At 72.8% G+C, this 56,935-nt stretch carries 49 protein-coding genes (1 of these 49 cut by a window edge); 35 read left to right on the top strand and 14 right to left on the bottom strand.

What is annotated here, in order from left to right; all coding sequences use genetic code 11:
• From ABZ385_RS13510 to ABZ385_RS13490, 5 genes are all read left to right on the top strand, one after another.
• Window positions 1-735 carry the 3' portion of an NAD(P)H-hydrate dehydratase gene (locus ABZ385_RS13510; protein WP_358577417.1) on the top strand. Its footprint begins 705 nt before the window's first position, so 735 of the gene's 1,440 nt are visible here — the last part of the coding sequence; its start codon lies off the left edge, out of view; it ends in the stop codon at window positions 733-735.
• Between the two features lie 662 nt (window positions 736-1,397).
• Complete coding sequence (gene alr, locus ABZ385_RS13505) at window positions 1,398-2,582, top strand: alanine racemase (protein ID WP_358911409.1); 1,185 nt, start codon at window positions 1,398-1,400, stop codon at window positions 2,580-2,582.
• 81 nt (window positions 2,583-2,663) lie between these two features.
• Window positions 2,664-3,863, top strand: a complete 1,200-nt coding sequence (locus ABZ385_RS13500) for an alpha/beta hydrolase (RefSeq protein WP_358911559.1) — start codon at window positions 2,664-2,666, stop codon at window positions 3,861-3,863.
• A gap of 10 nt (window positions 3,864-3,873) precedes the next feature.
• Window positions 3,874-4,386, top strand: a complete 513-nt coding sequence (gene tsaE / locus ABZ385_RS13495; protein ID WP_358577421.1) for a tRNA (adenosine(37)-N6)-threonylcarbamoyltransferase complex ATPase subunit type 1 TsaE — start codon at window positions 3,874-3,876, stop codon at window positions 4,384-4,386.
• A gap of 173 nt (window positions 4,387-4,559) precedes the next feature.
• Complete coding sequence (locus ABZ385_RS13490) at window positions 4,560-4,760, top strand: hypothetical protein (protein ID WP_358577423.1); 201 nt, start codon at window positions 4,560-4,562, stop codon at window positions 4,758-4,760.
• On the opposite strand, the gene ABZ385_RS13485 is transcribed toward ABZ385_RS13490, so the two are convergent.
• Window positions 4,750-5,298: a hypothetical protein gene (locus ABZ385_RS13485; protein WP_358577425.1), complete on the bottom strand. Its 549-nt coding sequence runs from the start codon at window positions 5,296-5,298 to the stop codon at window positions 4,750-4,752. The two genes, ABZ385_RS13490 and ABZ385_RS13485, sit on opposite strands and share 11 nt — an antisense overlap.
• A gap of 112 nt (window positions 5,299-5,410) precedes the next feature.
• Here ABZ385_RS13485 and tsaB point away from each other — a divergent pair, with 112 nt between their 5' ends.
• From tsaB to ABZ385_RS13465, 4 genes are read left to right on the top strand one after another with little or no spacing between them, the layout of a single operon-like run.
• Entirely contained in the window at window positions 5,411-6,067 is a 657-nt protein-coding gene (gene tsaB / locus ABZ385_RS13480) for a tRNA (adenosine(37)-N6)-threonylcarbamoyltransferase complex dimerization subunit type 1 TsaB (protein ID WP_358911407.1), read from the top strand.
• 32 nt (window positions 6,068-6,099) lie between these two features.
• Window positions 6,100-6,582 carry a ribosomal protein S18-alanine N-acetyltransferase gene (rimI, locus tag ABZ385_RS13475; RefSeq protein WP_358577471.1) on the top strand — a complete coding sequence of 161 codons (483 nt, stop codon included), beginning with the start codon at window positions 6,100-6,102 and terminating at the stop codon, window positions 6,580-6,582.
• Window positions 6,575-7,681 (top strand): tRNA (adenosine(37)-N6)-threonylcarbamoyltransferase complex transferase subunit TsaD, encoded by a 1,107-nt coding sequence (tsaD, locus tag ABZ385_RS13470; RefSeq protein ID WP_358577429.1) that lies wholly within the window; start codon window positions 6,575-6,577, stop codon window positions 7,679-7,681. The genes rimI and tsaD overlap by 8 nt, the downstream gene beginning before the upstream one ends.
• Complete coding sequence (locus tag ABZ385_RS13465; protein ID WP_358577432.1) at window positions 7,678-7,935, top strand: hypothetical protein; 258 nt, start codon at window positions 7,678-7,680, stop codon at window positions 7,933-7,935. The genes tsaD and ABZ385_RS13465 overlap by 4 nt, the downstream gene beginning before the upstream one ends.
• A gap of 45 nt (window positions 7,936-7,980) precedes the next feature.
• Here ABZ385_RS13465 and ABZ385_RS13460 read toward each other — a convergent pair whose 3' ends face one another.
• Together ABZ385_RS13460 and ABZ385_RS13455 are read right to left on the bottom strand one after the other, a co-directional pair.
• Complete coding sequence (locus ABZ385_RS13460) at window positions 7,981-8,568, bottom strand: class I SAM-dependent methyltransferase (RefSeq protein ID WP_358911405.1); 588 nt, start codon at window positions 8,566-8,568, stop codon at window positions 7,981-7,983.
• Between the two features lie 73 nt (window positions 8,569-8,641).
• Window positions 8,642-9,922 carry a methyltransferase domain-containing protein gene (locus ABZ385_RS13455; protein ID WP_358911403.1) on the bottom strand — a complete coding sequence of 427 codons (1,281 nt, stop codon included), beginning with the start codon at window positions 9,920-9,922 and terminating at the stop codon, window positions 8,642-8,644.
• Window positions 9,923-10,004: 82 nt separating this feature from the next.
• On the opposite strand from ABZ385_RS13455, the gene ABZ385_RS13450 reads away from it, so the two are divergent.
• From ABZ385_RS13450 to groL, 3 genes are all read left to right on the top strand, one after another.
• Window positions 10,005-10,931, top strand: coding sequence for a polysaccharide deacetylase family protein (locus ABZ385_RS13450; protein ID WP_358911401.1), 927 nt, complete (start codon window positions 10,005-10,007; stop codon window positions 10,929-10,931).
• 584 nt (window positions 10,932-11,515) lie between these two features.
• Window positions 11,516-11,824 carry a co-chaperone GroES gene (gene groES, locus ABZ385_RS13445; protein WP_017239619.1) on the top strand — a complete coding sequence of 103 codons (309 nt, stop codon included), beginning with the start codon at window positions 11,516-11,518 and terminating at the stop codon, window positions 11,822-11,824.
• 127 nt (window positions 11,825-11,951) lie between these two features.
• Window positions 11,952-13,580, top strand: coding sequence for a chaperonin GroEL (gene groL / locus ABZ385_RS13440; RefSeq protein WP_358577442.1), 1,629 nt, complete (start codon window positions 11,952-11,954; stop codon window positions 13,578-13,580).
• A 271-nt stretch (window positions 13,581-13,851) separates the two neighbouring features.
• On the opposite strand, the gene ABZ385_RS13435 is transcribed toward groL, so the two are convergent.
• Window positions 13,852-14,625: an SDR family oxidoreductase gene (locus ABZ385_RS13435; RefSeq protein ID WP_358589985.1), complete on the bottom strand. Its 774-nt coding sequence runs from the start codon at window positions 14,623-14,625 to the stop codon at window positions 13,852-13,854.
• A gap of 165 nt (window positions 14,626-14,790) precedes the next feature.
• On the opposite strand from ABZ385_RS13435, the gene ABZ385_RS13430 reads away from it, so the two are divergent.
• Window positions 14,791-15,720, top strand: coding sequence for a LysR family transcriptional regulator (locus ABZ385_RS13430; RefSeq protein ID WP_358589987.1), 930 nt, complete (start codon window positions 14,791-14,793; stop codon window positions 15,718-15,720).
• A gap of 63 nt (window positions 15,721-15,783) precedes the next feature.
• On the opposite strand, the gene ABZ385_RS13425 is transcribed toward ABZ385_RS13430, so the two are convergent.
• Window positions 15,784-16,110, bottom strand: coding sequence for a WhiB family transcriptional regulator (locus tag ABZ385_RS13425; protein ID WP_358589990.1), 327 nt, complete (start codon window positions 16,108-16,110; stop codon window positions 15,784-15,786).
• 388 nt (window positions 16,111-16,498) lie between these two features.
• On the opposite strand from ABZ385_RS13425, the gene ABZ385_RS13420 reads away from it, so the two are divergent.
• From ABZ385_RS13420 to ABZ385_RS13405, 4 genes are all read left to right on the top strand, one after another.
• Window positions 16,499-17,110 carry a response regulator transcription factor gene (locus tag ABZ385_RS13420; protein WP_003948568.1) on the top strand — a complete coding sequence of 204 codons (612 nt, stop codon included), beginning with the start codon at window positions 16,499-16,501 and terminating at the stop codon, window positions 17,108-17,110.
• A gap of 266 nt (window positions 17,111-17,376) precedes the next feature.
• Window positions 17,377-17,952: a sigma-70 family RNA polymerase sigma factor gene (locus tag ABZ385_RS13415; RefSeq protein ID WP_358589992.1), complete on the top strand. Its 576-nt coding sequence runs from the start codon at window positions 17,377-17,379 to the stop codon at window positions 17,950-17,952.
• Between the two features lie 128 nt (window positions 17,953-18,080).
• Entirely contained in the window at window positions 18,081-19,598 is a 1,518-nt protein-coding gene (gene guaB, locus ABZ385_RS13410) for an IMP dehydrogenase (RefSeq protein ID WP_358589995.1), read from the top strand.
• Window positions 19,599-19,709: 111 nt separating this feature from the next.
• On the top strand, window positions 19,710-20,834 hold the full coding sequence (locus ABZ385_RS13405) for a GuaB3 family IMP dehydrogenase-related protein (protein ID WP_358911399.1): 1,125 nt from the start codon (window positions 19,710-19,712) through the stop codon (window positions 20,832-20,834).
• A 94-nt stretch (window positions 20,835-20,928) separates the two neighbouring features.
• Here ABZ385_RS13405 and ABZ385_RS13400 read toward each other — a convergent pair whose 3' ends face one another.
• Window positions 20,929-22,182, bottom strand: coding sequence for a nucleotide sugar dehydrogenase (locus tag ABZ385_RS13400; protein WP_358589616.1), 1,254 nt, complete (start codon window positions 22,180-22,182; stop codon window positions 20,929-20,931).
• Window positions 22,183-22,410: 228 nt separating this feature from the next.
• On the opposite strand from ABZ385_RS13400, the gene ABZ385_RS13395 reads away from it, so the two are divergent.
• The 8 genes from ABZ385_RS13395 (at window position 22,411) to ABZ385_RS13360 (ending at window position 38,593) form a co-directional block, all read left to right on the top strand.
• On the top strand, window positions 22,411-24,120 hold the full coding sequence (locus tag ABZ385_RS13395) for a glycerol-3-phosphate dehydrogenase/oxidase (protein ID WP_358589614.1): 1,710 nt from the start codon (window positions 22,411-22,413) through the stop codon (window positions 24,118-24,120).
• Between the two features lie 394 nt (window positions 24,121-24,514).
• A complete protein-coding gene (locus ABZ385_RS13390) occupies window positions 24,515-26,518 on the top strand; it encodes a serine/threonine-protein kinase (protein WP_358589612.1) in 2,004 nt (667 codons plus the stop codon).
• A gap of 143 nt (window positions 26,519-26,661) precedes the next feature.
• Window positions 26,662-29,553 carry a protein kinase gene (locus tag ABZ385_RS13385; RefSeq protein WP_358589609.1) on the top strand — a complete coding sequence of 964 codons (2,892 nt, stop codon included), beginning with the start codon at window positions 26,662-26,664 and terminating at the stop codon, window positions 29,551-29,553.
• Between the two features lie 179 nt (window positions 29,554-29,732).
• The gene (locus tag ABZ385_RS13380; protein ID WP_358911397.1) at window positions 29,733-31,394 is read left to right on the top strand and encodes a serine/threonine-protein kinase; all 1,662 of its coding nucleotides are present in this window, start codon (window positions 29,733-29,735) and stop codon (window positions 31,392-31,394) included.
• A gap of 84 nt (window positions 31,395-31,478) precedes the next feature.
• Entirely contained in the window at window positions 31,479-33,050 is a 1,572-nt protein-coding gene (locus tag ABZ385_RS13375; RefSeq protein WP_358911395.1) for a protein kinase, read from the top strand.
• A gap of 145 nt (window positions 33,051-33,195) precedes the next feature.
• Window positions 33,196-34,911 carry a serine/threonine-protein kinase gene (locus ABZ385_RS13370; RefSeq protein WP_358911394.1) on the top strand — a complete coding sequence of 572 codons (1,716 nt, stop codon included), beginning with the start codon at window positions 33,196-33,198 and terminating at the stop codon, window positions 34,909-34,911.
• A gap of 180 nt (window positions 34,912-35,091) precedes the next feature.
• Window positions 35,092-36,708: a succinic semialdehyde dehydrogenase gene (locus ABZ385_RS13365; RefSeq protein ID WP_358590062.1), complete on the top strand. Its 1,617-nt coding sequence runs from the start codon at window positions 35,092-35,094 to the stop codon at window positions 36,706-36,708.
• 31 nt (window positions 36,709-36,739) lie between these two features.
• On the top strand, window positions 36,740-38,593 hold the full coding sequence (locus ABZ385_RS13360) for a GMC family oxidoreductase (protein ID WP_358590064.1): 1,854 nt from the start codon (window positions 36,740-36,742) through the stop codon (window positions 38,591-38,593).
• A gap of 142 nt (window positions 38,594-38,735) precedes the next feature.
• On the opposite strand, the gene ABZ385_RS13355 is transcribed toward ABZ385_RS13360, so the two are convergent.
• A complete protein-coding gene (locus ABZ385_RS13355; protein WP_358911392.1) occupies window positions 38,736-39,827 on the bottom strand; it encodes an LAETG motif-containing sortase-dependent surface protein in 1,092 nt (363 codons plus the stop codon).
• 271 nt (window positions 39,828-40,098) lie between these two features.
• Here ABZ385_RS13355 and ABZ385_RS13350 point away from each other — a divergent pair, with 271 nt between their 5' ends.
• The 3 genes from ABZ385_RS13350 (at window position 40,099) to ABZ385_RS13340 (ending at window position 42,423) form a co-directional block, all read left to right on the top strand.
• Window positions 40,099-40,461: a hypothetical protein gene (locus ABZ385_RS13350; protein WP_358911390.1), complete on the top strand. Its 363-nt coding sequence runs from the start codon at window positions 40,099-40,101 to the stop codon at window positions 40,459-40,461.
• A 140-nt stretch (window positions 40,462-40,601) separates the two neighbouring features.
• On the top strand, window positions 40,602-41,423 hold the full coding sequence (locus ABZ385_RS13345) for a hypothetical protein (RefSeq protein ID WP_358588091.1): 822 nt from the start codon (window positions 40,602-40,604) through the stop codon (window positions 41,421-41,423).
• A gap of 193 nt (window positions 41,424-41,616) precedes the next feature.
• Window positions 41,617-42,423 (top strand): hypothetical protein, encoded by an 807-nt coding sequence (locus ABZ385_RS13340; protein ID WP_358696877.1) that lies wholly within the window; start codon window positions 41,617-41,619, stop codon window positions 42,421-42,423.
• Window positions 42,424-42,772: 349 nt separating this feature from the next.
• Here the strand turns inward: ABZ385_RS13340 and ABZ385_RS13335 are convergent, their stop codons facing one another.
• Entirely contained in the window at window positions 42,773-43,105 is a 333-nt protein-coding gene (locus ABZ385_RS13335; RefSeq protein WP_358588095.1) for a chorismate mutase, read from the bottom strand.
• Window positions 43,106-43,583: 478 nt separating this feature from the next.
• Here ABZ385_RS13335 and guaA point away from each other — a divergent pair, with 478 nt between their 5' ends.
• A complete protein-coding gene (gene guaA / locus ABZ385_RS13330) occupies window positions 43,584-45,170 on the top strand; it encodes a glutamine-hydrolyzing GMP synthase (protein ID WP_358588097.1) in 1,587 nt (528 codons plus the stop codon).
• 94 nt (window positions 45,171-45,264) lie between these two features.
• Here the strand turns inward: guaA and ABZ385_RS13325 are convergent, their stop codons facing one another.
• Window positions 45,265-45,744, bottom strand: coding sequence for a pyridoxamine 5'-phosphate oxidase family protein (locus ABZ385_RS13325; protein ID WP_358588098.1), 480 nt, complete (start codon window positions 45,742-45,744; stop codon window positions 45,265-45,267).
• Between the two features lie 297 nt (window positions 45,745-46,041).
• Here ABZ385_RS13325 and ABZ385_RS13320 point away from each other — a divergent pair, with 297 nt between their 5' ends.
• Window positions 46,042-47,307: a hypothetical protein gene (locus ABZ385_RS13320; protein ID WP_358911557.1), complete on the top strand. Its 1,266-nt coding sequence runs from the start codon at window positions 46,042-46,044 to the stop codon at window positions 47,305-47,307.
• A 266-nt stretch (window positions 47,308-47,573) separates the two neighbouring features.
• A complete protein-coding gene (locus tag ABZ385_RS13315; protein WP_358588100.1) occupies window positions 47,574-48,098 on the top strand; it encodes a DoxX family protein in 525 nt (174 codons plus the stop codon).
• Between the two features lie 15 nt (window positions 48,099-48,113).
• Here ABZ385_RS13315 and ABZ385_RS13310 read toward each other — a convergent pair whose 3' ends face one another.
• Entirely contained in the window at window positions 48,114-48,899 is a 786-nt protein-coding gene (locus ABZ385_RS13310) for an SDR family oxidoreductase (protein ID WP_358588121.1), read from the bottom strand.
• A 225-nt stretch (window positions 48,900-49,124) separates the two neighbouring features.
• On the opposite strand from ABZ385_RS13310, the gene ABZ385_RS13305 reads away from it, so the two are divergent.
• Complete coding sequence (locus ABZ385_RS13305; protein WP_358911388.1) at window positions 49,125-50,000, top strand: helix-turn-helix transcriptional regulator; 876 nt, start codon at window positions 49,125-49,127, stop codon at window positions 49,998-50,000.
• Between the two features lie 257 nt (window positions 50,001-50,257).
• Here the strand turns inward: ABZ385_RS13305 and ABZ385_RS13300 are convergent, their stop codons facing one another.
• Together ABZ385_RS13300 and ABZ385_RS13295 are read right to left on the bottom strand one after the other, a co-directional pair.
• On the bottom strand, window positions 50,258-50,494 hold the full coding sequence (locus ABZ385_RS13300; RefSeq protein ID WP_358911386.1) for a hypothetical protein: 237 nt from the start codon (window positions 50,492-50,494) through the stop codon (window positions 50,258-50,260).
• A complete protein-coding gene (locus tag ABZ385_RS13295; RefSeq protein WP_358911384.1) occupies window positions 50,481-51,857 on the bottom strand; it encodes a PspC domain-containing protein in 1,377 nt (458 codons plus the stop codon). Before ABZ385_RS13295 ends, ABZ385_RS13300 begins: the two co-directional genes overlap by 14 nt.
• A 183-nt stretch (window positions 51,858-52,040) precedes the next feature.
• Here ABZ385_RS13295 and ABZ385_RS13290 point away from each other — a divergent pair, with 183 nt between their 5' ends.
• The gene (locus ABZ385_RS13290; RefSeq protein ID WP_358588110.1) at window positions 52,041-53,330 is read left to right on the top strand and encodes a PspC domain-containing protein; all 1,290 of its coding nucleotides are present in this window, start codon (window positions 52,041-52,043) and stop codon (window positions 53,328-53,330) included.
• Entirely contained in the window at window positions 53,327-54,055 is a 729-nt protein-coding gene (locus tag ABZ385_RS13285; RefSeq protein ID WP_358588112.1) for a response regulator transcription factor, read from the top strand. Before ABZ385_RS13290 ends, ABZ385_RS13285 begins: the two co-directional genes overlap by 4 nt.
• Before the next feature lie 255 nt (window positions 54,056-54,310).
• Here ABZ385_RS13285 and ABZ385_RS13280 read toward each other — a convergent pair whose 3' ends face one another.
• Together ABZ385_RS13280 and ABZ385_RS13275 are read right to left on the bottom strand one after the other, a co-directional pair.
• Window positions 54,311-54,961 carry a hypothetical protein gene (locus ABZ385_RS13280; RefSeq protein ID WP_358588114.1) on the bottom strand — a complete coding sequence of 217 codons (651 nt, stop codon included), beginning with the start codon at window positions 54,959-54,961 and terminating at the stop codon, window positions 54,311-54,313.
• Between the two features lie 33 nt (window positions 54,962-54,994).
• The gene (locus tag ABZ385_RS13275) at window positions 54,995-56,077 is read right to left on the bottom strand and encodes an NlpC/P60 family protein (RefSeq protein ID WP_358911382.1); all 1,083 of its coding nucleotides are present in this window, start codon (window positions 56,075-56,077) and stop codon (window positions 54,995-54,997) included.
• A gap of 343 nt (window positions 56,078-56,420) precedes the next feature.
• Here ABZ385_RS13275 and ABZ385_RS13270 point away from each other — a divergent pair, with 343 nt between their 5' ends.
• A complete protein-coding gene (locus ABZ385_RS13270) occupies window positions 56,421-56,774 on the top strand; it encodes a hypothetical protein (RefSeq protein WP_358698363.1) in 354 nt (117 codons plus the stop codon).
• The last annotated feature ends 161 nt before the right edge of the window (window positions 56,775-56,935 follow it).

Raw genomic sequence — 56,935 nt, 5'->3', positions numbered from 1 at the left:
TACCGGCGCGGTGTCGTCGGCGTCGTGGCCGGTTCCGGGCGGTACCCGGGCGCCGCCGTGCTCTGCGTGGCCGGTGCGCTGCGCGGCGGCGCGGGCGCGGTGCGGTACGTGGGGCCCGCCGCGGACGCCGTGCTCGCCCGCTACCCCGAGACGCTGGTCTCCGCGGGGCCGCCGTCGAAGGCCGGGCGGGTGCAGGCCTGGGCCGTGGGACCTGGGCTCGGGGACGACGGGGAGCGGCTGCGGGACGTGATCGGCGCGGACGTGCCGCTCCTCATCGACGCCGATGGCCTGCGGCTGGCCGAGGAGCGGGAGGTCCGGGCCCGGCGCGCGCCGACGCTGCTCACGCCGCACGCCGGGGAGGCCGCCGCCCTCCTCGGCGTCCGCCGCGAGGAAGTGGAGACGGCGCGGCTCGCCGCCGTGCGGGAACTGGCGGGGCGCTTCGGGGCGACCGTGCTGCTGAAGGGGTCCACCACGTTGGTCGCCTCGGCCGAGGGCGCCGTACGCGTCAACCCCACGGGCACCCCGTGGCTCGCCACGGCGGGCAGCGGCGACGTGCTGTCCGGGCTCGCCGGCTCCCTGCTCGCGGCGGGACTGGACGCCCGGGACGCCGGCTCGGTGGGCGCCTACCTGCACGGCCTCGCGGCCCGCCACGCCGCGAACGGCGCACCGGTGGCCGCCCACGACGTGGCCGCCGCCATCCCGACGGCCTGGCGGGACGTGTGCCGGGGGGACTGATGGGGGGGGCGGCGACGTGGCGGGCGGGCCGCAGCTTTCGGGTCACTGGCTCGGGCGGCGGCTGCGGGGTGACTGGGGCGGGCGGTGGCGGACGGGGTAACTGGCTCCGGCGGTGGCGGATGGGTGACCGGGCCGGGCGGTGGCGGGTGGGGCCGCTGGCTCGGGCGGTGGCGGGTGGTGACGGGTGGGCCGCAGTTTTCGGGCCGCTGCTCGGGCGGCGGCTGCCGGGTGACCGGGCCGGGCGGCGGCGGACGGGGCACTGGGTGGAGTGGTGACGTGTGGGTGCCCGGCCGGGCGGCTGTGGTGGGTGCGGTGACCGGCCCAGTGGCGGCAGGCGCGTGACTGGCTGAGCGCTGGCTCTCGGGTGACCGGAGCGGGTGGGTGCTGGGCCGGGCTGTGGTGGGTGCGGTGACCGGCCCAGTGGCGGCAGGCGGCTGACCGGGCCGAGCGGTGGCAGGCGGCTGATCGGGCCGGGCGGTGGCGGTGGGTGATCGGCTCGGGACGCGGCAGGTGGGGTGGGCTCGGACGGTGGGGGAGCGGTCGGGCGGTGGGGGCCGGTGGGCACGGAGGCGGTCCGGCGGTGGTGGTCGCTGGGCACGGAGATGGGTGGGCGGTGGGCACGGAGGTAGGCATGGCGGGGCCCTCTGAGACACTTGTGCGCGATGAACGAGACAGCCGCCTTCCGCGTCCGCGCCGAGATCGACCTCGCCGCCCTCCGCGCCAACGTGCGCACGCTGCGCGCCCGCGCGCCGCACGCCGCGTTCATGGCCGTGGTGAAGGCCGACGCGTACGGCCACGGAATGGTGCCCTGCGCCAGGGCAGCCGTCCGGGCGGGCGCCACCTGGATCGGTACCGCGACGCCGGAGGAGGCCCTGGCCCTGCGCGCGGCGGGCCTGCCGGGGCGGATCATGTGCTGGCTGTGGACACCGGGCGGCCCCTGGCGCGAGGGCGTCGAGGCCGACCTGGACATGTCGGTGAGCGCGCTGTGGGCGCTGCGCGAGGTGACGGCGGCCGCCCGGGCGGCGGGGCGCACCGCCCGCGTCCAGCTCAAGGCCGACACGGGACTCGGGCGCAACGGCTGCATGCCGGCCGACTGGCCCGAGCTGATCGCCGAGGCCCTGCGCGCCGAGGCCGAGGGCCTGGTCACGGTCACCGGCCTCTGGTCGCACTTCGCGTGCGCCGACGAGCCGGGGCACCCTTCGATCGCCGCCCAGCTCACCGTCTTCCGCGAGATGGTGGCGTACGCCGAGGGCCAGGGCATACGCCCCGAGGTCCGGCACATCGCCAACTCCCCGGGCACGCTCACGCTCCCGGACGCGCACTTCGACCTCGTACGGCCCGGCATCGCGATGTACGGCATCTCGCCGAGCCCCGAGGTGGGCACGTCCGGGGACCTCGGGCTGCGGCCCGTCATGACGCTCAGCGCCTCGCTCGCCCATGTGAAGCACGCCCCGGCCGGCCACGGCGTGAGCTACGGACACCACTACGTCACCTCGGGCGCCACGACCCTCGGCCTCATCCCCGCCGGGTACGGCGACGGCATCCCGCGCCACGCCTCGGGCACGGCCCCGGTCCTGGTCGGAGGCAAGTGGCGGACGGCCGCGGGGCGCGTGGCGATGGACCAGTTCGTGGTCGACCTCGGCGGGGACGAGCCCGAAGTGGGCGCCGAGGCCCTCCTGTTCGGCCCCGGCGACCGGGGGGAGCCGACCGCCGAGGACTGGGCGCGGGCCGCGGACACCATCGCGTACGAGATCGTCACGCGCATCGGATCGCGGGTGCCGCGCGTCCATGTGAATGAGCGGCCCGGCGCGGGAGAGACGGGAACGACCGGCCCGACCACTGACTAGGAGCGGCACGTGAGCGAGAGCAGCACGGGGGCTGCCGCGGCGGAAGCGGTGACGGACGTCGTGGCGGACGTCGCGGACGTCGTGACGGAGGCCGTGACGGAGGTCGCCGCCGCGGCCGGGAGCTGGCGCCGGGCCACCGTGGCGGGCGCCGCGCTCGGCGTGATCGCCGCCGGCGCGGCCGCGGGCGTCGCCATCGAGCGGCTCACCGTCGGCCGCGGCATCCGCAAGAAGGCACGGCTCGCGCTGGACGCGGCGGGACCGTACGGCTCGCTGCGCGGCATGCCCGGCACGGCGCACGCGGACGACGGCACGGAGCTGTCCTACGAGGTCGAAGAGGTCGAAGAGGTCGAAGAGATCGAAGAGATCGAGGGGAGTGAGGGGAGCAAGCGGGGCGGGGGCGCCGCGGGCGACGCGCTCACCGTCGTCTTCAGCCACGGCTACTGCCTGAGCCAGGACTCCTGGCACTTCCAGCGGGCCGCCCTGCGCGGCGCGGTCCGCGCGGTCTACTGGGACCAGCGCAGCCACGCCCGCTCGGGGCGTGGCGTCGACCAGGTCGAGCGCGATGTGCCGGTCTCCATCGACCAGTTGGGCCGCGACCTGAAGGCGGTCATCGACGCGGCCGCGCCGAAGGGACCGCTCGTCCTCGTCGGGCACTCCATGGGCGGCATGACGACCATGGCCCTCGCCGACCAGTTCCCGGAGCTGATCCGCGAGCGCGTCGTGGGCGTCGCCCTGGTGGGTACGTCGTCGGGGCAGCTCGGTCAGGTGAATTTCGGGCTGCCGGTGGCGGGGATGAACGCGGTGCGCCGGGTGCTGCCCGGAGTGCTGCGCACGCTCGGCTCGCAGGCCGAACTGGTGGAGCGGGGGCGGCGGGCCACCGCGGACCTCTTCGCCGGGGTCATCAAGCGCTACTCGTTCTCGCGCAAGGACGTCGACCCGGCGATCGCGCGGTTCGCGGAGCGGATGATCGAGGCGACGCCCATCGACGTGGTCGCGGAGTTCTACCCGGCTTTCGCCGAGCACGACAAGGCGGCGGCGCTCGAACGCTTCGTGGGGCTGCCGGTGCTGGTGCTGGCCGGGGAGCAGGACCTGGTCACGCCGAGCGAGCACAGCGAGGCCATCGCGTCCCTGCTGCCGGACGCCCGGCTGGTCCTGGTCCCCGACGCGGGGCACCTGGTCATGCTGGAGCACCCCGAGGTGGTCACGGAGCACCTCGCGGAGCTGCTCGCGCGGACGGGCGCCGGGCGGACGGCAGCCGACGCGGGCTCCTCCAGCGGCTAACGTGGACGGCATGGAAGCACCGCACCACCAGGTCCCCGCGAACGTACTCACGACCACCGTGAACTCCCCCGAACAGATGGGCGAGTTGGGCCGCCGCCTGGCCAAGATCCTGCGCCCCGGCGACCTCGTCATGCTCACCGGCGAGCTGGGCGCCGGCAAGACCACGCTGACCCGCGGCCTGGGCGAGGGCCTCGGCGTGCGCGGCGCCGTCACCTCCCCGACCTTCGTCATCGCCCGCGTCCACCCGCCGCTCGGCCAGGGTCCCGCGCTCGTGCACGTCGACGCGTACCGGCTGGGCGGCGGGCTCGACGAGATGGAGGACCTGGACCTCGACGTCTCGCTGCCCGATTCGGTGATCGTCGTGGAGTGGGGCGACGGCAAGGTCGAGGAGCTGTCCGACGACCGGCTGCACGTCGTCATCGACCGGGCCGTCGGCGACACGACGGACGAGGTGCGCGAGGTGACGCTGACCGGCCTCGGCGCGCGGTGGACGGACGCGGACCTGGCGGCACTGGCCGCCTGACCCCCAGGGGGCGCTCGCCCGGGCCCCGCAAGGGTCGTGGGTACGTTCACCCGAAGGTTCCGACATGTCGTCGGCAAAATGTTGCGTCGCGTGCGCCGGGCGTGGTCACATGGGTACCGGTCCTGGTTAGGTCTACCTAACCACGTCTGCCCCCGGGAGCCCAGGAGGCATCCATGTCGGCTTCAGAACGTGACGCACAGCCGCGGCCGCCCGCACTCGGTCTGCCGGGACCTTCGGCCGCCCCGGGCCCCGCGCAGCTGTCGATGAGTGACCTGCTCGCGTCGTGCGCCGCCGCGAGCGCGGTCTCCACCCCGCCCCGCGACCCGGCGCCCGCCGGCGCCGCCGCGAGCGGGCCCGGCGCGCCTACGGAATGACGACGACCTTCTTGCTGATCGTCGCGAACTCCCACATCGCGTCGCCGTGCGCGCGCGACGCACGGATGCCGCCGGTCCGCTTCGCCGGGTCCGGCTTCGGCGTCGAGCCGTCGACGGCCGCGCTGAAGCCGATCGTGATGCCCTCGACGCTCGTGAACCGCACGACGTGCTCAATCGGCACGCCATCCGTTCCGGTGACGGTCCCCGAGCGCGAGGTGACGGCGTAGGTGCCCGGCGGCGGGTCGACCGAGCCGGGCGTCACCGGGAACGTGACGCGCAGCTTCCCGGAGGCCTCGACCAGCCAGACCCGGTCCTCGCCCACGGAGTACACGACCCGCTCGCCCTTGCCGGACTCGGCGGGCACGGCCGCCGGGTTCGCCTTGTCCTTGGGGGAGCGCGGGGTCGCGGAAGCGGACTTCTGGGGCCGCTTGGCCAGGCTGTCCGGCACATGGGCCGACGCCTGATAGGCGAGGAAGCCGACCGCGGCGACCGCGGCGGCGGTGAGCGCGGCCACGAATCCCGAGCTGCTCCTTGACACCCTTCGCCACCCACCTCGTCGTACGGCATACGGCTACGCAGTGACGGTAGCAGCAGGCGTGGCCCAACCCGGGGCGGCCGTGCGGCAGGCGCCGGAGCCGTAGGCTGTTCGCGTGCTCTTGCTCGCTCTTGATACCGCAACGCCCGCCGTCACCGTCGCCCTGCACGACGGCTCCTCCGTCGTGGCCCAGTCGAGCCAGGTGGACGCCCGCCGGCACGGCGAGCTGCTGCTCCCGGCCGTCGACCGCGTGCTCGCCGACGCCGGGCAGAGACTCGACGCCGTCACCGGCATCGTCGTGGGCGTGGGCCCCGGCCCCTACACCGGACTGCGCGTCGGCCTGATGACCGCCGACACCTTCGGCCTCGCCCTCGGCGTCCCCGTGCACGGCGTGTGCACGCTGGACGGCCTCGCCTACGCCTCCGGCATCGAGGACGGCCCCTTCGTGGTCGCCACCGACGCCCGGCGCAAGGAGGTCTACTGGGCGCGCTACGACGACGCGCGCACCAGGGTGGGCGAGCCCGCCGTCGACCGGCCCGCGCAGCTCGCCGCCGACGTCGAGGGCCTGCCCGCCGTCGGCGCGGGCGCGCTGCTCTACCCCGACGTCTTCCCGGACGCCCGCGCCCCCGAGCACGTCTCGGCCGCGGCGCTCGCGTCCCTGGCCGCCGAGAAGCTCGCCGCCGGCGAGGCGCTCCTGGAGCCCCGGCCGCTGTACCTGCGCCGGCCCGACGCGCAGGTGCCGAAGAACTACAAGGTGGTCACCCCCAAGTGAGCGACGTCAACGCGGCCGTCGCGCTGCGCGAGATGCGCTGGTGGGACATCGACGCGGTGTTCGCCCTGGAGAAGGAGCTGTTCCCGGACGACGCGTGGTCGCGCGGCATGTTCTGGTCCGAGCTGGCCCACGCGCGCGGACCGCGGGCCACCCGCCGCTACGTGGTCGCCATGGCCGGCGAGCGCCTCGTCGGGTACGCGGGGCTCGCCGCCCAAGGGGACCTCGCCGACGTCCAGACCATCGCCGTCGCCCGCGACCACTGGGGCACCGGGCTCGGCGCCCGGCTGCTCACCGACCTGCTCCAGGCCGCGACCGCCTTCGAGTGCGCCGAGGTCATGCTGGAGGTACGGGTCGACAACACCCGGGCGCAGAAGCTCTACGAGCGCTTCGGCTTCGAGCCCATCGGCTTCCGGCGCGGCTACTACCAGCCCGGCAACGTGGACGCCCTGGTCATGCGCCGCACCGATCCCTCCACCCCCGTATCCGGCGTACAAGGAACCGAGATTCATGGCTGACTCGCGCGACGAACCCCTCGTCCTCGGCATCGAGACCTCCTGCGACGAGACCGGTGTCGGCATCGTCCGCGGCACCACCCTGCTCGCCGACGCCGTCGCCTCCAGCGTCGACGAGCACGCCCGCTTCGGCGGTGTCGTGCCCGAGGTCGCCTCCCGCGCGCACCTGGAGGCGATGGTGCCGACCATCGAGCGTGCCCTGAAGGAAGCGGGGGTGAGCGCGAAGGACCTCGACGGCATCGCGGTGACCGCCGGTCCCGGGCTCGCGGGCGCGCTGCTCGTGGGCGTCTCGGCGGCCAAGGCGTACGCGTACGCCCTCGGCAAGCCGCTGTACGGCGTCAACCACCTCGCCTCGCACATCTGTGTGGACCAGCTGGAGCACGGGCCGCTGCCCGAGCCGACCATGGCGCTCCTGGTCTCCGGCGGCCACTCCTCGCTGCTGCTCTCCGCCGACATCACCTCCGACGTGCGGCCGCTCGGCTCGACCATCGACGACGCGGCGGGCGAGGCCTTCGACAAGATCGCGCGGGTGCTGAACCTCGGCTTCCCCGGCGGCCCGGTCATCGACCGGTACGCGCGCGAGGGCGATCCGAACGCCATCGCCTTCCCGCGCGGGCTCACCGGGCCGCGCGACCCGGCGTACGACTTCTCCTTCTCCGGGCTCAAGACGTCCGTCGCCCGCTGGATCGAGGCCAAGCGGGCCGCGGGCGAGGACGTGCCGGTGCGCGATGTGTCGGCGTCCTTCCAGGAGGCCGTCGTCGACGTGCTCACCCGCAAGGCCGTGCGGGCCTGCAAGGACGAGGGCGTCGACCACCTCATGATCGGCGGTGGCGTGGCCGCCAACTCGCGGCTGCGGGCGCTCGCCCAGGAGCGGTGCGAGAAGGCCGGGATCCGGCTGCGCGTGCCGCGCCCCAAGCTGTGCACGGACAACGGCGCGATGGTCGCGGCCCTCGGCGCCGAGATGGTGGCCCGCAACCGCGCGGCCTCCTCGTGGGACCTGTCGGCCGACTCCTCGCTGCCGGTGACGGAGCCGCACGTGCCGGGGCACACGCACTCCCACGACCACGTGCACGAGGTCAGCAAGGAGAACCTGTACTCGTGACCGTCGCGCTGATGTGGGAGGCCCGGGCCGCCGAGGGGCGGGGCGCGGAGCTGCTGACGTGGGCGCGGGCACAGCGGTTCGACGCCGCGCCGCTGCGGCGGGAGCACTTCCGCGCCCCGCAGGACCGGGTCCTCGTCATCACCTGGTGGGACGCCGCGTACGACGCCGACCTCCCGGAGCTGCCGGACCCGGCGCCGGAGCTGGTGGCCCGCGCGGCGCACCGCTGGCGGTTCGAGCCGGTGGACGCAGACTGATGCCCGACGCCCGACGCCCGACGCCTGATGCCCGACGCCTGATGCTCACGTCTTGCGGTACGTCAGCAGGTACCGCCAGAACAGCAGCTGCCGCACGCCGGCGCCGGGCAGGAGGCGGGCCGCCTCGGCGCGGATCCGGGGGAGCGTCATGTCGGGCTGCCGTACCGGCGCCCTGAGCGGGGGCGGGCGCGTGCCGCGCAGGCGTTCGCCCGTGTACACCGCCAGCCGTGCCACGGCGTTGGCGGGCGACGCCGCGAGGTCCCACCACGTCATCCCGGCGTAGCAGCCGAGGACGAGCAGGGTGCCGCCGGGCGCGAGGGCGTCGCGCAGCCGGGTGACGGTGGCGAACGGCATGTGGTGCAGGCTCGCCAGGCAGGTGATGACGTCGTAATGCCCCTCGGGCAGGTCCCCTTCGGTCACGTCCGCCCGCTGGAACCGGGGTCCGCCGCCCAGCGCCCGGGCCTCGGCGATGACCTCGGCGGACGGATCGAGCGCGTCGACCGTGTAGCCGCCTGCGGCGAGGCGCCGGGCGAAACGGCCGGTGCCGCAGCCGACGTCGAGGGCGGTGCGGCCGCCCGGTGGCAGCGCGCGCAGGAGCAGCCGGTGGTAGTGGTCGTTGTGGTCGAAAGGCATGGCGTGAGCCTGCCAGAGGGGGCCGAAGGGGTGCGGGGAAACCGCGCCCCGGTCGGCCCTCGGCCGGCGCCGCTCAGTCGGTGGGCACCGGGTGGCCGATCAGCATGGCCGGGGCGCCCGCCACCCGCGTGAGGAAGACCGTCGCCGCGTTCTTGCCCTGCGGCTTCACCTTGCGGCGCAGTTCCTCCGGCTCCACCGCCGAGCCCCGCTTCTTCACCGTCAGGACGCCGACCTCCCGCTCCCGCAGCAGGGCCTTCAGCTTCTTCACGCCGAACGGGAGCTGATCGGTGATCTCGTACGCCGCCGCGTAGGGGGTCGCGTGCAGCGCGTCGGACGTGACGTACGCGATGGTCGCGTCGATCAGTCCGCCCTCGACCCGGGCCGCGACCTCGGCGACCAGGTGCGCGCGGATGACGGCGCCGTCGGGCTCGTACAGGTACCGCCCCACGGGCCGCACCTCGGGGTCGGGCAGCAGCGTGGCCAGCGGGCTCCACAGCGAGACGTTCCGCGGCAGGAGCGTCGCGCGGTGCGAGGCGGGCGCGTCCGTGCCGAACCACAGCACCGCCTCCTTGACGTCGCCGCCGTCCGAGATCCACTCGGCCGCCGCCTCGGCGGGAATCGCCTCGTGCGGGATGCCGGGGGCGATCTTCAGGGCGGCGCGCGGGGCCCCGAGCGCCGTCCGGACGGCCCAGGACAGCGGCGGGGAGTAGGACTCCGGGTCGAAGATGCGGCCACGCTTGGAGGAGCGGCGCGCCGGGTCCACGAACACCGCGTCGTACGCCGCTGTGTCCACGTCCGTGACATCGGCCTCGCGCACCTCGATGAGGTCGGCGAGCCCGAGTACCTCCGCGTTGGCGCGGGCGACGGCGCAGGTCAGCGGGTCCCGGTCGACGGCGAGGACCGAGATGCCGGCCCGCGCCAGGGCGATGGCGTCACCGCCGATGCCGCAGCAGAGGTCGGCCAGGGAGCGCACGCCCAGCGCCTTGAAGCGCGCGGCGCGGTGCGCGGCGACGGAGGCGCGGGTGGACTGCTCGACGCCGTTGGGCGTGAAGAACATCCGGGCCGCGTCCTCGGCGCCGAACTTCGCCGCCGCCCGCCGGCGCAGGCGGGCCTGGGCGAGGGCGGCGGAGACCAGCGGCGCCGGGTGCTCGCGGCGCAGCCGGGTGGCGGCGGCCAGCTCCTGCGCGGGCTCGACGTCCCGGACCTCGGCGAGCAGGGCCCGGCCCGCCTCGGTGCGCAGGGCGGCGAAGGCGGCGAGCGGGTCGCCGGGGCCGGTGTCGCCGATGGCGGGGGCAGCGGTGGCAGCGCTGGCGTCGGGTCCGGGCGGCGTGTTCGGGTCGTTCACCCGCCCCATTGTGGGCCAGTCGGTGGATGGTGCGCGGCGGGCGGCGGTGTCGGCCCGGGAAGCGGGCCCCGGGCTGCGAGGATCCGGCGCCATGCAACTCGTACGACAAAACGAAGAATGCGCCGTAAGGCGGAAGAATCGGTCGCGTGTCGCGCTCGCGGCGCTGACCGTCACGGCGATCGCCTCCGGCTGCGCCTCCGGGGGCGGATCCGATGCCGTGCGGCCCGCTCACGGCCAGCAGCCGCTCCAGGCGCCGCCCGCCCGGGCCCTGCACTCCTACGCCCAGCAACTCGGCGCCGCCCATGCCGCCCGGGTCACGGCCGCCCAGCGCTGGGGCCTGGCGAGGACCCCGCTGACCGCGCCCGCCCCGCCCGCGACCAAGCCGCGGCTCAAGACCCGCCGGGGCTTCGAGGTCAAGGGGCAGTCGAAGCTGCCGCCGGTCTTCACGACGATCCCGACCAAGAAGAAGGTCGTCTTCCTGACCATCGACGACGGCGCCGAGAAGGACCCGGCGTTCCTGCGGATGATGAGCGACCTGCGGATTCCGTACACCGCCTTCCTCAGCGACTACCTCGTCAAGGAGGACTACGGCTACTTCACGAAGATGCGCGACCGCGGGGTCTCCCTGAACAACCACACCCTCAACCACCGCTACATGCCAGGACTCTCCTACGCACGCCAGCGCCGCGAGATCTGCGGCATGCAGGACGTCATCGAGAAGCGCTACGGCAAGCGGCCGGAACTCTTCCGGCCGCCGTACGGCAACTACAACCGGGACACGCTGCGCGCCGCCAAGTCCTGCGGCATCAAGGCGGTGCCGCTGTGGAACGCGGAGGTCTTCACCGACCGCATGGACTACCGCGAGTGGGACCGCGACCTGCACCCCGGCGACATCCTCCTCACCCACTTCCGGGGCCGCGAGGACTGGAAGGGCACCATGCCCGACATGGTCCGCCGGGCCATGAAGACGGTCACGGCCAAGGGCTACGCGGTGGCCAGGCTGGAGGACTACCTGTGACCCGGCGGGCGCGGGTGCGCCGCCGCCTCCTCGTGGGGGCCCTGCTGTGCGGAGTACTCGCGCCCGCGACGCTGGTGTCCTGCGCGGAGTCGGTGGACCCGATCGAACGCCTGGGCAGGAAAGCCGCCGAGAAGATGCCTCCGCGCGGCCGGGGGAGCACGGGCGACCCGGGCGCCGACCACTGCGGGCGGCCCCGCCCCGGCGATCCGATGCCGCCCCGCGCCGGGCGTACGGGGATGCCCCGCACCGGCGCTCCGGAGCCGCCCCGCGCCGAGCGCACGGGCGCGCCCCGTCGACGCGCCGAGCCGTCGGAGGAACTTCGGGGCCGCGCAGCACGTTGTCCGGACAGGGCCACACCCCTGCCCCCGGGGCCGGGGAGCGCCCCGTCCCCGTAAAGCGCCGCGCAGTGGATTGGCACTCCGCTTGACCGAGTGCTAATCGCCGTCCTAGTCTCGCTTCTGGCACTCCCCGTTGGAGAGTGCCAACAGCGACGGGCAGGTCCGGCACCCGCGACGACGGATCCACCTGGTCGCCACACCTCAGACTGTTAACCCCGTGAGATCTCCGAAGGGGGAGACCGGAACGTGACGACCACCAGCTCCAAGGTTGCCATCAAGCCGCTCGAGGACCGCATTGTGGTCCAGCCGCTCGACGCCGAGCAGACCACGGCCTCCGGCCTGGTCATTCCGGACACCGCCAAGGAGAAGCCCCAGGAGGGCGTCGTCCTGGCCGTGGGCCCGGGCCGCTTCGAGAACGGCGAGCGCCTGCCGCTCGACGTGAAGACCGGCGACATCGTGCTGTACAGCAAGTACGGCGGCACCGAGGTGAAGTACAACGGCGAGGAGTACCTCGTCCTCTCGGCCCGCGACGTGCTCGCGATCGTCGAGAAGTAGTTCACCCGCTTCACCTGCTTCACCAGCAGATTTGCTTTGAGCTGCGCCCCTGGTCACCCCGCTGATTGCCGGGCGGCGAGGGGCGCGGCTCGTTAACCCGAGTTTTCGAGAGGGCTGAATCGCTCCCATGGCGAAGATCCTGAAGTTCGACGAGGACGCCCGTCGCGCCCTTGAGCGCGGCGTCAACAAGCTTGCCGACACGGTCAAGGTGACGATCGGCCCCCGCGGCCGCAACGTCGTCATCGACAAGAAGTTCGGCGCCCCGACCATCACCAACGACGGCGTCACCATCGCCCGTGAGGTAGAGGTCGAGGACCCGTACGAGAACCTCGGCGCCCAGCTGGTGAAGGAGGTGGCGACCAAGACCAACGACATCGCTGGTGACGGCACCACCACCGCCACCGTGCTCGCCCAGGCCCTGGTCAAGGAAGGCCTGCGCAACGTCGCCGCCGGCGCCTCCCCGGCCGCCCTGAAGAAGGGCATCGACGCCGCCGTCAAGGCCGTCTCCGAGGAGCTCCTCGCCACCGCCCGTCCGATCGACGACAAGGCCGACATCGCGGCCGTCGCCGGTCTGTCCGCCCAGGACCCGCAGGTCGGCGAGCTCATCGCCGAGGCGATGGACAAGGTCGGCAAGGACGGTGTCATCACCGTCGAGGAGTCCAACACCTTCGGCCTGGAGCTCGACTTCACCGAGGGCATGGCCTTCGACAAGGGCTACCTGTCGCCGTACATGGTGTCCGACCAGGAGCGTATGGAGGCCGTCCTCGACGACCCGTACATCCTGATCCACCAGGGCAAGATCTCCTCCATCCAGGACATGCTGCCGCTGCTGGAGAAGGTCATCCAGGCCAACTCCTCGAAGCCGCTCCTGATCATCGCCGAGGACGTCGAGGGCGAGGCCCTGTCGACCCTGGTCGTGAACAAGATCCGCGGCACCTTCAACGCCGTCGCGGTGAAGGCCCCCGGCTTCGGCGACCGCCGCAAGGCGATGCTCGGCGACATGGCCACCCTCACCGGTGCCACCGTCATCGCCGAAGAGGTCGGCCTCAAGCTCGACCAGGTCGGCCTGGACGTGCTCGGCACCGCCCGCCGCGTCACCATCACCAAGGACGACACCACGATCGTCGACGGCGGCGGCAACAAGGCCGACGTCGAGGGCCGCGTCAACCAGATCAAGGCCGAGATCGAGGCCACGGACTCCGACTGGGACCGCGAGAAGCTCCAGGAGCGCCTCGCGAAGCTGGCCGGCGGCGTGTGCGTCATCAAGGTCGGCGCCGCCACCGAGGTGGAGCTGAAGGAGAAGAAGCACCGTCTGGAGGACGCCATCTCCGCGACCCGCGCCGCGGTCGAGGAGGGCATCGTCTCCGGTGGTGGCTCCGCGCTCGTCCACGCCGTGAAGGTCCTCGAGGGCAACCTCGGCAAGGAGGGCGACGAGGCCACCGGTGTCGCCGTCGTGCGCCGCGCCGCCGTCGAGCCGCTGCGCTGGATCGCCGAGAACGCCGGCCTGGAGGGTTACGTCATCACCTCCAAGGTCGCCGAGCTGGACAAGGGCTTCGGCTTCAACGCCGCGACCGGCGAGTACGGCGACCTGGTCAAGGCCGGCGTCATCGACCCGGTCAAGGTCACGCGCTCCGCGCTGGAGAACGCCGCGTCCATCGCCTCGCTGCTGCTGACGACCGAGACGCTCGTCGTCGAGAAGCCGGCCGAGGACGAGGGCGACGCGGGCCACGGCCACGGCCACGGTCACTCGCACTGACCTGCGCTCTCGCTGAGCGCCGAGGCCCGACTCCCCTTGTCGCCCAGGGGGAGCCGGGCCTCGGCCTTTTCCGGGACGCGTCTGCCGGGTTGCGCCGACTTCGCCGGGTGCGGGCCTGTTCCTGGCCGGTCGCGCAGTTCCCCGCGCCCCTGAACGGCGTCAGGTGTAGCGCCCCTGGAAGGGGCGCGGGGAACTGCGCGAGGACGGACCACGGCCCGCAGCCGGTGAACACACACCGGCCCGGCAGACGCGAGGGCCCGGAAACAAGACCCTATTGAGGCCCGTACTTGCGGCCCGTGCGGGACGTGACGCCACCCAGAAGGGACCTCGGCGTCACCTTCACGAGGCCCATCAGGGCCTTGTAGCGCGGATCGGGCACGGAGACGGTCCGCCCCCGCGCCAGGTCGGCGAGCCCCGCCGCCACCAGCTTGTCCGCGTCGAGCCACATCCAGTCGGGGATGTTGGACGTCCCCATCCCGGCCCGCTCGTGGAACTCCGTACGGACGAAGCCGGGGCACAGCGCCATCAGCCGCACCCCGCTGCCCGCCAGGTCCTTCGCCGCGCCCTGGGTGAACTGCACGACCCACGCCTTCGAGGCGCCGTACGTCCCGCGCGGTACGAACGCCGCCACCGACGCGACGTTCACCACTCCGCCCCGGCCCCGCTCCCGCATCGACTCCGCGGCCGCCGACGTCAGCCGGAGCACCGCCTCGCAGTGCACCTTGAGCATGGTCAGCTCGTCGGCCATCGCCACTTCCAGGTACCGGCCCTTGTTGCCGAACCCGGCGTTGTTGATCAGCAGGTCGACGGCGTCCCTGCGGTCGGAGAGCCGCTTCTCGACGGCTTCGATGCCGCTGTCCGTCGACAGGTCCGCGGTGAGCACCTCCGCCTCGATGCCGTGCCGGTCGTGCAGCTCGGTCGCCTGTTCGCGCAGCCGCTTGGTGTCACGCGCCACCAGGACGAGGTTGTGGCCGTCACCGGCGAGGCGGCGCGCGAAGGCGGCGCCGATGCCGGCGGTTGATCCCGTAATCAGAGCCGTAGTCATGGACCAAGGCTAGTGAGATTCGGCCACCGCCGGGCCGGCCGCACGCCATGACCCCGGGTCACGAGACCGCGCGCCGTACCCGCGCGCCCGCGGATCGGGCGAGCGCCACCCAAAGGCGCGAGGTGATATTTCACGCCGGGCCCAAGCAACGCTTATGCTCGAAGCATGATCGAGGCCCGTCACCTCCGTGTCCTGCGCGCCGTGGCCGCCACCGGCTCCTTCTCCGCCGCGGCCCGCGAGCTCGGCTGCACCCAGCCCGCCGTGAGCCAGCAGATGAAGGCCCTCGAATCGTCCACCGGTACGCCGCTGCTGATCCGCACCGGCCGCGAGATGCGCCTGACTCAGGCGGGCGAGGCGCTGGTGCGGCACGCCGCGGGCATCCTCGCGGGCCTCACCGCCGCGGAGGAGGAGGTGGCCGCCATCGCGGGCCTGCGCGCGGGCCGGGTCCGGCTCGTCTCCTTCCCGAGCGGCAGTTCGACGCTGGTGCCGGGCGCCCTCGCGGCGCTGCGCGCGGCCCATCCCGGGACGCGCGTCTCCCTGGTGGAGGCCGAACCGCCGCGCTCGGTGGAGATGCTGCGCGAGGGCGACTGCGACGTGGCGCTCGCCTTCCGGTACGCGGCCCGGAGCGAGGCCCCTCAGGGCAAGGCGGACGGCGCGTCCGCCGCCGAGGACTGGGACGACCTCGTCGTGCGCCCGCTGCTCGCGGACCGGCTCGTCGGCCTCGTGCCCGAGGGGCACCGGCTCGCCGGGGCGGACGCCGTCACCATCGGGGAGTTCGCCGACGAGTCGTGGATCGCGGGCTGCCCGCGCTGCCGCCGGCAGCTGGTGGAGGTCTGTGAGGGGGCCGGCTTCGCGCCCCGGATCGACTTCGCCACCGACGACTATCCGGCGGTGATCGGCCTGGTCGGCGCCGGCCTCGGGGTGGCGGTGCTGCCCGAGCTGGCGATCGAGTCGGTGCGCCCCATGGGCGCCCGGACGGTGACGGTCGAACCGGCCGTGCGGCGGGAGATCGTCGCGCTCACGCTGCCGGACCTGGCGCAGGTGCCGGCCGTCGCCGCCACGCTGGACCACCTGGCGCGCGCGGCGGCCCGCTGACCCGCGCGCCGGGCCCACGGCCCCTGTGCAGAAACGTTCCTTCAGTACGGCGAGACGCGCTGCTCAGTGCGGTGAGACCGCTCCGCCGGGCGCGGACGCCGTGACGAGGCGATGGCGCGCCCGCCCCATCAGCTCCTCGCGCTCGTCCTCGGTCAGCCCACCCCACACGCCGTACGGCTCGCGCACCGCGAGCGCGTGAGCGGCGCACTCCGCACGCACCGGGCACCGCATGCAGACCTCCTTGGCGGAGTTCTCTCGCGCGCTGCGCGCGGCACCCCGCTCGCCCTCCGGGTGGAAGAAGAGCGAGCTGTCGACCCCGCGGCAGGCGGCGAGGAGCTGCCAGTCCCAGAGATCTGCGTTCGGTCCGGGAAGGCGGGAGAAATCTGCCATTGCTGTTCCCCTTGAAGCCGTTCTGACGCGGGTACGGTGCCCATGACCGTACATCTACTGTCTAAGGAGATGAAAATATGACTCATTGCGAATCTAGCCACAGACACCGATAAAAGGGAAGAAAAGGAGCTAAATGGGGCATAGGTTGTGATGAAACCTTGAGGGTGTGCCGCACGCTCTGCTCTGTGTCCGGGCCCTCACGTAGAGTGCCGAAGATGGCTGACTGCCCCGTAACTCTTTCGGGTGACCGTCGTTGAGAGTGCGAGGCGGTTGAAGGAAAAGCGCTCGGGCAGGTGTCCGAGAGCGTCAACCGCACAGGTGACGAATATGTACCAGCCTGGAGGCTCAAGGTGACGCGCAGCAGCTGTGAGAGCCGCGGAGGACAGTCATGACATCCGTCCTCGTCTGCGACGACTCCCCGCTTGCCCGAGAGGCGCTCCGTCGAGCGGTCGCGACCGTGCCCGGCGTCGAGCGTGTGACGACGGCGGCCAACGGCGAGGAAGTCCTCCGCCGCTGGGGCGCCGACCGCTCGGACCTGATTCTGATGGACGTACGCATGCCCGGTCTGGGCGGCGTGGAGACCGTCCGGCGGCTGCTGTCCGCCGACCCCGGTGCGCGCATCATCATGCTCACCGTCGCCGAGGACCTCGACGGGGTCGCGCTCGCGGTGGCCGCCGGTGCCCGCGGCTATCTGCACAAGGACGCCTCGCGCGCCGAACTGCGCGCGACGGTCACGCAGGCGCTCGCCGACCCGACCTGGCGGCTCGCCCCGCGCAGACTGCGCTCGGCCGAGATGGGCGCCGCGCCCACGCTCACCGCGCGGGAGATCCAGGTCCTGGAGGGCATGAGCCACGGCCGGTCGAACGCGGAGATCGGACGTGAGCTGTTCCTCTCCGAGGACACGGTGAAGACGCACGCCAGGCGGCTGTTCAAGAAGCTCGGCGCCTCGGACCGGGCGCACGCGGTGGCGCTCGGCTTCCGCTGGGGCCTGGTCCGCTGAGTGTGCCGCGGCGGGGGCGCGACGCCTCCCGCCCGCCACGCGGTGGGCGGGGCGGCGGACGCCCGCCGCACCCCTCCTCGGGAGCGGTGGGTGTCGCTTCGCGGCCGATGCCGCATCCTTGAGGTGTGGAGTTCCTCGGGGACGAGTCGATCGAGCGGGAGGGGAGGGCGCAGGAGATGAGTTCCGGCGCACCTGCTCATAACGCTTCAGTGCACAACTACGGACGCGGTGCCGCGGATCAGCCGCCGTCAAGGCACCATGGACCGATGCGCGATGACAAGACGACGGTGATCGGTGCCCTCGTCCTTCGCGCCGTCGAGGGCGACGAGCAGGCCACGCACGACCTTCTCGCACACGTGCACCCGCTCGCGCTGCGCTACTGCCGCGCCCGGCTGTCCCGGCTGCCGGGTGACGCGCGGCACTTCGTGGAGGATCTGGCGCAGGAGGTCTGTGTCGCCGTACTCCTCGCCCTGCCGCGCTACAAGGACACGGGCCGCCCCTTCGAGGCGTTCGTCTTCGCGATCGCCGCGCACAAGGTGGCCGACCTCCAGCGGGCGGCCATGCGCCGGCCCGGTTCGACCGCCGTGCCCTCCGACGAGATGCCCGAGCGGCCCGACGACTCCCTCGGCCCCGAGGAGCGCGCCCTGCTCAGCAGTGACGCGGAGTGGGCCAAGAAGCTCCTCGCCAACCTCCCGGAGAACCAGCGCGAGCTGCTGCTGCTCAGGATCGCCGTCGGCCTCACGGCCGAGGAGACCGGCCAGATGCTGGGCATGTCCCCGGGAGCGGTGCGCGTGGCCCAGCACCGGGCGCTGAGCCGGCTGCGGGCCCTGGCCGAGCAGTGAGCCGTCGTACGGCGTGCTGCCGTACGAACGTCCAAAGAATGCCGATGATCTTGATCGTGGAATGAGACACTCCTCGTTCCCGTTAGCATGGACATCCGCACCGATCAAGGCCATTTGGGGAAGGTGTCATGACTGCAAACAGCGGTTCTTCGACTGGGGTGCCCGATAAATTCGCGACACTGGGGCTGACCTACGACGACGTGCTGCTGCTGCCGGGCGCGTCGGACATGGCGCCCGACCAGATCGACACCTCCTCGTACATCTCGAAGAACGTGCGGGTGAACGTCCCGCTGCTGTCGGCCGCGATGGACAAGGTCACCGAGGCGCGGATGGCGATCGCCATGGCGCGCCAGGGCGGCGTCGGCGTGCTGCACCGCAATCTCTCCATCGCCGACCAGGCCAACCAGGTCGACCTGGTCAAGCGCTCCGAGTCCGGCATGGTCACCGACCCGATCACGGTGCACCCGGACGCGACGCTCGCCGAGGCCGACGCGATCTGCGCCAAGTTCCGCATCAGCGGTGTCCCGGTGACCGACGCGGCCGACCGGCTGCTGGGCATCGTCACCAACCGCGACATGGCCTTCGAGAACGACCGCGGCCGCCAGGTGCGCGAGGTCATGACGCCGATGCCGCTGGTCACCGGCAAGGTCGGCATCTCCGGTGTGGACGCCATGGAGCTGCTGCGCCGCCACAAGATCGAGAAGCTGCCGCTGGTCGACGACGCGGGCGTGCTCAAGGGCCTCATCACGGTCAAGGACTTCGTGAAGGCCGAGAAGTACCCGAACGCCGCCAAGGACGGCGAGGGCCGGCTCCTGGTCGGCGCCGCCGTCGGCGTCGCGGGCGACGCCTTCGAGCGGGCCCAGGCGCTGGTCGCCGCGGGCGTCGACTTCATCGTCGTCGACACGGCGCACGGCCACTCCCGCCTCGTCGGCGACATGGTCGCCAAGATCAAGTCCGACGCCCCGGGCGTCGACGTCATCGGCGGCAACATCGCCACCCGCGAGGGTGCCCAGGCGCTGATCGACGCCGGTGTCGACGGCATCAAGGTCGGTGTCGGCCCCGGCTCCATCTGTACGACGCGTGTCGTCGCCGGTATCGGCGTCCCCCAGGTGACGGCCATCTACGAAGCCTCGCTCGCCGCCAAGGAGGCCGGTGTCCCGGTCATCGGCGACGGCGGCCTGCAGTACTCCGGAGACATCGCCAAGGCGCTCGTCGCCGGCGCGGACACGGTCATGCTGGGCTCGCTGCTCGCCGGCTGCGAGGAGTCCCCCGGTGAGCTGATGTTCATCAACGGCAAGCAGTTCAAGTCCTACCGCGGCATGGGCTCGCTCGGCGCCATGCAGTCGCGCGGCGACCAGCGCTCCTTCTCCAAGGACCGCTACTTCCAGGAGGGCGTTGCCTCCGACGAGAAGCTGGTGCCCGAGGGCATCGAGGGCCAGGTGCCCTACCGCGGCCCGCTCTCCGCGGTCGTCCACCAGCTGGTCGGCGGCCTGCGCCAGTCGATGTTCTACGTCGGCGGACGCACCGTCCCCGAGCTCCAGGCCAACGGCCGCTTCGTGCGCATCACGTCCGCGGGCCTCAAGGAGAGCCACCCGCACGACATCCAGATGACGGTCGAGGCGCCGAACTACAGCCGTCACAAGTAGTCTTCCGGCTCCACGCGCGCGTGAAGGGGCGGTCCCGGCTCACCGGGGCCGCCCCTTCCGTGTGTGTCGGGGATACTGGACAGGCAGACCAAGAGGGAAAGGCCCCACAACGTGACTGAGATCGAGATCGGGCGCGGCAAGCGCGGCCGCCGCGCGTACGCCTTCGACGACATCGCCGTCGTACCGAGCCGGCGCACCCGCGACCCGAAGGAGGTCTCGATCGCGTGGCAGATCGACGCCTACCGCTTCGAGCTGCCCTTCCTGGCGGCCCCCATGGACTCCGTGGTCTCGCCGCGGACCGCCATCCGCATCGGTGAGCTGGGCGGCCTCGGCGTCCTGAACCTCGAAGGCCTCTGGACGCGCTACGAGGACCCGCAGCCGCTGCTGGACGAGATCGCCGAGCTGGCCCCGGAGACCGCCACGCGGCGCCTCCAGGAGATCTACGCCGCCCCGATCCAGGCCGACCTCATCGGGCAGCGCATCAAGGAGGTGCGCGACTCCGGCGTGGTCACCGCCGCCGCGCTCTCCCCGCAGCGCACCGCCGAGTTCTCCAAGGCCGTCGTGGACGCCGGCGTGGACATCTTCGTGATCCGCGGCACCACCGTCTCCGCCGAGCACGTCTCCGGCGCCGCCGAGCCGCTGAACCTGAAGCAGTTCATCTACGAACTCGACGTGCCGGTCATCGTGGGCGGCTGCGCCACCTACACCGCCGCCCTGCACCTGATGCGCACCGGCGCCGCGGGTGTCCTGGTCGGCTTCGGCGGCGGCGCCGCGCACACCACGCGCAACGTCCTGGGCATCCAGGTGCCGATGGCCACCGCCGTCGCCGACGTCGCGGCCGCCCGCCGCGACTACATGGACGAGTCCGGCGGCCGGTACGTGCACGTCATCGCCGACGGCGCCGTGGGCTGGTCCGGCGACCTGCCCAAGGCCATCGCCTGCGGCGCCGACGCCGTCATGGTGGGCTCCCCGCTGGCCCGCGCCACGGACGCGCCCGGCAAGGGCCACCACTGGGGCATGGAGGCCGTCCACGAGGACGTGCCGCGCGGCAAGAAGGTCCACCTCGGCACCGTCGGCACGACCGAGGAGATCCTCACGGGCCCCTCGCACATCCCCGACGGCTCGATGAACTTCTTCGGCGCGCTGCGCCGTGCCATGGCGACGACGGGCTACAGCGAGCTCAAGGAGTTCCAGCGCGTCGAGGTGACGGTCGCGGACGCGCAGCACAAGCGGTGACGCGCGCGCCGCTCGTGTGACGTCGTGGAAGGGCCCGGACGCGGATGCGTCCGGGCCCTCTCACATGTGTCCGGGCCCTTCCACGCGCGCGTGGCTACAGGCGGTGGGCGGCGCCCGCCGGGGTCGCGCCGCGCGTGTCGAGGAGCAGCTGCGCCTTCACGGCCAGCCCTTGCAGGTCGTACGTGCGGTGGTGCTGGAGCAGGATCGTGAGGTCGGCCTCGGCGGCCGCCTCGTAGAGCGAGTCCGCGCGCGGGACCGGACGGCCGAGGATGCTCCAGTTGGGCACATAGGGGTCGTGGTAGCTGACGGAGGCGCCCAGCTCCATGAGCCGGGTCGCCACCTCCTGGGCGGGGGCGCCCTGCTGGTCGGCCAGGTCGGGCTTGTAGGTGACGCCGAGGAGCAGGACGCGGGCGCCGCGCGCGGACTTGCCGTGTTCGTTGAGCAGGGTCGCCGAGCGCTGGATGACGTACTGGGGCATGCGGTCGTTGACCTGCGCGGCCAGCTCCACCATGCGCAGGGGGCGGGCGCCGCGCGAGGGGTTCGGGATGTCCAGGGGGACGCCGTGGCCGCCGACGCCGGGCCCGGGGCGGAAGGCCTGGAAGCCGAAGGGCTTGGTCTCCGCGCAGCGGATGACGTCCCACAGGTCGATGCCGAGGTCGTGGCAGAGCACCGCCATCTCGTTGACCAGGGCCATGTTGACGTGCCGGTAGTTGGTCTCCAGGAGGTGCACGGTCTCGGCCTCGCGGGGGCCCCGGGCGCGGACGACCTTGTCGGTGAGCCGGCCGTAGAAGGTGGCCGCCGACTCGGTGCAGGCGGGGGTGAGGCCGCCGATGACCTTGGGGGTGCCCGCGTAGCCGTGCGAGCGGTTGCCCGGGTCCAGGCGGCCCGGGGAGTAGGCGAGGTGGAAGTCGCGGCCCGCGCGCAGCCCCGAGCCCGATTCGAGGATCGGGCGCAGGAAGTCCTCGGTGCTCCCCGGGTAGGCGGGGGACTCCAGGATCACGGTGGTGTGCGGCCGCAGCCGGGCGGCCAGGGCGCGGGCGGCCTCCGCCACCTGGCTCAGGTCCAGCGAGCGGTCGGCGGCGGGCGGGGTGGGGGCGCAGATGACGGCGGTGCGCACGCGGCCCAGTTCGGCCGGGTCGGTGGTCGGCCGGAAGCCCCCCGAGAGCATCCGGCGGACGTCGGCCGCGGTGAGGGTCCCCTCGGCGCCGTCGCAGGGCAGGCGGCCGCTCGCCAGGTCGGTGGCGCGGGCGGGATCGTAGCCGGTGGTGGCGATGCCGCGGGCGACGGCGGCCTGCGCGAGGGGCAGGCCGAGGTGGCCGAGACCGATCACTGCGAGATCTGCGGGCATGGCGGTGGGCCGTCCTCCCAATAGCCGGAGCGGGACGTGCGCGCAAGCCCTGTGGACAATGCGGACCAGCGCAATGTCAGACTAGGAGTAAATATGACCGTTTTGTGGCATTGCACTGCCGTGCCGGTTCGGAGTGTTGTCCACAGGCTGCGGACGAGATCGGCGGGCGCGCGGGAAATCTGGGCATGATGTGAGTCCGACCACACCCGATCACAGCGGGAGGCAGCGGTGAGGACAGCGACACTGGGGCCGGCCGAGCGTGCCGAGTCACTTGCGGGAATGGCCGACCGGGAGCTGGACATCCTGGTCGTCGGCGCGGGGGTGGTCGGCGCCGGGACGGCTCTCGACGCGGTCACCCGGGGCCTGTCCACCGGCCTGGTCGAGGCGCGGGACTGGGCCTCGGGCACCTCGAGCCGGTCGAGCAAGCTGATCCACGGCGGACTGCGCTATCTGGAGATGCTGGACTTCGCGCTCGTGCGGGAGGCGCTCAAGGAGCGCGGCCTGCTCCTGGAGCGGCTCGCCCCGCACCTCGTGAAGCCGGTGCCGTTCCTGTACCCCTTGCAGCACAAGGGCTGGGAGCGGCTGTACGCCGGATCGGGCGTCGCGCTCTACGACGCCATGTCGATGTCCCGCGGGCACGGCCGCGGCCTGCCCATGCACCGCCACCTGACCCGCCGGCACGCCCTGCGCGTCGCCCCGTGCCTGAAGAAGGACGCGCTGGTCGGCGCGATGCAGTACTACGACGCGCAGATGGACGACGCCCGCTATGTGGCCACCTTGGTGCGCACCGCCTCGGCGTACGGCGCGAAGGTCGCCAACCGCGCGCGGGTCACCGGCTTCCTGCGCGAGGGCGAGCGCGTGGTCGGCGCCCGTGTGCAGGACGTGGAGGGCGGCGGGGAGTACGAGATCCGCGCCAAACAGGTGGTGAACGCCACGGGCGTGTGGACGGACGACACCCAGGCGATGGTCGGCGAGCGCGGGCAGTTCCACGTCAGGGCGTCCAAGGGCATCCACCTGGTGGTGCCCAAGGACCGGATCAACTCCTCGACGGGGCTGATCCTGCGGACCGAGAAGAGCGTCCTGTTCGTCATCCCCTGGGGGCGGCACTGGATCGTGGGCACCACCGACACGGACTGGGACCTCGACAAGGCCCACCCGGCGGCATCGAGCGCCGACATCGACTACCTGCTGGAGCACGTGAACTCGGTGCTCGCGGTGCCCCTTTCCCGCGACGACGTCCAGGGGGTCTACGCCGGCCTGCGGCCGCTGCTCGCCGGCGAGTCGGACGCCACCAGCAAGCTGTCCCGGGAGCACACGGTCGCGCACCCGGCACCCGGCCTGGTCGTCATCGCGGGCGGCAAGTACACGACGTACCGCGTGATGGCCAAGGACGCCGTCGACGAGGCCGTGCACGCCCTGGACCAGCGCGTCGCCGACTGCGTGACCGAGGACATCCCGCTGGTCGGCGCCGAGGGCTACAAGGCGCTGTGGAACGCCCGCGCGAGGATCGCCGCCCGGACGGGCCTTCATGTCGTGCGCGTGGAACACCTGTTGAACCGGTACGGCTCGCTGGCCGAGGAAGTGCTCGAACTCATCACCGCCGACCCCACCCTCGGCGAGCCGCTCCAGGCGGCCGACGACTACCTGCGGGCCGAGATCGTCTACGCCGCCTCCCACGAGGGCGCCCGCCACCTGGACGACGTGCTGACGCGGCGTACGCGCATCTCGATCGAGACGTTCGACCGGGGGACGCGCAGCGCCCGGCAGTGCGCCGAGCTGATGGCTCCGGTCCTCGGCTGGGACAAGGACCAGATCGAGCGGGAGGTGCAGCACTACGAGAAGCGGGTGGAGGCCGAGCGGGAGTCGCAGCGCCAGCCGGACGACCTGACGGCGGACGCGGCACGGCTGGGGGCGCCGGACATCGTGCCGCTCGGCTGACCGGGGCCGGGCGGGTGGACCCTGCCGGATGAGGCTGTTGTGCCGATTTGGGCGCCGGTGACGGAAGTTGACGGACGGTGCGGGGGAGGGCCGCGGACCGAGCGCGGGACAGGAGGGGCGCGGCCGGGGCCTTGCCTCGGCCGCTGAGCAGGGGAAGAGTGGCGTCGGTGGCCGGCGTCATGGCTCGCGGCGGTCCCTCGGGCGGCGCGCGGAGGGGCGACCGGGAGGGCAACGGCCGCCGGGGAACGGGGTGTCGGCACGACGGGCCCTCGCCGCGCGCGGTCCAGCATGCGGGACGGTGGACCCTGGGCGCCGGCCGGTCCCCGGGTAAGGGACAATGAAGGCTCTGTCAGGGCGGGTTGCGCGGGTAGCAGCGGTACAGCAGAGGGGACGCATGTCGGACGCGGAGCAGACGGGTGAGGCCCGTCGGGACAAGAGCGAACGTCTCCTCGCCGGCCGGTACCGGCTGGGAGAGGTGCTCGGCCGCGGCGGCATGGGCACCGTGTGGCGCGCCAAGGACGAGACGCTGGGCCGTACGGTCGCGGTGAAGGAGCTGCGGTTCCCCTCGAGCATCGACGAGGAGGAGAAGCGGCGGCTCATCACGCGGACGCTGCGCGAGGCCAAGGCGATCGCGCGCATCCGCAACACCAGCGCGGTGACGGTCTACGACGTGGTCGACGAGGACGACCGGCCCTGGATCGTGATGGAGCTGGTCGAGGGCAAGTCCCTCGCGGAGGCGATCCGCGAGGACGGGGTGCTCACCCCGAGGCGGGCGGCCGAGGTCGGCCTCGCCATCCTCGACGTGCTGCGCTCGGCGCACCGCGAGGGCATCCTGCACCGCGACGTGAAGCCGTCGAACGTGCTGATCGCCGAGGACGGCCGGGTCGTGCTCACGGACTTCGGCATCGCGCAGGTCGAGGGCGACCCGTCGATCACGTCGACGGGCATGCTCGTCGGCGCGCCCTCGTACATCTCGCCGGAGCGGGCCCGCGGGCACAAGCCGGGCCCCGCGGCCGACCTGTGGTCGCTGGGCGGACTGCTGTACGCGGCCGTCGAGGGCGTACCTCCGTACGACAAGGGGTCGGCCATCGCGACCCTGACGGCGGTGATGACCGAGGACGTCGACAAGCCCGTGAACGCGGGGCCGTTGGAGAAGGTCATCTACGGCCTGCTCGCCAAGGACCCCCAGCAGCGGCTCGACGACGCCGGGGCGCGGGCGCTGCTGATGGACGTGATCCACGCGCCGGAGGTGGAGCCGGTCGAGGCGACGAAGGTCGTGCCCCTGCCGCCGGTGCCGCCGGCGCCGAAGCCCGCCAAGGGCGTCGGAGCGGGCATGCCCGCCCGGCTGACGAAGAAGTCCGCCGGGGTCGGCGCCGCCGGTGCCTCCACGGCGTCCGCCGCGTCCGCCGGACGCAAGGGCGAGGACACCGCCGACCGGCTGAAGGGCGCGCTGCGGTCGGTCCGCGAGGCGGCCACGGGCGCCATGGGGTCCGCTGGGTCCGCAGGGTCTTCGGGGTCTATCACTGCCTCCGGGAGCGGCGCGGCCGTGCCTCCGGCGCCGAGCGCGCCGCCCGGTGTCTCGCCGCGGGTGCCGCCCAAGGCGTCGCTCACCGATGTGGTGCCGCGCCGGACGCTGGTGATAGTGAGCGTGGTGGCCGTGCTCGCGGTGCTCGGCACGGTGCTGGCCTTCGCGCTCACGAGCGGGGACGACAGCGGTTCCGGCGGGGACAGCAAGGGCGGCGACAAGGCCGCGTCCAGTGGTGCGAGCACCGGTGGCGGCCAGGGCAAGGACGGCAGGGACACCGGTAAGGACGCCGGCAAGGACACGGGCAAGGAGTCGGGCTCCGGGGACGACAAGGAGCAGGGCCAGGGGCAGGGCACGGACCCGGGCAAGGGCTCGGACTCCGACTCGGACGAGGGCAAGGGGCACGACCCGAGCCAGGACGACGGCAAGGAGCCGCAGGACGGCGCCGCGTCGACGTACGAGCACGCCCAGGGCTTCAAGATCGGGCTGCCCAAGGGGTGGAAGTTCCAGACCACCGGCAGGGCGGGCGCGCGGTTCACCGGGCCCGACGGCCAGAAGCTGCTGATCGGCTGGACGGGCACGCCCAAGGACAACCCGGTGGCGGACTGGAAGAACCAGGAACTCCACATGATCCGGTCGCAGTACGACCGGATACGGATAGAAAAGGTGGACTTCCGTGGGTGGGACACCGCCGACTGGGAATTCACCTACGTGGAGGCCGGGACCAAGTACCGGTCCGTCGACCGCGGCTTCGTCGTCAACGGCGGGCTCGGCTACGGAATGATGTACACGGCCAGGGCCGACGACTGGAAGAGCGATCAGCGGCGGGACACGTGGCGGACGTTCACGAAGACGTTCCAGCCGAAGTCGTGAGCCGGGATTTCGGGTCGTGAGATCTCGTATCCCCTCATTGCGGTTCGCCCACGGCACGTATCGTGAAGGTCGGCGCACCGTGAGCGGCCGCAACGAGCCACAAGACGAACGGAATTGACCACCGGGCGGACGGGGGAGGCATCGTGGACGACTACGCGGGACGAGTTCTCGCCGACCGCTACCGCCTGCCGCTGCCGCCCTCGGACGCGTACGAACTCGCCGAATCGCGCGCCTTCGACACCTACAGCGGGCAGGAAGTCCTGGTCCGGCAGGTTCCGTTGCCCGAGATCGTCGAGGCGGAGGTCCTGGAGGAGGACGACCTGCCCGAGGGGTTCGTGCCCCGGGCGGGCGCGGGCGGCGCCGGGGTGCGGCGGGCCGCGGCGCGGACCACGCGCAGTCCCACGGACCCGGCGGTGCGGCGCGCGATGGAGGCGGCGCAGACCGCAGCGCAGATACCGGACCATCCCCGGCTCGACCAGGTCTTCGACGTGTTCGCGGAGGGCGGCTCGCTGTGGATCGTCAGCGAGTTGGTGGCGGCGCGGCCGCTGGCGGCGCTCCTCGCGGACGGGCCGCTCAGCCCCTACCGCGCGGCGGAGGTCGCGGCGGACGTCCTCGCGGCGCTGCGCGTGCTGCACGCCCATGGCTGGGTGCACCGGAACATCACCGCGCGCACGGTGCTGATCTGCGACGACGGCCGCGTGATGCTGACGGGGCTCGCGGCCGGGGCGGCCGAGGAGGCGCTGTGCGGGTACGACCCCCGGCCCGTGGAGGCGGGGGAGGCGGCAGGATCGGCGGGGTCGATCGGAAACGTGGCGGCCTACGGGGGGCCGTCGTGGGGTGAGGACGCGTACGACGCCGGGTGCGGGGACGCGTACGAGGCCGGGCGTGACGCGGGGGGCGCGGCGGTCGAGCCCGCTCCCGAGCCGCCCGGCCAGGACACGGCTGCCGTGGTGCGGCGGGCCGTGCGGGCGACGGAGGCGGCCGAGACCGCGGGTTCGGCCCGCAACGCGGCGCGGGCCGCGCGGGGGGCGTCCATCGCGGCCTACCGCGCGGGGGCGGCGCGGGCGGCCGCCCGGGTGGACGAGAACACCTCTGGGGTGCCGGGACCTCGGCGGGGCGAGGAAGGTGACGACGGGGCGGGTATCGGCGGCGGTGGGCGGGACCGCGGCTTTGGCGCCAGTGGGGCTGGGGGGCCGGGACCTCGGCGGGGCGAGGAAGGTGACCCCGGGGCCGGTACCGGCGGTGGGCGGGACCGTGGCTTCGGGGCGAGTGGGGCCGGGGGGGCGGGGACGGCCGGGCAGATCTCGGATCCCTACGGCGTCGGGGAGACGAAGACCTGGCACGGGGCGGTGCCGCGGGGTGGGGATGCCGGTCCGTACGGGCCTCGGCAGAGCAGTGATGGTCCGGCCGGCGGCATGGGCCCCGACACCGAGATGAGCCCCACCGCCCGGAGCGGCTCGGCCGCCCCTCCGGGCCAGGCGGGCCCGGCAACCGCCGAATCCGCGTCCGACCCGTACGGGGCGCACGGCGACTGGGGCGCGCCCGGTGGGGAGTCGGGAGGGCGGCGGGGGCCCGCCACCGCGCTGGACGCCGAGCGGGCCCGGCACGCGCGCATGGTGGTCGTCGGGGCCGTCACCGAGCGGTGGGCGCCCGAACAGGCCGGGCCCGTGCACGAGAACTGGCAGCTCGCCGCCCCGATCGGCCCCGCCACCGACCTGTGGGCCCTGGGCGTCCTGCTCTTCCGCGCGGTGCAGGGCCACGCGCCCTACCCCGAGGACAGCACCGCCGAACTCGTACAGCTGGTGTGCGCCGAGCCGCCCGCGTTCGCCGAGGAGTGCGGGCCGCTGCGGCCCGTGGTGGAGTCCCTGCTGCGTCAGGACCCCACCGAGCGACTCGACTTCGAGGAGGCCGGCGGCTGGCTGCGCTCCCTGGTGCGCTCCGCGCCGGAGCCGGAGGCCGGGGCGCACGTCGTGCCGGTGCCGCCGTACGACGCCGGACGGCTGCCCGTCGTACGCCGCAGGGGCGAGATCGTGCGCAGGCGCCGCACGGCCGCGCCCGCCGCCGCCGGCGGCCAGGGGCACGGGAGGCACAAGCGGGGACGGGGCAAGGACGTCCGCTCCGCGAGGCCGCCGCGCGCCCCCCGCGAGCCGCGCGCCCCCCATGAGCAGCGCGGACTCCGCCAGACCCCGCCGGCACACGAGACCCGCCCGCTCCGTGAGGAGGCACCGCTCCGCGAGACCCGGTCGGATCGGGTGCCGCAGGGGCAGGGCTCGGCGCGGCCCCGTTCGCTGGGGCGGCTGCTGCTCCTGGCGATCCTCGTCGGTCTCGTCGCGGCGGTCGCGTACGCCATGCTGTTCTTGCCGAAGGGCGACGACGGGGGGCGGGGCGAGGGCGCGAGGAGCGCGGGCGAGGTGAGCCCGGGTCCCAGCCACGACGAGAACCAGGGTGACGCGGGCGACGACGGCAAGAGCGGCCCCGGAGGCGACGGTTCGGGCAAGGACGGCACGGACGAGGGCAAGTCCGGCAACAGCCCCAGTTCGCAGGAGGCGCAGACCGGGGGTCCCGAGCTGCCGCGCGGCTTCACCCTGCGCAAGGACACCGAGGGGTTCCGCGTGGCCGTGGCGAGCGGCTGGGACCGGCAGGACAAGAACGGCCGGGGCCAGGTCCGTTACACCCACGGCGGCTTCGAGCTGCTGGTGGTCCCGGGCCGCGACACCACCGACGGCTACGGCAGCGACCCCATGAAGTACCAGCGCGAGCACGAGCGCGAGCTCCAGCCGTTCCGGGACTCCTCCTGGGCGACCTCCAGCGGCATGCGGCGCATCGACGTCGGCGGACGGGCCATGGCCGAGGGCCAGTTCACCTGGCAGGACGCGCAGGGCCGCGAGGTCTACGTACGCAATCTCGTGCTGGTCGTGGGCGGGAAGTACCACGTGGTGCAGGTGCGGGGCCCCGAGGCGGAGAGGGACGAGGTCACGCGGCTGTACGAGCAGGCCGCGAAGACCTATCAGAGCACCGGCCGCGGCACCGGCTAGCGTCACGGCCGCACGCTTGCCGGCGGCACAAGAGCGACAAGAGTGCCGATCGACGGCACAAGAGCGACAAGAGCGCCGATCGACGGCACAAGAGCGACAAGAGCGCCGATCGGTGTCACATCGGGGTCTCCTTGGACCCCTGTGGTTCCCTGCGCGCCGTCCCCTCCCTAACCTGGCTCATGTCAAGACCATTGCGGGGGAACGTGAATCAGAGCCAGGGCCTGCTCCTCGCGGGCCGCTACCGACTCGGGGAGTCCATCGGCCGCGGTGGCATGGGGCGGGTGTGGCGCGCCCGGGACGAGGTGCTGCACCGTGCCGTCGCCGTCAAGGAACTGACGGCCGTGCAGTTCGTGCAGGAGGCCGATCGCGCGGTCCTCTTCGCGCGGACCCAGACGGAGGCGCGGGCCGCCGCCCGGATCAACCACCCCGCCGTCGTCACCGTCCATGACGTACTGGAGTACGACGACCGGCCCTGGATCGTGATGGAGCTGGTCGAGGGCCGCTCCCTCGCGGACGCCGTCAAGGAGCAGGGCCGCGTCGAGTCGGTCGAGGCCGCCCGCATCGGCCTGTGGACCCTGAAGGCCCTGCGCGCCGCGCACACCGCCGGCGTACTGCACCGCGACGTCAAGCCGGGCAACGTCCTGCTGGCGCGGGACCGGCGGATCCTGCTCACCGACTTCGGCATCGCGGCGATCGAGGGGGACGCCACGATCACCCGGACCGGGGAAGTCGTCGGGTCCGTCGACTACCTGGCGCCCGAGCGGGTCAGCGGCTCCAACCCCGGCCCGGCCTCCGACCTGTGGGCGCTCGGCGCGACGCTGTACACGGCGGTCGAGGGCAACTCCCCGTTCCGGCGCACCTCGCCGATCGGCACCATGCAGGCCGTGGTCACCGAGGAGCCCGCCCCGCCCGAGCACGCCGGGGCCCTCGCGCCCGTCATCAGCGCCCTCCTGCGCAAGGACCCGGCGGCCAGGCCCAGCGCCGAGGAGGCCGAGCACATGCTCGCCGAGGCGGCGGAGGGGCGCAGACCGAGCGCCGCGCAGGCGTACGTGTCGACGCAGACGCACCCCAAGAGGCGGCAGCCCGCGCACGGCGCCGATTCCCGCACCGTCGTGGAGGGCGCCGGCGGGGACGGCGGCGGTACCGCCACGGTGGCCCACGCCGGGCAGGCGCCCGGACGCGCCCCGTCGGCGTCCGAGGCGGCGGACCGGTCCGCCCCCGGGCGGGGCCGCCGCCTGGCCGCCGTCGCCGCACTCACCGTCGTGGCCGCGCTGCTCGGCGGCGGTGGCGTGTTCGGCTTCCTGCGGCTGACGGGTCAGGCCGGGGGCGGCGACGACCGGGCGCAGGCCGCCGGGATCGACGACGGCGCCGGCCGGACCGTGGGCGGCATCCCGCAGGACTGGCCGCGCGTGCACGACCCGAACGGCTTCAGCCTGCGGCTGCCCAAGGGCTGGAAGCGCAAGGTGGACGGCAACCAGACCGACTACACGCCCGACGGCGGACGCCGCTTCCTGCGCGTCGCCGTCGACGGGAAACCGCAGTACGAGACCCCCTACCTGCATCAGCTCGCCCTGGAGAAGCCCCTGCGGGCGAAGCTGCCCCGGTACCGGCGGCTGCACCTGAACTCCAACACGTTCCGCGACCGGCCGGGCGCCCTGTGGGAGTTCAGCTGGACGGCGGGCTCGAACGACACCACGGCGGGCCCGCGCCGCGCGATCTCGCAGACGTATATCGGCCGTGACGGCACCGAGTACGTCCTCTACATGTCGGCGCCCGCCGCCGGCTGGGACGTCACCCGGGAGCGGTTCGACGCGATGCTGAGGGGATGGCGGGAGGGCTGAGCGCGCCCCGGGGGCGACGGCCGGAACCAGCCCGTGCGCGGTGAGTGCCATTCCGTTCGCACACGTGTGGGGCATGATGGCCGCATGGGGAGCCCGGGAGACCACCCAGGGGGCGGCAACGCCCGTGTGATCGCGGGGCGTTACCGTCTGGAGGCACGGCTCGGCCGGGGCGGCATGGGTGTCGTGTGGCGCGCCACCGATCTGCTCCTGGGGCGCGGGGTCGCCGTCAAGGAGCTGGAGCGGGACGAGACGCTCTCCGACACCGAGGCCTCGCAGGCGCGCGAGCGGACCCTGCGCGAGGCGCGGGCCGTGGCGCAGCTGCGCCATCCGCACATCGTCGTCGTCCACGACGTCGTCGTGGAGGACGAACAGCCGTACATCGTCATGGAGCTGATCGAGGGCGGCTCCCTCGCGGGGCACCTGGCGCGGCACGGCCCGATCGACGCGGACACCGTCGCCCGGATGGGCATCGACCTGCTCGGCGCGCTGAGCACCGCCCACGAGGCGGGCATCCTGCACCGCGACCTGAAGCCCGCCAACGTCCTCCTGGAGGCCGCCACCGGCCGCGCCGTCCTCACCGACTTCGGGATCGCGCAGGTCACCGGGGCGACGACGCTCACCGAAGTGGGCTCGTTCGTCGGCTCGCCCGAGTACACCGCGCCCGAGCGCATCGCGGGGGAACACACCGGCCCCGAGTCCGACCTGTGGTCGCTCGGCGCGCTGCTCGTCACCGCGCTGGCCGGCGAGTCACCCTTCCGCAGGGATTCCATCGGCGGTGTCCTGCACGCCGTCGTCTACGAGGAGATCCGCCCGCCGGAGAGCGCGGCGCCGCTCCTGCCGGCCGTCCTCGGCCTCCTGGAGCGCGACCCCCGGCGGCGCCTCGACGGGGTGGCGGCGCAGCGGCTGCTCCAGGCGTACGTCGACACGGGGCGCATGCCGCTCTGGCGGCCGGAGCACGGCAGGGCGAGCCATGGCGCCGTCGAGGCGCGCGAGCGCCACGGCAGGGTGATGCTGGTCGCCGCGGCGCTGGCGGCGGCCGTGGCCGGGGCCGGGGTCTCGGCCGCCGCGCTGCTGTGGGGCCGGGACGCGGACGGCGGGACGCCGGGCAACTCCGCCTCCCCCTCCACCACCGTCGGCGGCCCCACGCCCACCGTGACGGTCAGCCGGGGCACGCGGACACCGGCGCCGTCCGCGCCCCGGCCGTCCACGCCCCAGCCGCCCGAGGGGTACCGCCTGGCGCGGGACCCCGGGGGCTTCACGATCGCCGTGCCGACGGGCTTCGCCCGCCAGGTCGACGGGCCACGGATCTCCTACGTCTCCCCGGGCGCCACCTACCGCATCGGCATCACGGAGGACGACCCGCGGCCGGGCGGCCCGCTCGCCGCGCAGCGCCGCGCCGCCGCCGAGGGGGCGCGGCGCAACCCCGGCTACCGCAACGGCGGCGTCACCGAGACCACCCGCAACGGCCGCCCGGCCGCCCTGTGGGAGTTCACCTGGGACGGCCCGGACATGCCCCGGGGCGAGCGGCACACGTACGACCTCTGCTGGGAGGAGGGCGGCCGGAGGTACGACGTCCAGGTGTCGGGGCCGGCCGAGGAGGCGGAGCAGACGCGGAAGTACTTCGACACGGCCGTCGACACGTTCGTACGCGGGTGAGGTCCCGCACGTTCGTACGCGGTGAGGTCCCGCGCGATCGGCGGCGGGCCCGCGTCGGACTCCCGGCGCACGGCGTGCATCGCCCCGGTCACAACTGGGCGCCCTGGCTGGAAAGCGGGGTGTCCGGCAAGGTACTCATGGGGGCATGAGTAACGACGGGGGACCCTCCTACGGCCCTTACGAGCCCACCAGTTTCGGCCTCCAGCCGCCGCGGCGTCCCGGCCCGAACGGCGGCGCCGCGCACCCCGGCAACCCCTACGCCCAGCCCGCGCGGTCCGCCCCGGCCGCGCCCCACCAGCCCGCGCCGCACCAGGCCGTACCGGAGCAGCCCGTACCGGACCGGCCGGCGGCGCCCGAGCCCGGCGCGGGCCGGGTGGTCGCGGGCCGCTACCGGCTGCTGGCCAAGCTCGGCCACGGCGGCATGGGCACGGTGTGGCGCGCCAAGGACGAGACGGTGGACCGCGAGGTCGCGGTCAAGGAGCCGCGCCTGCCCGACCACCTGCCCGAGCGCGAACGCGCCAACGCCTTCGAGCGGATGCGCCGCGAGGCGCGCGCCGCGGCCCGCCTCGACCACCCCGCGGTGGTCAACGTCCATGACGTGGCGGTCGAGGACGGGCAGCCGTGGATCGTCATGGAACTGGTCCAGGGCCGCTCGCTGGGCGCCGCGCTCCAGGAGGGCACGCTGGGCGTCCGGGACGCCGCACGGATCGGCCTGGAGGTCCTGAACGCCCTGGACGCCGCGCACCAGGCGGGCATCCTGCACCGCGACGTGAAGCCGGACAACGTCATGCTCGGCCGCCACGACCGCGTCGTCCTCACCGACTTCGGCATCGCCCAGATCGAGGGCGAGACCAATCTGACCGACACCGGCGGCTTCGTCGGCTCGCCCGAGTTCATCGCCCCCGAGCGGGTGCTGGGGCAGCGGCCGGGACCGGCGTCCGACCTGTGGTCGCTGGGCGTCGTGCTGTACGCGGCTACGGAGGGCGTCTCGCCGTTCCGCCGCAGCAACACCCCGGCGACGCTCCAGTCCGTCCTCAACGCCACGCCCGCCGCGCCGGCCTCGGTCTCCGGCCCGCTCGCCGAGGCGATCAACGGACTGCTGGCCAAGGACCCGGCGCAGCGCCCGAACGCGGCGCGGGTGCGCGCCCTTTTGGAGGAGGCGGCGAAACCCCCGCTGCCGGCGCCGACGCAGGTCGTCACCGTCGCGGGCGGCGGCAACGCCCCTCGGGGCAAGGGCCTCTTCCTGAGCCGCAAGGCGCTCGCGGTCGTCGCCGGGGTGGTCGTCGCGGCGGTGGCGGCGGGCGTGCTGGTGGCCCTGAACCCCTTCGGGGGCTCGGACGCGGACGGGGGGTGGGAGAAGCACGGGTCGAAGGAGCTGGCGGCGAGCGTCCCCGCGCCCAAGGGCTACGAGAAGTACGAGGACGACAACACGAACGAGAAGTCGCACTGGGTCAGTTACACCGACCCGAGCGGTGCCATATCGATCTCCCTGAGCCTCTTGAAGAAGGCCGACGACGCGAGCGCGATCGCCGGGACCGCCGCCGCGCAGATGTACGACGAGGACGCCCAGTTCAAGGAGTCCGGCAGCTACGACCAGGGCATGGCCTCCGACCCCGCTCCCAAGACCTCGCCGGACGAGACGGAGTTCCGGGGCGAGAAGGCCGCGCAGAACACCGTCGTGTACTCCTCGACGGACAGCCAGCACCCCCGGCCGCGCGAACTGAAGGCCTTGTACTACAAGACGAAGGGCGGCGACCTGTACAAGCTGGTCGTGAGCTATCCGGGCAAGGGCGACTTCACCGCGCGCGGCCGCGAGGTCGCCGAGAAGGCGTTCGCCGACCTGGAGCTCGACAAGCTCTGAGGCGAGCTTCCAGGCAACCTCCGAGGCAAGCTCTGAGAAAGGTCTCTTGAGGGGCGCGGCGGGTGTCAACGCGCTGATCAGCGGCTTTGTCGCCAGCAATCACTGGCGCCGTGTGAGTGACCCGTGAAGCCCGTTACCGATGGGTACCCAAATCCCTGACGTGGGCCTACGCTCACGGACATGACGGACTCGCAGGCCACCGCAGCGCCCCTCGGAACCAACCCGACCGCCCCGGCCCCGGCAGGCGCCCGCACCGCCGCCGACGTGGTCACGCCGGAGCTGTTGGCCCAGCTCACGCGCGACGTCATCGGCAGTGGGCGCACGGCCAACCACACGCCGCTCACCGGCGAGAAGCTGGCCGACCTGCCCGAGTCCACCTCGGAGGACGTGACCACCGCCTTCCAGCGGGCCCGCACCGCCCAGATCGCCTGGGCCCGGACCCCGGTCAAGCAGCGCGCCGCCGTCCTGCTGCGCTTCCACGACCTGGTGCTCCAGCGCCAGGCCGAGGTGCTCGACCTCATCCAGCTGGAGACCGGCAAGGCCCGCCTGCACGCCCACGAGGAGATCCAGGCCGTCGTGGTCGCCGCCCGGCACTACGGCCGCAAGGCCCCCGCGTACCTGAGCCCCAAGCGGCACACCGGCGTCGTCCCGACCCTCACCAAGGTCACCGAGAACCGCCAGCCGCGCGGTGTCGTCGGGCAGATCGCCCCCTGGAACTACCCCTTCGAGCTGTCCATCGGCGACGCGCTGCCCGCCCTCGTCGCGGGCAACGCGCTCGTGATGAAGCCCGACACGGAGACCTGCCTCACCGCCCTGTGGGCCCGCGACCTGATCATCGAGGCGGGGCTGCCGTCGGAGGTCTTCCAGGTCGTCCTCGGCGAGGGCCCGGTCGTCGGCCCCGAGATCGTCAGGCACGCCGACTACGTCTCCTTCACCGGCTCCACGCGCACCGGCCGCGAGGTCGCGCGGGGCGCCGCCGCCCGCCTCGTCGGCGTCTCGCTGGAACTCGGCGGCAAGAACGCGATGCTGGTCCTGCACGACGCCGACGTCGACAAGGCCGCCGCCGGCGCGGTGCGCGCCTGCTTTTCCTCCGCGGGCCAGCTGTGCATCTCCATCGAGCGGCTGTACGTCCACGAGTCGATCGCCGACCGCTTCGTGGAGCGCTTCGCCGAGCGGACGCGGGCGATGCGGCTCGGCACGTCCCTCGCGTACGGCGCCGACATGGGCTCGCTCGTCGGCGAGCGGCAGCTGCAGACGGTGACCCGGCACGTCGAGGAGGCCGTCGCCAAGGGCGCCACGCTGGTCGCGGGCGGTGTCGCGCGCCCCGACATCGGCCCCTACTTCTACGAGCCGACCATCCTGGACGACGTCGAGGCCCCGATGGCGGTCTGCACCGAGGAGACCTTCGGCCCGGTCGTCTCGATCTACCGCTTCACGGACGAGAACGAGGCGATCGAGCTGGCCAACGCCACGCCCTACGGCCTGAACTCCTCGGTCTGGACGAAGGACGGCCGCCGCGGCCGCGAGATCGCCGCCCGTCTGCGCACCGGCACCGTCAACGTCAACGAGGGCTACGCGCCCGCCTACGGCAGCGTCCAGTCCCCGATGGGCGGCATGAAGGACTCCGGTCTGGGCCGCCGGCACGGCTCCGAGGGCATCCTCAAGTTCACCGAGGCGCAGACCGTCGCCCAGCAGCGGCTCATTCCGCTGGCGCCGTCCTTCGGCATGGACGACGAGAAGTACGCGGCGTTCATGAGCACGAGCCTGAAGGTCATGAAGGCGCTCCGCCTGCGCTAGTTCCGCGCCCAGTTCTGAACGAGGAGAGTCAATGCCACAGGAGAGCTCTGCCAAAACCCGGGCGGGCGACGACACTTCGTACGACCCGGACCGCGACCAGCACAGTGACTACGACTATGACTACGACGTCATCGTCGTGGGCAGCGGCTTCGGCGGCGCGGTGTCCGCGCTGCGGCTGACGGAGAAGGGCTACCGCGTCGGCGTGCTCGAAGCCGGCCGCCGCTTCACGCGGGCGACGCTGCCCAAGAACTCCTGGGACCTGAAGAACTACCTCTGGGCCCCGGCCCTCGGCCTGTTCGGCATCCAGCGCATCCATCTGCTCGGCAACGTGATGGTCCTGGCCGGAGCCGGGGTCGGCGGCGGCTCACTGAACTACGCGAACACGCTCTACGTACCGCCCGCGCCGTTCTTCGAGGACCCGCAGTGGAAGGACATCACGGACTGGCAGGACGAACTGAGCCCCTACTACGAGCAGGCCAAGCGCATGCTCGGCGTACGGCTCAACCCGACGACGACGCCCTCGGACGTCCATCTGAAGGCCACCGCCGAGGAGATGGGCGTCGGGGACAGCTTCCACATGGCGCCCGTCGGGGTCTTCTTCGGCGACGAGGACGACGCGGACGGCACGTCGACGGCGCGGCCCGGCGCGGAGGTCCCCGACCCCTACTTCGGCGGCGCCGGCCCCTCCCGGCGGGCCTGCGTCGAGTGCGGCGAGTGCATGACCGGCTGCCGGCACGGCGCGAAGAACACCCTCAACGAGAACTACCTCCACCTGGCGGAGAAGGCCGGGGCGGTCATCCACCCCATGACGTCGGTCGTCGCCGTCACCGAGGACTCGCGGGGCGGCTTCGCCGTCGCCACCCTGCCCACGGACGACCGGCGCAAGGGCAAGGGGCGGGTGTTCAAGGCCCGCAAGGTCGTCATCGCGGCCGGTACGTACGGCACGCAGACCCTGCTCCACCGCATGCGGGACAACCGCCTGCTCCCGCACCTCTCGCCGCGCCTCGGCACGTTGACCCGCACCAACTCCGAGGCCCTGGTGGGCGCCCAGACCACCGACCGCCGCTACCGCAAGCGGCACGGCGCGCCGAAGGCGGACTTCACCCGGGGCGTCGCGATCACCTCGTCCATCCACCCGAACGCGAACACGCACATCGAGCCCGTCCGCTACGGCAGGAAGTCCAACGCCATGGGCACGCTGACGGTGCTCCAGGTCCCGTACAGCGCGCGGGGCGGCAGGGCGCGGGTCGCCGGCTGGCTCGGCAACGTCGCCCGCCATCCCTCGCTCCTGGTCCGCTCGCTCTCCAACCGGCGCTGGTCGGAGCGGACCATCATCGGGCTGGTCATGCAGTCGCTCGACAACTCCCTGACCACCTACCGCAAGGAGAAGGGCCTCGGCAAGGGCCTGCTCACCGCGCGGCAGGGCCACGGCGCCCCCAACCCCGACCAGATACCCGAGGCGACGCGCGCCGCGACCCTCCTGTCCAAGGAGATCAACGGCTTCGCGGGTTCGAACATCGGTGAGCTCATGGGCACCCCGCTGACCGCCCACTTCCTCGGCGGCTGCCCCATCGGCGACTCGCGCGACACCGGCGTCATCGACCCCTACCACCGGCTCTACGGCCATCCGGGCATCTCGGTGGTCGACGGCGCCGCGATCTCCGCGAACCTCGGCGTGAACCCGTCCCTGACGATCACCGCGCAGGCCGAGCGGGCCATGTCGTTCTGGCCCAACAAGGGCGACGCGGACCCGCGTCCGGCGCAGGGCCGGCCGTACGTGCGGATCGCGCCGGTGGAGCCGAGGACCCCGGCGGTCCCGGCGGACGCCTTCGGCGCGCTGCGGCTGCCGTTCCTGGGGATGCCGGCGGTGCCGCCGAGGAAGTGACCGTCCCGCCGGGACGCGGCGGCCCCGCCTCGATGCCGGCGGTGAGCGATACGCGTAAGGACCTGCGCCCCCCTCCGAGCGCAGGTCCTTCCGCGTGATCAGGTGCCGCTGTGCCGTGTGCGGCGGTCTCGGCCGCCACGGCTCACGCGGCGGTGTCGGACTTCCGGCGGCGTACGACGAGGACCGCGCCCGCGCCGACGACCACGGCCGCGCCCCCGACGAGGGCGATGGTCGGCAGCGCCGAGCTGGAACCGGTCTCGGCGAGGCTGCCGCCCACCGGAGCGTCGGTCGCGGAACCCTGCGGCCGCTCCGTGCTGGAGGTGGGCTTCACGGTCGGGGACACGGTCGGCGTCAGGCTCGGCCCCGGGGTGCCCGGCCTGTCGCCCTGGTCGCCGCCAGGCCTGCCGATCGTCAGCGGCTCTTCCGAGAACGAGGTGTGGGTGCAGTCGAGTTCCGCGTCGACGTACTCGCCGACACCGATCGTGTAGGCCTTGCCGGCCGGGGCCTTGGCGCTGATGTCGACGCGCAGCTTGATGTCGACCGTCTCCTCGGCGTCCAGTTCGACCACGTCGAAGGCGAGGCCGCCGTTCTTGTCGCCGTCGATCGAGTCCCAGGTCTTGGTCTCGGCGTCGAAGAACTGGAGGTCGGTGTACTCGCTCAGCCAGTCCTTGTCGGAGTGGCCGTCCGTCTCGTTGTCCACGGACGTGATCCACTTGACCTCACCGAGCGGCTCGTCCGTGGGGTTCGTGACGCTCAGCTCGAACGGGTGCCATCCGCTGCCCGGGGTGATCTTGCCGGGCACACCGGAGAGCTCCAGCTCCAGCTCGGAGTCGCGGTCCACGCCGTCCTCGTCGACCGGGCAGTCGGCCGGCTTCTTCCCGTGGTCCCCGTCCAGGACGTCGGCGTCCCGGGCGGCGTCCTCGGCGTCCGCCGCGTCACCGGCCGGCGCGTCGGGCTCCCTCGGCTCCTTCGGCTTCGGCGGCTTCTCGGCCGGGGGCTTCGGGACGGCGGGGGTGCGGCCCGGCTTGTACGTCGGGTCGGCCGGGGTCTGCGGGACCCTCGGGGCGGGCTCGGACGTCTCGGTGGCCGCGTCGGTGGGCTCGGGGGTCACCGCCGGCGTGGCCGGACCGCTGGTCGACGCGGCCGACGGAGCGGTGTCCCCGGCCGCGGACGCGCTCGGGGCCGCGAGGAGCGCCAGCGGCGCCAGGGCAGCCGTAGCGGCCGCTGCTGCCATGGCACGGCGAAGCTTCATGAAGAACCCCAAGCTCGGCTTGTGTGACGGTTGTTACCGCAGGCGTGACTTGTGTTACTGCATGCATGACCTGTGATCCCGGTGAATGGTTGTCCTCGCTCCACCGGATTCCTCGTGTGGTGTGGGTCACATCGCTTGTGCCGTCGTGACGGGGTGCCGTAGAACTGCCCCCGCCCGCAGGCCGATGGAGCCGGTACGGCAGGGGGCGCAAGGCGCGCTCCGGGGATCGCGGGGATCACGGGAGGGGAGAGCGTTGGCCATACCCGATGAGGTGTGGGAGAAGTTCGAGAAGGACAGTGAGCGGGACATCCGTTCGTCCGCGCCGAAGGAGCCGTCCGCGCGGGCCCGCATGGTGGCCGAGAGGCTGCGGCGTCTCGACGAGGAGGCGGCGCGCGAACAGGTGCGGCGGGCGGGGCGGTTGCGCCGCAGGCGCGCGCGGCGCGATGCCGAGTCGGTGCGATGGCGGCCGGACGACTGGCGCGCGGCGCCCCTGGGCCCGCACCGTGACGCACGCTCCGAGCGTCGCCGTCGGGCGTGGAGCGTGGTGATCGTGGTCGGCTGCATGGCGCTGGCGATCGCGGTGCTCAGTCCGTTCCGCTTCTACCTGTGGGGCTGAGCGCCTCCGGGGGCGGTTCCTGAGAGAACCCCGAGGTCACTGCCGTGGAACCGGGAGCGATCCTCTTCCGTCGTAGCAGTGGTGCGAGTGACTCCGCGCCACGGGACGTACAGGCGAGCGGGAACGGGGAGCGGGGAACAGTGAGGGCAGGGAACGTGAAGTCGGCGGTGTCGCGGGCCGTGGTGGCCGTGTCGATCGTGGCGGCCCTCGGCGCGAGCGCGGCGTGTGGCGGAAGCGGCGACGACGGCAAGGAACCGGCCAAGTCGGGCGCGGGCTCCGCGAAGGGCGGTTCCGGCGGGGCCGCCCGGCTGGAGAAGGCGGCGCTCACCACGGGTGACGTCAAGGGCTATCGGGCCGAGGACCCGAAGGACCTGCACGCCCCCGACTCCGCGGCCTCGGCCGCCGGGACGGCGTCCCCGACCGTGTGCGCCCCGCTCGCCGCGCTGCTCGGCACGGGCCCCGGCGTCGGCCCCGGTGCCGTGCCGAAGCTGAAGCCGGAACCGGAGCAGCGGGTCAGCCGCGTGCTGACGCCCTCCGGCGGCAAGGACCTGACGACGACGAACGTCGACCTCTACGCCTACGACGGTGCCGGCACCGGGGCCGAGCGGGTCATGGCCGGCCTGGACGCGGCGCTGAAGTCGAAGAAGTGCGCCGCCTTCCGGGTCGGCGACCACCGCTACGTCGGCGTGCAGTCCCTGCCCGCGCCGGACAAGGGCGACCAGGCCATCTCGTACGAACTCGCCCACCGCAAGAGCGAGTACATGGCGCGGGAACAGCTCACGGTCGTGCGCGAGGGCGGCACGCTCATCGTCTTCGACGCGTCGAACATGTACGACCCCCAAGGCGTCCAGGACGACCGGGAAGCCGAACGGGAGGGCATGAAGGGCATCGGGACGCCCAAGGCGGACGACGATCCGAAGGTGGCACCCGTGCTCGTGGACGCGCAGCTCCGCAAGCTCTGACGCCCCGCGCCTTCCCGCGCGTCCCGTACGACCTTCTCGACCTTCTCGACCTTCGCGGCCTTCTCGACCTCTCTGCCTTCTCGACGGTTTCTGATCGTTATGCGAATCGCTGGCGAAGGCGGCGAGTTTGCCGCTTTCATTTCGTCTCGGTGGGGGCCTGTCGCCCTCGCCGTGCGAACTGAAGGCAGGAAACGTGAAGTCAACTGTGTCCCGGGCCCTCGTGGCGGCATCCGTCACGGTCGCGCTGGGGCTGACCGCGGCGTGCGGCAGCGACGACGACCCCGAGAAGCCGTCGGAGCCGGCCAAGTCGGCGCGGAGTACCGGGAACGCGAAGGATCCCGAGGGTTCGAAGGACCCCGAGGACGCGAAGGGCCCGGCGGAGTCGGAGTCGGGATCGGCTGCCGAGGGCGGCGGGAAGTCGACCGCCCTGTCCTCCGCCGACCTGGAGAAGGCGGTGCTCGCCAAGGGCGATCTCAAGGGCTACCAGGTCAAGAAGTTGTCCCCCGCCGACATGCCCGCGCAGACCGTGCCCGCCGACCGGACCGAGTGCCAGCCGCTCGCGGACATGTTCATGTTCGCCACCGACCCGGCGTCGAAGGCGCGTACCGGCCGGAGCATGACGGGCCCCGACGAACTCGACGCCACGGTCATCACGCTCGCCCTCCTCGCCCATGAGCGGACCGATGCCGAGAAGGTCATGGCCGGCCTGCGCACGGCCATGCGGAAGTGCGAGGCGTACGAGCACGCCGGTTCCAAGTACCGCGAGGTCGCGGCTCTGGACGCCCCGAAGAAGGGCGACGAGGCCGTCTCGTACAAGGTCGTGGGTCTCATCGAGGGCCAGAAGACGCCGATGAGCTTCACGGTCGTGCGCAGCGGCTCGACGCTCGCGGCGTTCTACTCGATCAACCTGCTCAAGCCGGAGGAGTTCGGCGTGCCGGCCAAGGTCGTCGACGCGCAGGTCGCCAAGCTGGAGAAGAAGCTGGAGAAGCCGCACAAGTAGCGGGGGAGGGGCGAGGGACGAGGGGGGGGCGAGGGGCTCGGAGGTCGGGACGGAGGCCGGTCGGCCCCGGGCGTCCCCGGAGCCGACCGTTCTCTTGGGTGACCGGGCTGCTGTCCCCTGCCGTCCGGTCACATCGCCGGAGCGAGGTCCCACGGCGCACGACATCATCCGTACGCCTCATCGCTCCAGCGCAGCCACGCGTGGTTCTTGCGGGCCCGCACCTGGCTGACGCGGACATCGGGACCAACGAAACCCGCCGTCCACCGGTCACGCGCCGTACGGGTGAGAACGGATCCGAACTCAGGTCCATCCGATCCCCGACCGGCAGGGTTCCCGGGCCCGGGGCGGCTCAGACGCGGCCCCGGCACAGCTCCAGGAGCGTCATCGCGAGCGCCGTGCCGGGCTTGCCGAGCGCGTCCCTGTAGTGGCCGAGGACCTCCATCTCGCGGGAGAGGTTCACGCGGCGCCCGCCGGAGGCGATGCGGGCTTCCTGGATCACGGCGGAGACGGCCATCCGTTCCTGGACGAGGCCGATGATGTGGGCGTCGAGCGCGTCGATCCGCTCACGCGCGTTCTCGATCAGGCCGGCGGCCTCGGGCGTGCGTGCGCCGGTCTTCTCGCCGGTGGCACGGGCGGGGGTGGCGACGGTGGCGGCAGCGGTGGCGGTGGCGGTGGCGGTCATGAGGGGCTCCTGGATTCCTGTGGTGCTCGGGTGCGGAAGGTGCGGAGGCCCCGGAGCCACAAGGCCACGGAATGACAGAGCGCCCCGGGCCTTGTCGGCCCGGGGCGCCTGGGAAGTCGCTTGTCAGTGGATCAAGCAGCTCGACCATGGCAGCCGGCGGGCCGGTTGCCATAGGTAAAGAGGAAGGCGAGGTGCTTGGTCACGGCCTCAGTATGCCCCCACGCGGGCCCGCCGGGTCAATCGGGGCGGGCGGGCGGCCCGGATGCTGAGACACGCGCCCGGTCCCGCCCTGCTGCTTGCGAGTGCCTCGGCCCGGTGGACGGGCGGGGCCGTGGGAGGGCCCGTCGCGGGCGGCGTCGTCACGTCCGTCGGATGTGACGAAGGAGGGTCCCGCCGAGCCCGGTAGAATCGACAAAACAGACCCCCTGCACACGCACTGAGCCTCTCGCTCATCGCTCAACGCCGGAAGGCCGCCGCCGTGCCATCAGCGCCCCACGCTGCCGCCGCTCCCGACACCGTTCTGGTCGTCGATTTCGGAGCGCAGTACGCCCAGCTCATCGCCCGTCGCGTCCGTGAGGCCCGGGTCTACAGCGAGATCGTGCCGAGCACGATGCCCGTCTCGGACATGCTCGCCAAGAAGCCCGCGGCGATCATCCTCTCCGGTGGCCCCTCCTCGGTGTACGCGGACCACGCGCCCACCGTCGACCGCAGCCTCTTCGAGGCCGGCGTCCCCGTCTTCGGCATGTGCTACGGCTTCCAGCTGATGGCGACGACCCTCGGCGGCACCGTCGACAACACCGGTGCCCGCGAGTACGGACGTACGCCGCTGGCCGTCTCCAAGGCCGGCTCCACCCTCTTCGAGGGCACCCCCACCGAGCAGTCGGTGTGGATGTCGCACGGCGACGCGTGCAGCGCGGCGCCCGAGGGCTTCACCGTCACCGCGTCCACGGACGTCGTACCGGTCGCCGCCTTCGAGGACGACGAGAAGAAGCTCTACGGCGTGCAGTACCACCCCGAGGTGATGCACTCCACGCACGGCCAGCAGGTCCTGGAGCACTTCCTCTACCGCGGCGCCGGCCTCAAGCCGGACTGGACGACCGGCAACGTCATCGACGAGCAGGTCGCCGCGATCCGCGAGCAGGTCGGCACCCGGCGCGCCATCTGCGGTCTGTCGGGCGGCGTGGACTCCGCCGTCGCCGCCGCTCTCGTGCAGAAGGCCATCGGCTCGCAGCTGACCTGCGTGTACGTCGACCACGGTCTGATGCGCAAGGGTGAGACGGAGCAGGTCGAGAAGGACTTCGTCGCCGCGACCGGCGTCCAGCTGAAGGTCGTCGACGCCCAGGAGCGGTTCCTGAACGCGCTCGCCGGGGTCTCGGACCCCGAGGAGAAGCGGAAGATCATCGGCCGCGAGTTCATCCGGGTCTTCGAGCAGGCCCAGGCGGAGATCGTGGCCGAGGCCCCGAACGACCAGCCGGTCGAGTTCCTGGTGCAGGGCACGCTCTACCCCGACGTCGTCGAGTCCGGCGGCGGCACCGGCACCGCGAACATCAAGTCCCACCACAACGTGGGCGGCCTCCCCGAGGACCTCGAGTTCAAGCTCATCGAGCCGCTGCGCAAGCTGTTCAAGGACGAGGTCCGGATGGTCGGCGCCGAGCTCGGCCTGCCGGACGAGATCGTCCAGCGCCAGCCGTTCCCGGGCCCCGGCCTCGGCATCCGCATCGTCGGCGAGGTCACCAAGGACCGCCTCGACCTGCTGCGCGAGGCCGACGCCATCGCCCGTGAGGAACTGACGGCGGCCGGCCTCGACCGCGACATCTGGCAGTGCCCCGTCGTGCTGCTCGCGGACGTCCGCAGCGTCGGCGTCCAGGGCGACGGCCGCACCTACGGCCACCCGATCGTGCTGCGCCCCGTCTCCTCCGAGGACGCCATGACGGCCGACTGGACCCGCATGCCGTACGACGTCCTGGCGAAGATCTCGACGCGCATCACCAACGAGGTCGCCGATGTGAACCGCGTGGTGCTCGACGTGACGTCGAAGCCGCCGGGGACCATCGAGTGGGAGTGACCTGACAGCCAGGGCCCAGCCCAAGGTCGGGCCCAAGGTGTGCTGAGCGCCGGTGGCGCCCCTTCATGGACAAGAAGGGGCGCCACCGGCGTTCTCATGTCCGCCGGGTCGTACGCACCGGGGCGCCCGGCTTCCACATCTGCACCGCCAGATACCGCTCGTCCTCGACGTAGGTGCGGACCACCTCCGTCAGCTCGGCGCGGAAGAGGTGGAACGCCTCCGGGTCCGGCGGGTTCACCGCGTCCGCGTAGCGCGCGACGACGGCCGCGTCCCGCACCTCGACGGCCCGCCCCGCGATCCGCACGTCGCCCCCCGCCATCTCCGTGCCGGGGCCGGGGTTGGCCTGGAGCGCGAAGCGCGGATCGCGGCGCAGGTCGAGCGCCTTGAGGGAGCCCGGCATCATCCCCAACCACAGCTCCCCGTGCAGGAAACGCACTTCAAGGCCGGTGGTGCGCGGTGAACCGTCCTTGCGGAGAGTGGCGAGGATGTGGTGAGTGAAAGCGCCGAAGCGCTTCTCGACGGTGGCGGCGAAGTCGGGTTCCGCCGCGACGAAGGCTTCCCAGTTGAACGGCATGCGCCAAGTCTGCACCTCATACCAGACACCTTCTGTCGCCTTTTACCGCTCGGTCGGCGGTGCCGCGCGTGCCGCCGTCTTGTGACGGCATCGGACCTGCTGACCTGCTGACCTGCGGTGTCGGGGTGTCGGCCGGCGCTCGCGCCCCGCTCGTCAACGCGCCACTGGCCCGTTCACCCCCGCTGACCTGACCCGCGGGGTCCGTTCGCCCTTGAGTGCGGCACAATTCCCTTTCGCTGCAAGGAAGTTCATGGCAGGCCCGCAGGGGCTTCGAGGGTGGGGAAGGCGGCGTACGCGGTGGCGGTGCAGGTGGCGAGAGAGGGCGCGCACGGGGGTGGATGCACGTGCGGCGGCTGCCCGCACGGAGCGCGTGAAGGACACCGGCGCGCCGTGGCCGCGTTCCTCGCCCGGCGCGACGAACTGGCGGCCGGACAGGGCCTGCCCGCAGCCGTCGCGCACTCGGCGGGCGCCTCGCGACAGTGGGTGTCGGACGAGCTGGCCCAGTCCGCGCGGGACGTCGCCGAGCGCGGGAGGTCCGAGGGGGAGGCCTGGCGGCGATGCCTGTGGACGCGCACCCTGGGCGTCGTCTGGGGCGCCTGCGGCGTGCTGCTCTTGGCCCAGGCGCTCACCGCGATCGGCGCCGGTTGGACGGCCGCCCGCACGGCCGGCCTCCTCGCCGCCCTGGTCGTGGGCGGCCTGCTGACCGGCGCGGCGTATCTCCACCGGGAGCGCGGCGGCGTCCTCGCGCCCCTCATCGGCGAGGACAACCGGCTCTCCACCTCGCGGGTCGTGGCCGCCTGCTGGGTGCTTCTCGTCGTCTTCTCGGTGCTGGTCCTCGCGGGCCGGCTGGCCGTGACCTCGCGGCGCGGGGAGCGGGACGAACTGATCGCCGGCCTCGAACTCGGCCGCGCCGCCGGTGTGGTGACGGTCCTCGCCGTGGTGTGCGCGGTCGCCGTCCTCGTGCGCAGGGTCGTCGGCCTGCGGGTCCTGGGCCAGCGGTTGCAGAAGGTGCCCGCCGTCCGGCCGCGGGCCGCCGACGCGCTCACCGACGACGCGGGCCGCGGCAGCTTCACCGACACCCAGTGCGTCCTGGTCACCGCCGTCGTCGTGACCTTCGCCGCCGTCCGCCTCGCACGGCGGCCCGAGCAGCTGCCCGATCTGCCGTGGGGCCTGGCCGTACTGGTCCTGGTGTCGGCCGTGACCTACCTCGCGGGGAAGTACTCCGAAGGCGGCCGCCCCGTGATCCTCTCCGTCGTCCGCGCGCGGGAGGTCGGCGACCTGGACGCGCCGATCCGCACGGGCGACGACATCGAGATCCGCGGCGCGGGCTTCGTCCCGCCCGGCGCGGGCGGCGCGGACCGGCTCGCCCGCATGGTCGTGCGCATCGGAGCCGTGCACGTCCACGTGCCGCTCGTGCCCGTGCCGGGCGGCTTCAGCAACCCGGCCGACACGACGCTCACCGTGCCCGTCCCGGTCGACGTGGAGCCCGGCCGGGTCGACGTCCAAGTGATCACTGCCGCAGGCCTGGAGACCAACCGCGTCACGATCGACGTCACGGACTGAACCGGCGCCCGCCATGGTCCTAGGTGACCCGACGAACCGTCTCGGCTGATACATCAGAGCCTCCCCGGGCCTCTTGGCCGATGCCACTGAATTCCGCGGCGCTCCGTGAACAGCGGCCTCTTCTCGTACGTACGGTCAGGTGACGGGACAGGTGGCTGGTCAGGCGGGCCGGGTGTCTGGTCAGGCGGTTGGTCGGGCGACTGGTCAGGCGGCTGGACCGGTGCCTGGTCGAGTGACGGGGCCGAGGGGAGAGGCGGGGAACAGCCATGGCTCACGGCATGCGGACGGACCGGCACACCGGTCACACCGGGCGGGACGACTGGCGGGAGCCCGCCACCCGATACGCCCTGCTCCCCCTGCGGATCTTCCTCGGCATCACCTTCCTCTACGCCGGTCTGGACAAGCTCACGGACAGCTCCTTCATGCGGGCGGACGGCGTGGGCTCGATCGGGGCGATGATGCGGGACATCCGCGACATCTCCGCGATCCCCGCCCTGGTCGACCTCCCCCTCAAGAGCCCCGTCGGCTTCGGCTACGCCCTCGCCCTCGGAGAACTGGCCGTGGGTATCGGCGCCCTGGCCGGACTGTTCACCCGGGTCGCCGCGCTCGGCGGCGCGCTGATCTCGCTCAGCCTCTGGCTGACCGTCAGCTGGTCCACCGAGCCCTACTACTACGGCAACGACCTGGCGTACCTGATGGCGTGGCTGCCCCTGGTGCTCGCCGGCGCCCCGGTCTTCTCCCTCGACGCCATGCGCACCGCCCGCCGCCGAGGCTCCCGGGACGCCCCCTGAACCGGGGTGAGGCAGTCAGACCTCGCGTGACGGCAGGACGGAGATCTGCGCCAGATTGACGTGGCGAGGGCGGCTGACGGCGAAGGCGATCAGTTCGGCGACCTCGGCCCCGCTGGGTATCTTTTCGAGCGAGTCCATGGCTTCCTGGACGGCGGCACTGATGGCGGGGTCACCGATGTGGTCGCGCAGTTCGGTGTCGACGGCGCCCGGCTCGATGTTGGTCACCCGCACGTCGCCGGGAGCGAGTTGAGCGCGCAGGTTGCGGGAGAGGTGACTGAGGGCGGCCTTGCTCGCGGCGTAGCCACCGAAGCCGGGCAGGACGGTCTGCGCGGCCACGGACGAGATGGTCACCAGGTCCGCGTGGCCCCGGTCGGCCGCCGCGGCGAGCAGGTCCGGCACGAAGGCGTCCACGACGGCCCAGGCACCGGTGACGTTCACCTCGATCATGCGCCGCCAATTGGTACCGGCGGCCTGGCCGAGAAGGTCGGGCAGGGCGAGGCCCGCGTTGTTGACGACGAGGTCGACACGGCCGAAGCGTTCCCGTACGCGGGTGGCGGCGTCCGCGATCGAGGCGGGCTCGGTCACGTCCGCCGGGACGGCGAGCGCGGTGCCGCCGGCCGCTTCGATGCGCGCCACGTGCTCGGCCAGGCGATCACCGCGCCGGGCCAGCAGGGCGACATGGGCTCCCTGCGCGGCCAGCAGATCCGCGGTGGCCTCGCCGATGCCACTGGACGCTCCGGTCACGACCGCCACCCTGCCCGCAAGGGGGCGGGCGGACGAGGTGGTCTGCGGCGCCGTCATGGTCGTGGTCGTGCTCGTCGTGGTCATGGTGTTCTCCGGGTGTGCATGCGGATGCGCGTACGCGCGTGCGTCTGTGTATGGGGCGGTGCCGGTTGGCGATGTCGACTCTGCTCGGAGCGCACACGCCTGCCCAGGGCTCTGCTCGACCCTGGGTCTGGCAGAACCAGGCTTGGTCGACACTCGCGTCTTTGGTCGACACTCGAGTCCTTGGCCGACACTTGAGCCATGGACTTCCGCACCGAACTCGCCACGTTCCTCCGGTCCCGGCGCGCCCGCCTGCGCCCGGAGGACGTCGGCGTACGCCCGTTCGGCGGTCGGCGGCGCGTGCCCGGTCTGCGCCGGGAAGAGCTGGCGCAGTTGGCGGGCGTCAGCGTCGACTACTACGTACGGCTGGAGCAGGGCCGGTCCCAGAACGTCTCCGACAGCGTCCTCGACGCGGTCGCCGGGGCGTTGAGGCTCGATGCCGCCGAGCGCGCGCACCTGGGCCACCTGACACGTGCCCTGCGCGACGCGCCCGCACAGAACCTCGCCCCGCAGCCGGTCCGCGCCGGCGTCCAGGTGCTGCTGGGGGCGCTCGACGAGGTGCCCGCCTACGTCCTCGGCCGGCGCCTCGACATCCTGGCCTCCAACCGTCTGGCCCGGTTGCTGTTCGGCGACTTCGACGCCCTGCCCGCCGAGCGGCGCAATGTGGCCTGGCTGCACTTCCTCGACCCAGATGCCCGAGAGCGGTACCCCGACTGGGAGCAGACGGCCCGCGACACGGTGGCCGCCCTGCGCATGGACCTGGGCCGCTATCCCTGCGACGACCGGCTGTGCGGCCTCCTGGGCGAACTCTCCGTCCGCAGCGACGACTTCAACCGCCTGTGGGCCGAACACCATGTACGGGAGAACTCCCACGGCCCCCAGCGCATACGCCACCCCGCCACCGGCGAGCTGCCCCTGCTCCGCGAGACACTCCGTCTGCCCGACGAGCCGGACCAGACCCTGGTCACCTACGTGGCGGAACCGGGGTCGCAGGCCCACACAGCGCTCAGCGCACTCGCAGGTCGCGTCCTGGTCGGCGGCGGACCAGGCGGGCACGGGCCGCTGCCACGGAACTGACCGTCCCGGCCACCCGACAGCCGTGCCGTCGATCCCCTCCGACGACGCGTGCCGTACCTGGTGGGTGTGCACGTCGTACCAAGCCGAACGATGTCCCGCACTGACCCGCCAGGCACGCTCTGGAAGGTGACACCACGGGCCCATTCCCGGACGTGTCCCTGGCCGAGGCCCTGGCCCTGACTCCCTTGCCCCCTGGCCACGAACCTCGCGCCGCCGGCCCCTTGTCGGCCCTGTCGCCTGCCTCTCAGCCCCGCCCGTCAGCCCTGCCGCTCCCCGGCTCTGGAGTGGCCGTGCGCTTGGGCGGCGCCGCGCGGTCTTATGCCGTGGATCGCCGCCGTCACGCCCGCGAGCAGCAGGCCGGCCATCACGAGCGGGGCGGCGACGAACCACGGCGCTTGCCAGGCGCCGCCCACGTCGCCCGCGTAGAGGACGGCGACGGTCAGCAGGGAGAGGCCCGCCACCAGCTTTCCGGGGTGGAATTCATGACGCAGCACGGGTCACCTTCGCTTGTCCGACGCCCACTTCGAGCCGCAGATCGATCGTGCCGCCGTCCTTACCGCCCGAGGGCGGTTTCAGCGTCACGTCTTTCTCGCGGTCCGGAGCGACGTCCAGGTCCTTGTTCTTGTCGTTCGGCAATCCGAGGGCGCCGAGGCCCACTTCGGCGTGCAGTCGCACGGTGGCGCCCTTCGGCACGATCACCCGGAGGTCACCCATGCCGACCTCGGCGCTGGTCTCCAGCGTCCGTCCCTTGCCGACGTCGATCCGGCTCAGGTCGAGCCTGCCGGTGCCAAGGCCCACCTCGTACCGGGGGCGGACGTCCGCTGCCGACCGGGGTATCCAGTCCGCGCGGGCGTAGTTGGTGGTGATGTTCTCCGGCAGGGCCGCCGCGCCCGCCAGGAGGCCGGCCGTGAGCACCGCGAGCACGATCGAACCCGCCCCGGTCCGTCCCAGGAAGGCGCTGACCGCGATGCCGAGACCGAGGACCCCGAGCGCGCATGCCAGGCCGGTCTGCAACGTCGTGCCGAGCGGGTGGTTCTCCCAGGTCAGGCCAGTGCCGAGGCCGCCGGCGAGCAGGGCGAGCAGGAAGATTCGGCCGCCGATCCCGCGCGGGCCGCGCGGTCGGGGAGGCGCGGGCGGCGGGGCGGCCGCTGCCTTGGCGCGCGGCACGCCCTGGTGGCCGCCCGTCGGCTGATATTCGATGTCGAGACTGGCGGGGCCCCAGAAATAGGAGGGGGAGCGCTCGTGCGCCCCGTCCTTGGCCATGGGATCCCGCCACCAGGAGGGCCCGCCGGCGACGGGCGGCGCCTTGGCCTCCGGCGGCGCGTCAGCCGCGGCGTGCGCGGTGACCGGGGCGGGGTCGAGGGCCCCGCGCTGCTGAGACCAGTACCCCGCGCCCGCGAGGAGAAGGGTGAGGACAGCGGCGAAAGTGAGGGCGCCGCCGTTGTTCAACAGTGTGAGGAAGACTCCGCAGCCGACGAGCGCGAAGAGCACGGCCGTCAGCGCCTGGCCGTCCACCCGGCCGGAGAGCAGCCTGCGCGCCTCGTTCTCCTCCTCGTTCTCGTACGGCACGAAGAGCCAGGCGAAGCCGTAGAACACCAGGCCGAGGCCGCTCGTGATCGACAGGACCACGAGACCGATGCGGAAGATCACCGGGTCCATGTCACAGTGCCGCCCGAGACCGGCGCACACTCCGCCGAGCTTCTTGTGCCGGCGGTCGCGGTGGAACTTCAGCACCTCCGCGGGCCGGCCCGCTTCCTCGCGACTGCCCGCGGGACCACCCGGCTCGCCGTACGCGTCGCGCACGGCGGCGTGGAGGGCGGCCTCGGTCTCCGTCTCGGCGGGCTGCTGATCTGTCATGTGTCCATGGTGACTGCCGCGAGCCCGCGGCGGCAGTCGGGACGACCCTGGCCCGACCCTGATATCGCCCCTGAGACGACTCGGGCCACATCCCTGACAGGGACGGGGTGGGGGCCGAGATCAGGGAAGTCTCGGGGACCGACCCTGATGCCCGCGTGCGCGCTCGCGTGTGAACATCGAGGCATGCCGGAAGCCGCCGCACCGCCCCTCGACGACGCCCGACCGCTGCGCAAGCTGTACCGCAGCGGTGACGGGCGCTGGCTCGGCGGCGTCGCACGCGGCCTCGCGGGGCATCTCGGACTGCCCGTGGTCTGGGTCCGGCTCGTCTTCGTCGGCCTGTTCACGGCGGACGGCCTCGGCGCGCTGCTGTACGCGGCGTTCTGGTTCTTCGTCCCGCTGGGCATCGGCGGTGTGGACGCCGAGCGGCCACCCGCGGCCGTCACGACCGAGACATCGCCGGACGGCCGCCGCAGACTCGTGGCCCGCAAGCCGGACAAGGGCCAGATAGTCGCGCTCCTCGCGATGGTCGTCGTCTGCATGGTCTTCGTCGGCAATGTGGACCTGGACGGCTCGACCAAGGCGTATGTCGTGCCGACCCTGCTCGTCGCCGCCGGTGTCGCCCTGGTCTGGCGCCAGGCCGACAATGCCCGCCGGGCCCGCTGGATGGCCGTCGGCCGCCGCCGGCGCACCATCACGCTCGCCCGGTCGGCCGCCGGAGTGCTCCTGGTCGGCGCCGGGGTCACCGGCATCTTCGTGCTCCAGGGGTCCGCCGCACACCTGGGGGCCGTGCTGCAGGCCGCGCTGGCCGTGCTCGTCGGCGTCGCCCTTCTCGCCGGCCCCTATCTCGTCCGCATGATGCAGGACCTCTCCGAGGAGCGGCTGATGCGTATCCGCGCCCAGGAGAGAGCCGAGGTCGCCGCGCATGTGCACGACTCCGTGCTGCACACCCTGACCCTGATCCAGCGCAACGCGGAGAGCGCCGGCGAGGTGCGCCGCCTCGCCCGCGCGCAGGAACGCGACCTGCGGGCCTGGCTCTACAACCCCGAGGGGACGGGCAAGGACGAGGACGAGGAGCCCGACACCCTCGCCGAGGCGGTCCGCCGCAGTGCGGCGGAGATCGAGGACAAGCACGGGGTGCCCATAGAGGTCGTCGTGGTCGGGGACTGCCCGCTCGACGAGCGGCTGACCGCCCAGATGCAGGCCGCGAGGGAAGCCATGGTGAACGCCGCCAAGTACGGTGGCGAGGGCGGTGCGGTGCAGGTCTTCGCCGAAGTGGAGGGGGAGACGGTGTTCGTGTCCGTCCGGGACCGCGGACCCGGCTTCGACCTGGATTCCGTTCCCGACGACCGCATGGGCGTACGAGAATCGATCATCGGCCGCATGCAGCGCAATGGCGGCACGGCGCGGTTGCGCGCGGTGCCGGGCGGCGGCACGGAAGTCGAGCTGGAGATGGAGAGGACGGCGACGACATGAGCGACGCGACCGAGGCGGGCGAACCCGCGGAGCCGACCGGTTCGGACGAGGGCGGTGCGGGCGGGCGTCGTGTGCGGGTCGTCCTGGTCGACGACCACCGGATGTTCCGCACCGGGGTGCGGGCGGAGATCGGCCGGACCGACATCACCGGCGTCGAGGTGGTCGGCGAGGCGGCCGACGTCGACCAGGCGGTGACGGTCATCAGGGCCGCACGACCCGAGGTCGTCCTGCTGGACGTGCACCTTCCAGGTGGCGGGGGCGTGGAAGTGCTGCGCCGCTGCTCGCCGTTGATGGCCGACGCGGAGAGTCCGGTGCGTTTCCTGGCGCTGTCGGTCTCCGATGCCGCCGAGGATGTCATCGGCGTCATCCGGGGCGGCGCCCGGGGCTATGTCACCAAGACCATCACCGGTACGGACCTGGTGGACTCCATCTTCCGGGTGCAGGACGGCGACGCGGTGTTCTCGCCACGCCTGGCCGGCTTCGTCCTCGACGCCTTCGCCTCCACGGACGCGCCCCCGATCGACGAGGACCTGGACCGGTTGACGCAGCGGGAGAGGGAGGTCCTGAGGCTGATCGCGCGGGGGTACGCGTACAAGGAGATCGCCAAGCAGCTCTACATCTCCGTGAAGACGGTCGAGTCGCATGTCTCGGCGGTCCTGAGGAAGCTCCAGCTCTCCAACCGCCATGAGCTGACGCGGTGGGCGACGGCGCGACGGCTGGTCTGAGCCGCGGGAGGCCGCTGCGGAGCCGATCGCGCGGCGGCGGCCGGTACGGGGGGTGACTTTGCGAGGTGCGGGTCCGGGGTGTGGGGTGTGGGGTGCGGAGCACGGGGCGCGCGGCCAGATTGGCTTGGCGCCGAGCGCCGAGCGCCGAGCGCCGCCCTGGGCGTCAGGTGCTGCCCCTAGCGTCGGGTGCTGCCCCCAGCGCCTGGTGCTGCCCGAGCGTCGGGTGTTGCCCGAGCGCCGAGTGCCGCCCTGGCGTCAGGTGCTGCCCGCGCGCCGGGTGTCGCCGGGGGCCGGGAGCGGCGTCAGTGCTCGTAGGGCCCAGCGGTAGTGGGTGAGGGCCTTGGCGGCGCCCAGTAGGCCCGTCAGCCACAGGAGGAGGCCCGTGCCCATGCCGAGGGCGACGTCGGCGTACGTCTCGCGGCCGGGTTCGGCGTACGCGGCCGAGGCGAAGGACGCCCACAGGCCGAGCGCGCACACGGCGAGGGAGGACAGGAGCCACAGGAGGCTGAGGCCGGGGGAGCGCAGGCGGGCGTCGGACGCCGGGTCCCGGTCCAGGGCGAGCCAGGCGTCGGTGAGTGCTCGTATGCGCCGGTCGCGGCGGAGGCTGAGGACGACGCCGACCACCGAGGGCGCCAGCGCCGCGAGGCCGAGGACCGCGAGGACCGGGCCGAGGATGAGCCCGGTGGCGTCCTCCTCCTCGATGAGTTTGATCGGCTGCATCAGCAGCGCCCAGCCGATGACGGCGCCGAGGCCACACAGCCACAGGAACAGGAGCCGGTGCACTCCGAGGTGGCGTCGGCGGAGTTCGTGGAGGGCCATGCCCCGGTCGGTGAGCAGCGTCCGACGGTCCGGCCAGGTGCGCAGATGCGCGGGAGGGGGAGGCGGCGGCAACGTACGGCTGGGCATGGACCCGACAGTACTGGGGGCCGCGGGGCCGGTTCACACCACCCGGGTGGCGCCCGCGAACGGCATCTGGTCGATCGGCGCGAGCCGCACCGGGGCGCTCGGGTTCGGGGCGTGGATCATCTGGCCGTTGCCCACGTAGATGCCGACGTGGCTGATGCCCGAGTAGAAGAACACCAGGTCACCGGGGCGGAGCGCGGAGCGTGCGACGCGCTCCCCGGCCGCGATCTGGGCGTAGGTGGTGCGGGGCAGCGAGACGCCCGCCGCCCGGTAGGCGGCCTGGGCGAGCCCCGAGCAGTCGAAGGCGTTCGGGCCCGTCGCGCCCCATACGTAGGGGCTGCCGATCGCCTTGTAGGCGTAGGAGACGGCGGCCGCGGCACGGGCGTTGGGTGCCTTGGACGGTGCGTGCGGCTGCGGCTGCGGGGTCCGGGTGTGCGCACGGGTGACCCGGTCGGTGCCGTCGCCCGCGAGCTGTGTGCGCTGCTCGGCGTCCGCGAGCCGCGTGCGCTGTTCGGCGGTGAGCCGGGACAGCAGCCGCTCGGCCTCACCGAGTTTGCCGGTGATCGTGTTCTTGTGTTTCCGCAGTTCCGCCTGGCGCGAGCGGAGGGCGGAGAGGTGACCGTCGGCCTCGGCGTGCAGCTGGTCGAGCTGACGGAGCTTCTTGCGTACGCCCCTGATGGCGGCCGCCTGGCGGTGGCCGGCCCGGTCGGCGAACGAGGCGCCGTCCAGGAACTGTTCGGGGTCGGAGGAGAGCGCGAGCTGCACGGAGGGGTCGATGCCGCCCGTGCGGTACTGGGCGGCCGCGTACGAACCGAGGCTTTCGCGGGCGGAGTTGAGTTCGGCCGTCTTGCGGGCCGCCTCGTCGCGCAGCTCGCCCAGGGAGGCCTCGGCCTTCTCGGCCTTCTCCTTCGCCCCGTTGTACTTCTCGGTGGCGATCTCCGCCTCCCGGTGGAGCGCGTCGACCTTGGACTTCACCTCGGCGGGGCTGAGCCGGGGGTCCGCGTGCCCCGTGCCGTCGAGGGCGGTCACCGAAGCGGCACCCGCCAGGGCGAGGGTGGCGGCGGTACGGGCCGCACGGCCGGTGAGCAAGCGCTGTCGGGGCTTGCGGTGCGCTGCCACGAAGGGGGCTCCTTACCTGACCGGCGACGACCCGCACAGGGGGAGCGGGCCGCCGCCGGGTTTCTCGGCGTGATGACCGACTGCCGCCCTGGACGGGCGGCGGTGGGGAGCCGGTCACCTGGGGAAGGACGCTAAGCCCGGCCGTAACGGCCCGGTGACGGCTTGCGCGCAACTGACGGAAGTGGGCGCAACAGCGACCATGGATGTCCGCTCCGGATGCGGATTTGATGCCCTGCTTGTCATGAGTATGGGCATTGCGGTGGTTGTGCCCCACCTGTCCGTCGCGGGGTGATAAGGGGCCGCCTGAAGGGGGCGATGCGGGGCCGGGCTAGGCTCCGGCCTCATGGACGTACTCATCCATCTCTTCGTCGGCCTGCACATCATCGGCATCGCCTCACTCCTGGGCGGCTTCCTGACCCAGATGAAGCAGATGGGCCGGGGCACCGCCCGCTTCAGCCCCGCGATGCTGCACGGCGCGTTGACCATGCTCGTGACCGGTGTCGTCCTGGTGGGCCTGAATCAGGCCGACGACAACCCGGTCAACAACCTCAAGATCGGCATCAAGATGGCCGTGCTGATCGTGATCCTCGCGCTGGTCTACGTGAAGCGGGACGAGGAGAAGATCGACAAGGGCCTGTTCGGCGCGGTGGGGCTGCTGACGACGGCCAACATCTTCATCGCCGTGCTGTGGACCTGATCCCCCCCAATGACGGCCCCCCGGGTAACGGTCCTCGGGTAACGGCCTTCCGTTAGCGGCCCTCTACGCGCGCGTGGCCCGCACTCCGCGCCGACGGGGCCAAGGGGACCAGGAGCGCGACCGCCACCGCGACGCCCAGTGACGCGGTCATCATCGTGCGC

The organism is Streptomyces sp. NPDC005898 (assembly GCF_040629635.1).
In the GTDB taxonomy this organism is placed as follows: domain Bacteria; phylum Actinomycetota; class Actinomycetes; order Streptomycetales; family Streptomycetaceae; genus Streptomyces.
The sequence above is the reverse complement of the archived record's forward strand: the minus strand, read 5'-3'. Positions and strand labels throughout refer to the sequence as shown.

Bases quoted from the DNA above. Each gene is read 5' to 3' on its own strand.
- alr (WP_358911409.1), top strand. From the start codon at position 1,398: ATGAACGAGACAGCCGCCTTCCGCGTCCGCGCCGAGATCGACCTCGCC.
- tsaE (WP_358577421.1), top strand. From the start codon at position 3,874: ATGGAAGCACCGCACCACCAGGTCCCCGCGAACGTACTCACGACCACC.
- ABZ385_RS13490 (WP_358577423.1), top strand. From the start codon at position 4,560: ATGTCGGCTTCAGAACGTGACGCACAGCCGCGGCCGCCCGCACTCGGT.
- rimI (WP_358577471.1), top strand. From the start codon at position 6,100: ATGCGCTGGTGGGACATCGACGCGGTGTTCGCCCTGGAGAAGGAGCTG.
- tsaD (WP_358577429.1), top strand. From the start codon at position 6,575: ATGGCTGACTCGCGCGACGAACCCCTCGTCCTCGGCATCGAGACCTCC.
- ABZ385_RS13460 (WP_358911405.1), bottom strand. From the start codon at position 8,568: ATGCCTTTCGACCACAACGACCACTACCACCGGCTGCTCCTGCGCGCG.
- ABZ385_RS13455 (WP_358911403.1), bottom strand. From the start codon at position 9,922: ATGGGGCGGGTGAACGACCCGAACACGCCGCCCGGACCCGACGCCAGC.
- ABZ385_RS13450 (WP_358911401.1), top strand. From the start codon at position 10,005: ATGCAACTCGTACGACAAAACGAAGAATGCGCCGTAAGGCGGAAGAAT.
- groL (WP_358577442.1), top strand. From the start codon at position 11,952: ATGGCGAAGATCCTGAAGTTCGACGAGGACGCCCGTCGCGCCCTTGAG.
- ABZ385_RS13435 (WP_358589985.1), bottom strand. From the start codon at position 14,625: ATGACTACGGCTCTGATTACGGGATCAACCGCCGGCATCGGCGCCGCC.
- ABZ385_RS13430 (WP_358589987.1), top strand. From the start codon at position 14,791: ATGATCGAGGCCCGTCACCTCCGTGTCCTGCGCGCCGTGGCCGCCACC.
- ABZ385_RS13425 (WP_358589990.1), bottom strand. From the start codon at position 16,110: ATGGCAGATTTCTCCCGCCTTCCCGGACCGAACGCAGATCTCTGGGAC.
- ABZ385_RS13420 (WP_003948568.1), top strand. From the start codon at position 16,499: ATGACATCCGTCCTCGTCTGCGACGACTCCCCGCTTGCCCGAGAGGCG.
- ABZ385_RS13415 (WP_358589992.1), top strand. From the start codon at position 17,377: ATGCGCGATGACAAGACGACGGTGATCGGTGCCCTCGTCCTTCGCGCC.
- guaB (WP_358589995.1), top strand. From the start codon at position 18,081: ATGACTGCAAACAGCGGTTCTTCGACTGGGGTGCCCGATAAATTCGCG.
- ABZ385_RS13400 (WP_358589616.1), bottom strand. From the start codon at position 22,182: ATGCCCGCAGATCTCGCAGTGATCGGTCTCGGCCACCTCGGCCTGCCC.
- ABZ385_RS13390 (WP_358589612.1), top strand. From the start codon at position 24,515: ATGTCGGACGCGGAGCAGACGGGTGAGGCCCGTCGGGACAAGAGCGAA.
- ABZ385_RS13380 (WP_358911397.1), top strand. From the start codon at position 29,733: ATGTCAAGACCATTGCGGGGGAACGTGAATCAGAGCCAGGGCCTGCTC.
- ABZ385_RS13375 (WP_358911395.1), top strand. From the start codon at position 31,479: ATGGGGAGCCCGGGAGACCACCCAGGGGGCGGCAACGCCCGTGTGATC.
- ABZ385_RS13370 (WP_358911394.1), top strand. From the start codon at position 33,196: ATGAGTAACGACGGGGGACCCTCCTACGGCCCTTACGAGCCCACCAGT.
- ABZ385_RS13365 (WP_358590062.1), top strand. From the start codon at position 35,092: ATGACGGACTCGCAGGCCACCGCAGCGCCCCTCGGAACCAACCCGACC.
- ABZ385_RS13360 (WP_358590064.1), top strand. From the start codon at position 36,740: ATGCCACAGGAGAGCTCTGCCAAAACCCGGGCGGGCGACGACACTTCG.
- ABZ385_RS13355 (WP_358911392.1), bottom strand. From the start codon at position 39,827: ATGGCAGCAGCGGCCGCTACGGCTGCCCTGGCGCCGCTGGCGCTCCTC.
- ABZ385_RS13335 (WP_358588095.1), bottom strand. From the start codon at position 43,105: ATGACCGCCACCGCCACCGCCACCGCTGCCGCCACCGTCGCCACCCCC.
- ABZ385_RS13325 (WP_358588098.1), bottom strand. From the start codon at position 45,744: ATGCCGTTCAACTGGGAAGCCTTCGTCGCGGCGGAACCCGACTTCGCC.
- ABZ385_RS13315 (WP_358588100.1), top strand. From the start codon at position 47,574: ATGGCTCACGGCATGCGGACGGACCGGCACACCGGTCACACCGGGCGG.
- ABZ385_RS13310 (WP_358588121.1), bottom strand. From the start codon at position 48,899: ATGACGGCGCCGCAGACCACCTCGTCCGCCCGCCCCCTTGCGGGCAGG.
- ABZ385_RS13305 (WP_358911388.1), top strand. From the start codon at position 49,125: ATGGACTTCCGCACCGAACTCGCCACGTTCCTCCGGTCCCGGCGCGCC.
- ABZ385_RS13295 (WP_358911384.1), bottom strand. From the start codon at position 51,857: ATGACAGATCAGCAGCCCGCCGAGACGGAGACCGAGGCCGCCCTCCAC.
- ABZ385_RS13290 (WP_358588110.1), top strand. From the start codon at position 52,041: ATGCCGGAAGCCGCCGCACCGCCCCTCGACGACGCCCGACCGCTGCGC.
- ABZ385_RS13285 (WP_358588112.1), top strand. From the start codon at position 53,327: ATGAGCGACGCGACCGAGGCGGGCGAACCCGCGGAGCCGACCGGTTCG.
- ABZ385_RS13280 (WP_358588114.1), bottom strand. From the start codon at position 54,961: ATGCCCAGCCGTACGTTGCCGCCGCCTCCCCCTCCCGCGCATCTGCGC.
- ABZ385_RS13270 (WP_358698363.1), top strand. From the start codon at position 56,421: ATGGACGTACTCATCCATCTCTTCGTCGGCCTGCACATCATCGGCATC.